67 protein-coding genes and 1 tRNA gene (2 of these 68 running past the window's edge) are annotated in these 51,578 nt (G+C 68.0%); 30 read left to right on the forward strand and 38 right to left on the reverse strand.

Going from position 1 to position 51,578, the window contains the following annotated elements; genetic code table 11:
• The 4 genes in view from BM070_RS11655 to BM070_RS11670 are tightly spaced (at most 23 nt apart) and all read left to right on the forward strand, a layout consistent with a single transcriptional unit that may run on beyond the window.
• Positions 1-950, forward strand: partial view of a PRTRC system protein D gene (locus tag BM070_RS11655; protein WP_059400433.1) — the 3' portion only. The gene continues 70 nt to the left of window position 1, outside the view; only the last 950 of its 1,020 coding nucleotides appear in the window; its start codon lies off the left edge, out of view; it ends in the stop codon at positions 948-950.
• Complete coding sequence (locus tag BM070_RS11660) at positions 947-1,243, forward strand: hypothetical protein (protein WP_059400434.1); 297 nt, start codon at positions 947-949, stop codon at positions 1,241-1,243. Before BM070_RS11655 ends, BM070_RS11660 begins: the two co-directional genes overlap by 4 nt.
• Positions 1,244-1,266: 23 nt before the next feature.
• Positions 1,267-1,719, forward strand: a complete 453-nt coding sequence (locus BM070_RS11665) for a CFI-box-CTERM domain-containing protein (RefSeq protein WP_059400435.1) — start codon at positions 1,267-1,269, stop codon at positions 1,717-1,719.
• Positions 1,709-2,236: a PD-(D/E)XK nuclease family protein gene (locus BM070_RS11670; RefSeq protein WP_059400436.1), complete on the forward strand. Its 528-nt coding sequence runs from the start codon at positions 1,709-1,711 to the stop codon at positions 2,234-2,236. Before BM070_RS11665 ends, BM070_RS11670 begins: the two co-directional genes overlap by 11 nt.
• Before the next feature lie 137 nt (positions 2,237-2,373).
• Here BM070_RS11670 and BM070_RS11675 read toward each other — a convergent pair whose 3' ends face one another.
• The 4 genes from BM070_RS11675 to BM070_RS11690 form a co-directional block, all read right to left on the reverse strand.
• The gene (locus BM070_RS11675; RefSeq protein WP_059400437.1) at positions 2,374-3,630 is read right to left on the reverse strand and encodes a tyrosine-type recombinase/integrase; all 1,257 of its coding nucleotides are present in this window, start codon (positions 3,628-3,630) and stop codon (positions 2,374-2,376) included.
• Positions 3,631-3,929: 299 nt separating this feature from the next.
• Entirely contained in the window at positions 3,930-4,424 is a 495-nt protein-coding gene (locus BM070_RS11680) for a dihydrofolate reductase (RefSeq protein WP_092939586.1), read from the reverse strand.
• A 34-nt stretch (positions 4,425-4,458) separates the two neighbouring features.
• Positions 4,459-5,052: a DUF4337 domain-containing protein gene (locus BM070_RS11685; RefSeq protein WP_092939587.1), complete on the reverse strand. Its 594-nt coding sequence runs from the start codon at positions 5,050-5,052 to the stop codon at positions 4,459-4,461.
• Positions 5,053-5,111: 59 nt separating this feature from the next.
• The gene (locus BM070_RS11690; protein WP_092939588.1) at positions 5,112-5,951 is read right to left on the reverse strand and encodes a thymidylate synthase; all 840 of its coding nucleotides are present in this window, start codon (positions 5,949-5,951) and stop codon (positions 5,112-5,114) included.
• Positions 5,952-6,074: 123 nt separating this feature from the next.
• Here BM070_RS11690 and BM070_RS11695 point away from each other — a divergent pair, with 123 nt between their 5' ends.
• Positions 6,075-6,632: an Ivy family c-type lysozyme inhibitor gene (locus BM070_RS11695; RefSeq protein WP_245785188.1), complete on the forward strand. Its 558-nt coding sequence runs from the start codon at positions 6,075-6,077 to the stop codon at positions 6,630-6,632.
• 21 nt (positions 6,633-6,653) lie between these two features.
• Here BM070_RS11695 and BM070_RS11700 read toward each other — a convergent pair whose 3' ends face one another.
• Together BM070_RS11700 and BM070_RS11705 are read right to left on the reverse strand one after the other, a co-directional pair.
• On the reverse strand, positions 6,654-8,108 hold the full coding sequence (locus tag BM070_RS11700; protein ID WP_092939589.1) for an FAD-binding oxidoreductase: 1,455 nt from the start codon (positions 8,106-8,108) through the stop codon (positions 6,654-6,656).
• A gap of 108 nt (positions 8,109-8,216) precedes the next feature.
• Positions 8,217-8,624: a DUF2069 domain-containing protein gene (locus tag BM070_RS11705; RefSeq protein WP_092939590.1), complete on the reverse strand. Its 408-nt coding sequence runs from the start codon at positions 8,622-8,624 to the stop codon at positions 8,217-8,219.
• Between the two features lie 131 nt (positions 8,625-8,755).
• Between BM070_RS11705 and BM070_RS11710 the strand changes: the two genes are divergently transcribed.
• Positions 8,756-10,036 carry a YihY family inner membrane protein gene (locus BM070_RS11710; protein ID WP_092939591.1) on the forward strand — a complete coding sequence of 427 codons (1,281 nt, stop codon included), beginning with the start codon at positions 8,756-8,758 and terminating at the stop codon, positions 10,034-10,036.
• A gap of 42 nt (positions 10,037-10,078) precedes the next feature.
• Here BM070_RS11710 and hpnE read toward each other — a convergent pair whose 3' ends face one another.
• Positions 10,079-11,404 (reverse strand): hydroxysqualene dehydroxylase HpnE, encoded by a 1,326-nt coding sequence (gene hpnE / locus BM070_RS11715; protein WP_092939592.1) that lies wholly within the window; start codon positions 11,402-11,404, stop codon positions 10,079-10,081.
• A gap of 2 nt (positions 11,405-11,406) precedes the next feature.
• On the reverse strand, positions 11,407-12,246 hold the full coding sequence (gene hpnD / locus BM070_RS11720) for a presqualene diphosphate synthase HpnD (protein WP_092939593.1): 840 nt from the start codon (positions 12,244-12,246) through the stop codon (positions 11,407-11,409).
• A 117-nt stretch (positions 12,247-12,363) separates the two neighbouring features.
• On the opposite strand from hpnD, the gene BM070_RS11725 reads away from it, so the two are divergent.
• Both BM070_RS11725 and BM070_RS11730 read left to right on the forward strand, forming a co-directional pair.
• The gene (locus BM070_RS11725; protein WP_092939594.1) at positions 12,364-13,257 is read left to right on the forward strand and encodes a UDP-2,3-diacylglucosamine diphosphatase; all 894 of its coding nucleotides are present in this window, start codon (positions 12,364-12,366) and stop codon (positions 13,255-13,257) included.
• Positions 13,250-14,452, forward strand: a complete 1,203-nt coding sequence (locus tag BM070_RS11730) for a glycosyltransferase family protein (RefSeq protein WP_092939595.1) — start codon at positions 13,250-13,252, stop codon at positions 14,450-14,452. The genes BM070_RS11725 and BM070_RS11730 overlap by 8 nt, the downstream gene beginning before the upstream one ends.
• A gap of 22 nt (positions 14,453-14,474) precedes the next feature.
• Here the strand turns inward: BM070_RS11730 and hpnC are convergent, their stop codons facing one another.
• Positions 14,475-15,359, reverse strand: coding sequence for a squalene synthase HpnC (hpnC, locus tag BM070_RS11735; protein WP_092939596.1), 885 nt, complete (start codon positions 15,357-15,359; stop codon positions 14,475-14,477).
• Positions 15,360-15,447: 88 nt separating this feature from the next.
• Between hpnC and BM070_RS11740 the strand changes: the two genes are divergently transcribed.
• The 4 genes from BM070_RS11740 (at position 15,448) to BM070_RS11755 (ending at position 21,332) form a co-directional block, all read left to right on the forward strand.
• Positions 15,448-16,677, forward strand: coding sequence for an efflux RND transporter periplasmic adaptor subunit (locus BM070_RS11740; RefSeq protein ID WP_245785189.1), 1,230 nt, complete (start codon positions 15,448-15,450; stop codon positions 16,675-16,677).
• Between the two features lie 60 nt (positions 16,678-16,737).
• Positions 16,738-19,944 carry an efflux RND transporter permease subunit gene (locus BM070_RS11745; protein WP_092939647.1) on the forward strand — a complete coding sequence of 1,069 codons (3,207 nt, stop codon included), beginning with the start codon at positions 16,738-16,740 and terminating at the stop codon, positions 19,942-19,944.
• 91 nt (positions 19,945-20,035) lie between these two features.
• A tRNA-Leu gene (locus BM070_RS11750) sits at positions 20,036-20,122 on the forward strand.
• Positions 20,123-20,306: 184 nt separating this feature from the next.
• Positions 20,307-21,332: a tyrosine-type recombinase/integrase gene (locus tag BM070_RS11755; protein ID WP_092939648.1), complete on the forward strand. Its 1,026-nt coding sequence runs from the start codon at positions 20,307-20,309 to the stop codon at positions 21,330-21,332.
• A gap of 12 nt (positions 21,333-21,344) precedes the next feature.
• On the opposite strand, the gene BM070_RS11760 is transcribed toward BM070_RS11755, so the two are convergent.
• The 27 genes from BM070_RS11760 to BM070_RS11885 form a co-directional block, all read right to left on the reverse strand.
• The gene (locus BM070_RS11760) at positions 21,345-21,845 is read right to left on the reverse strand and encodes a YfbU family protein (protein WP_092939597.1); all 501 of its coding nucleotides are present in this window, start codon (positions 21,843-21,845) and stop codon (positions 21,345-21,347) included.
• A 65-nt stretch (positions 21,846-21,910) separates the two neighbouring features.
• Positions 21,911-22,114 (reverse strand): helix-turn-helix transcriptional regulator, encoded by a 204-nt coding sequence (locus BM070_RS11765; RefSeq protein ID WP_092939598.1) that lies wholly within the window; start codon positions 22,112-22,114, stop codon positions 21,911-21,913.
• Complete coding sequence (locus tag BM070_RS11770; protein ID WP_092939599.1) at positions 22,098-22,457, reverse strand: DUF4031 domain-containing protein; 360 nt, start codon at positions 22,455-22,457, stop codon at positions 22,098-22,100. Before BM070_RS11770 ends, BM070_RS11765 begins: the two co-directional genes overlap by 17 nt.
• Complete coding sequence (locus tag BM070_RS11775) at positions 22,457-22,861, reverse strand: hypothetical protein (RefSeq protein ID WP_092939600.1); 405 nt, start codon at positions 22,859-22,861, stop codon at positions 22,457-22,459. Before BM070_RS11775 ends, BM070_RS11770 begins: the two co-directional genes overlap by 1 nt.
• Entirely contained in the window at positions 22,861-23,853 is a 993-nt protein-coding gene (locus tag BM070_RS11780) for a hypothetical protein (RefSeq protein ID WP_139222814.1), read from the reverse strand. Before BM070_RS11780 ends, BM070_RS11775 begins: the two co-directional genes overlap by 1 nt.
• 38 nt (positions 23,854-23,891) lie before the next feature.
• Positions 23,892-26,375: a DNA cytosine methyltransferase gene (locus BM070_RS11785; RefSeq protein ID WP_092939649.1), complete on the reverse strand. Its 2,484-nt coding sequence runs from the start codon at positions 26,373-26,375 to the stop codon at positions 23,892-23,894.
• A 690-nt stretch (positions 26,376-27,065) separates the two neighbouring features.
• Positions 27,066-27,926 (reverse strand): DNA adenine methylase, encoded by an 861-nt coding sequence (locus BM070_RS11790; protein ID WP_092939602.1) that lies wholly within the window; start codon positions 27,924-27,926, stop codon positions 27,066-27,068.
• Positions 27,923-28,396: a hypothetical protein gene (locus BM070_RS11795; RefSeq protein WP_092939603.1), complete on the reverse strand. Its 474-nt coding sequence runs from the start codon at positions 28,394-28,396 to the stop codon at positions 27,923-27,925. Before BM070_RS11795 ends, BM070_RS11790 begins: the two co-directional genes overlap by 4 nt.
• A complete protein-coding gene (locus tag BM070_RS11800; protein ID WP_092939604.1) occupies positions 28,393-29,013 on the reverse strand; it encodes an HD domain-containing protein in 621 nt (206 codons plus the stop codon). The genes BM070_RS11795 and BM070_RS11800 overlap by 4 nt, the downstream gene beginning before the upstream one ends.
• 8 nt (positions 29,014-29,021) lie before the next feature.
• Positions 29,022-29,555: a hypothetical protein gene (locus tag BM070_RS11805; RefSeq protein WP_092939605.1), complete on the reverse strand. Its 534-nt coding sequence runs from the start codon at positions 29,553-29,555 to the stop codon at positions 29,022-29,024.
• Complete coding sequence (locus BM070_RS11810; protein WP_092939606.1) at positions 29,552-29,923, reverse strand: hypothetical protein; 372 nt, start codon at positions 29,921-29,923, stop codon at positions 29,552-29,554. Before BM070_RS11810 ends, BM070_RS11805 begins: the two co-directional genes overlap by 4 nt.
• Positions 29,920-30,786, reverse strand: coding sequence for a hypothetical protein (locus BM070_RS11815; protein WP_092939607.1), 867 nt, complete (start codon positions 30,784-30,786; stop codon positions 29,920-29,922). The genes BM070_RS11810 and BM070_RS11815 overlap by 4 nt, the downstream gene beginning before the upstream one ends.
• The gene (locus BM070_RS11820; protein ID WP_245785191.1) at positions 30,783-31,223 is read right to left on the reverse strand and encodes a DUF6378 domain-containing protein; all 441 of its coding nucleotides are present in this window, start codon (positions 31,221-31,223) and stop codon (positions 30,783-30,785) included. The genes BM070_RS11815 and BM070_RS11820 overlap by 4 nt, the downstream gene beginning before the upstream one ends.
• A 26-nt stretch (positions 31,224-31,249) precedes the next feature.
• Positions 31,250-31,468, reverse strand: a complete 219-nt coding sequence (locus tag BM070_RS11825) for a hypothetical protein (protein ID WP_092939608.1) — start codon at positions 31,466-31,468, stop codon at positions 31,250-31,252.
• A 10-nt stretch (positions 31,469-31,478) separates the two neighbouring features.
• Positions 31,479-31,820: a hypothetical protein gene (locus BM070_RS11830; RefSeq protein WP_092939609.1), complete on the reverse strand. Its 342-nt coding sequence runs from the start codon at positions 31,818-31,820 to the stop codon at positions 31,479-31,481.
• Between the two features lie 41 nt (positions 31,821-31,861).
• Positions 31,862-32,731 (reverse strand): DUF2303 family protein, encoded by an 870-nt coding sequence (locus BM070_RS11835; protein ID WP_092939610.1) that lies wholly within the window; start codon positions 32,729-32,731, stop codon positions 31,862-31,864.
• 5 nt (positions 32,732-32,736) lie between these two features.
• Complete coding sequence (locus tag BM070_RS11840; protein ID WP_139222815.1) at positions 32,737-33,087, reverse strand: YfdP family phage-associated protein; 351 nt, start codon at positions 33,085-33,087, stop codon at positions 32,737-32,739.
• Positions 33,088-33,192: 105 nt separating this feature from the next.
• Complete coding sequence (locus BM070_RS11845) at positions 33,193-33,387, reverse strand: hypothetical protein (RefSeq protein WP_092939612.1); 195 nt, start codon at positions 33,385-33,387, stop codon at positions 33,193-33,195.
• Positions 33,387-33,521, reverse strand: coding sequence for a hypothetical protein (locus tag BM070_RS25265; RefSeq protein WP_281245411.1), 135 nt, complete (start codon positions 33,519-33,521; stop codon positions 33,387-33,389). Before BM070_RS25265 ends, BM070_RS11845 begins: the two co-directional genes overlap by 1 nt.
• Positions 33,522-33,523: 2 nt before the next feature.
• Positions 33,524-33,922: a hypothetical protein gene (locus BM070_RS11850; protein ID WP_092939613.1), complete on the reverse strand. Its 399-nt coding sequence runs from the start codon at positions 33,920-33,922 to the stop codon at positions 33,524-33,526.
• The gene (locus BM070_RS11855; RefSeq protein ID WP_092939614.1) at positions 33,919-34,203 is read right to left on the reverse strand and encodes a hypothetical protein; all 285 of its coding nucleotides are present in this window, start codon (positions 34,201-34,203) and stop codon (positions 33,919-33,921) included. Before BM070_RS11855 ends, BM070_RS11850 begins: the two co-directional genes overlap by 4 nt.
• A complete protein-coding gene (locus BM070_RS11860) occupies positions 34,200-34,700 on the reverse strand; it encodes a hypothetical protein (RefSeq protein ID WP_092939615.1) in 501 nt (166 codons plus the stop codon). Before BM070_RS11860 ends, BM070_RS11855 begins: the two co-directional genes overlap by 4 nt.
• Positions 34,697-35,128, reverse strand: a complete 432-nt coding sequence (locus BM070_RS11865) for a hypothetical protein (protein WP_092939616.1) — start codon at positions 35,126-35,128, stop codon at positions 34,697-34,699. The genes BM070_RS11860 and BM070_RS11865 overlap by 4 nt, the downstream gene beginning before the upstream one ends.
• Positions 35,125-35,580, reverse strand: coding sequence for a hypothetical protein (locus tag BM070_RS11870; protein WP_092939617.1), 456 nt, complete (start codon positions 35,578-35,580; stop codon positions 35,125-35,127). Before BM070_RS11870 ends, BM070_RS11865 begins: the two co-directional genes overlap by 4 nt.
• A complete protein-coding gene (locus BM070_RS11875) occupies positions 35,577-35,777 on the reverse strand; it encodes a hypothetical protein (RefSeq protein WP_092939618.1) in 201 nt (66 codons plus the stop codon). Before BM070_RS11875 ends, BM070_RS11870 begins: the two co-directional genes overlap by 4 nt.
• Positions 35,778-35,875: 98 nt before the next feature.
• Complete coding sequence (locus tag BM070_RS24215; RefSeq protein WP_139222816.1) at positions 35,876-36,346, reverse strand: hypothetical protein; 471 nt, start codon at positions 36,344-36,346, stop codon at positions 35,876-35,878.
• A gap of 41 nt (positions 36,347-36,387) precedes the next feature.
• The gene (locus BM070_RS11885) at positions 36,388-37,077 is read right to left on the reverse strand and encodes a LexA family transcriptional regulator (protein WP_175518478.1); all 690 of its coding nucleotides are present in this window, start codon (positions 37,075-37,077) and stop codon (positions 36,388-36,390) included.
• A gap of 83 nt (positions 37,078-37,160) precedes the next feature.
• On the opposite strand from BM070_RS11885, the gene BM070_RS11890 reads away from it, so the two are divergent.
• The gene (locus tag BM070_RS11890; protein WP_092939621.1) at positions 37,161-37,430 is read left to right on the forward strand and encodes a transcriptional regulator; all 270 of its coding nucleotides are present in this window, start codon (positions 37,161-37,163) and stop codon (positions 37,428-37,430) included.
• 269 nt (positions 37,431-37,699) lie between these two features.
• On the opposite strand, the gene BM070_RS11895 is transcribed toward BM070_RS11890, so the two are convergent.
• Together BM070_RS11895 and BM070_RS24220 are read right to left on the reverse strand one after the other, a co-directional pair.
• Positions 37,700-37,978: a hypothetical protein gene (locus tag BM070_RS11895; protein WP_092939622.1), complete on the reverse strand. Its 279-nt coding sequence runs from the start codon at positions 37,976-37,978 to the stop codon at positions 37,700-37,702.
• Between the two features lie 102 nt (positions 37,979-38,080).
• Positions 38,081-38,338 (reverse strand): hypothetical protein, encoded by a 258-nt coding sequence (locus BM070_RS24220; protein WP_139222817.1) that lies wholly within the window; start codon positions 38,336-38,338, stop codon positions 38,081-38,083.
• On the opposite strand from BM070_RS24220, the gene BM070_RS11900 reads away from it, so the two are divergent.
• From BM070_RS11900 to BM070_RS25270, 17 genes are all read left to right on the forward strand, one after another.
• A complete protein-coding gene (locus BM070_RS11900) occupies positions 38,337-38,870 on the forward strand; it encodes a phage regulatory CII family protein (protein ID WP_139222818.1) in 534 nt (177 codons plus the stop codon). The genes BM070_RS24220 and BM070_RS11900 overlap by 2 nt on opposite strands.
• Entirely contained in the window at positions 38,867-39,697 is an 831-nt protein-coding gene (locus BM070_RS11905; RefSeq protein ID WP_092939624.1) for a hypothetical protein, read from the forward strand. The genes BM070_RS11900 and BM070_RS11905 overlap by 4 nt, the downstream gene beginning before the upstream one ends.
• A 24-nt stretch (positions 39,698-39,721) precedes the next feature.
• Positions 39,722-40,738: a YdaU family protein gene (locus BM070_RS11910; protein ID WP_245785192.1), complete on the forward strand. Its 1,017-nt coding sequence runs from the start codon at positions 39,722-39,724 to the stop codon at positions 40,736-40,738.
• 237 nt (positions 40,739-40,975) lie between these two features.
• Complete coding sequence (locus BM070_RS11915) at positions 40,976-41,560, forward strand: hypothetical protein (protein WP_092939626.1); 585 nt, start codon at positions 40,976-40,978, stop codon at positions 41,558-41,560.
• A complete protein-coding gene (locus BM070_RS11920; RefSeq protein ID WP_092939627.1) occupies positions 41,557-43,635 on the forward strand; it encodes a phage terminase large subunit family protein in 2,079 nt (692 codons plus the stop codon). The genes BM070_RS11915 and BM070_RS11920 overlap by 4 nt, the downstream gene beginning before the upstream one ends.
• Positions 43,636-43,656: 21 nt before the next feature.
• Positions 43,657-43,977, forward strand: coding sequence for a Mor transcription activator family protein (locus BM070_RS11925; protein WP_092939628.1), 321 nt, complete (start codon positions 43,657-43,659; stop codon positions 43,975-43,977).
• A gap of 126 nt (positions 43,978-44,103) precedes the next feature.
• Positions 44,104-44,334, forward strand: coding sequence for a hypothetical protein (locus BM070_RS11930; RefSeq protein ID WP_092939629.1), 231 nt, complete (start codon positions 44,104-44,106; stop codon positions 44,332-44,334).
• 7 nt (positions 44,335-44,341) lie between these two features.
• Positions 44,342-45,955: a phage portal protein gene (locus tag BM070_RS11935; RefSeq protein WP_092939630.1), complete on the forward strand. Its 1,614-nt coding sequence runs from the start codon at positions 44,342-44,344 to the stop codon at positions 45,953-45,955.
• Complete coding sequence (locus BM070_RS11940) at positions 45,952-47,316, forward strand: S49 family peptidase (protein ID WP_092939631.1); 1,365 nt, start codon at positions 45,952-45,954, stop codon at positions 47,314-47,316. The genes BM070_RS11935 and BM070_RS11940 overlap by 4 nt, the downstream gene beginning before the upstream one ends.
• Before the next feature lie 39 nt (positions 47,317-47,355).
• Positions 47,356-47,742, forward strand: coding sequence for a head decoration protein (locus tag BM070_RS11945; RefSeq protein ID WP_092939632.1), 387 nt, complete (start codon positions 47,356-47,358; stop codon positions 47,740-47,742).
• A 35-nt stretch (positions 47,743-47,777) separates the two neighbouring features.
• Positions 47,778-48,791, forward strand: a complete 1,014-nt coding sequence (locus BM070_RS11950) for a major capsid protein (protein WP_092939633.1) — start codon at positions 47,778-47,780, stop codon at positions 48,789-48,791.
• An 11-nt stretch (positions 48,792-48,802) separates the two neighbouring features.
• Entirely contained in the window at positions 48,803-49,129 is a 327-nt protein-coding gene (locus BM070_RS11955; protein WP_092939634.1) for a head-tail joining protein, read from the forward strand.
• Positions 49,126-49,566, forward strand: coding sequence for a hypothetical protein (locus tag BM070_RS11960; protein ID WP_092939635.1), 441 nt, complete (start codon positions 49,126-49,128; stop codon positions 49,564-49,566). The genes BM070_RS11955 and BM070_RS11960 overlap by 4 nt, the downstream gene beginning before the upstream one ends.
• Positions 49,567-49,580: 14 nt before the next feature.
• Positions 49,581-50,234, forward strand: a complete 654-nt coding sequence (locus BM070_RS11965) for a phage tail tube protein (RefSeq protein ID WP_092939636.1) — start codon at positions 49,581-49,583, stop codon at positions 50,232-50,234.
• A gap of 121 nt (positions 50,235-50,355) precedes the next feature.
• Positions 50,356-50,748 (forward strand): hypothetical protein, encoded by a 393-nt coding sequence (locus tag BM070_RS24780; protein ID WP_175518479.1) that lies wholly within the window; start codon positions 50,356-50,358, stop codon positions 50,746-50,748.
• Positions 50,724-51,140, forward strand: coding sequence for a DUF1799 domain-containing protein (locus BM070_RS24785; RefSeq protein ID WP_175518480.1), 417 nt, complete (start codon positions 50,724-50,726; stop codon positions 51,138-51,140). The genes BM070_RS24780 and BM070_RS24785 overlap by 25 nt, the downstream gene beginning before the upstream one ends.
• A gap of 3 nt (positions 51,141-51,143) precedes the next feature.
• Positions 51,144-51,578, forward strand: the 5' portion of a protein-coding gene (locus BM070_RS25270) for a phage tail tape measure protein (RefSeq protein WP_092939638.1). Its footprint extends 2,481 nt past the window's final position; only the first 435 of its 2,916 coding nucleotides appear in the window; its start codon is at positions 51,144-51,146; its stop codon lies beyond the right edge, outside the window.

The following is a 51,578-nucleotide window of genomic DNA, read 5'->3' on the forward strand; positions in this document are numbered from 1 at the left end:
CCGAGATCCGGTGCACGAGCTTTCCTTCGCTGTGCTATCCGGCGGCGAGGGATTCCTCCAAGGCCGCCGCGATCGAGAGCCGCGCGACGATGTGCATCCCCATTGGCGGCCTGTTCTACGAGGTGGGGCCGGATGTCGTGCTCGCCGGCGATGCCTTCCGGCCTTCCCAGATGCACGACCGCTACACGGAGACGCCGGAGTACCTGGCGCTGCTCAGGGGTGCCCTTCGCATGATGAAGGTGTCGGAGATACACCTGCTCGTCGTCGGTCTGCCCGTGGCACTGCTGGCGGCGCGCAAGGCAAAGCTCGAGCGGGCCATGACGGGGACGCACGATGTCGGCGGAGGCCGTCGGGTGGTCGTGCACAAGACCATGGCGGTCGCGCAGCCGCAGGGTGCCCTGGTCTACTTCGCGTCCGTCGCCGGCAAGATGGACCGGATCGCGGGGGAGAACAGTCTCGTGCTCGACCCCGGATACCGGACCTTCGATTGGGTGGTCGCGCGGGGCGTGCGCTTCGTGCAGAAGCGCAGCCATTCCGTGCCCCGAGGCGTTGCGGACGTGCTTCAGGCACTGGCCTCGGAGATCACCTTGGACATCGGCGTTCAGTACAGAGACCTCGATGCGGTCGATGCGGCGCTGCGAGCGGGCAGGGCGCCCACGATCTACCAGCGGCCGTACGACCTGCAACGGATGCGGCCGATGGTCGAGAAGATCACCGGCCAGGCGATCTCGTCGATGCTGCACTGGATCGGAGATGCGACGGGCTTCCACAACATCGTGATGGCCGGTGGCGGCGTCCATCTGTTCAAGGGCGCCGTCCGGGCGGCGTTTCCGCGCCAGCGGGTGCTGGTGCTCCGGGACGGCATGTTCGCCAACGTGCGCGGGTTTCAGATCGCGGGGATGAACTACCTTGCCGGCCGCAGCGGCGCCGATGCCGGAGGTGTGCGATGAGCGAGGAAAGCCGCAACGATGGCACGATCCGGCTCCTGTTCGAGATGTCGCGGGACGACAACCCGCCGCTCTACGACGACCTGATCCGGTTCGGCAAGGGCGTGAAGCGGGTGAACCGGCTGCGTCTGCTGGCACATGAGGGCTTGCGCGCCGTCACCTTGCCGGCGCCGGCGCCCGCAGGGGAGGCGATCGCGGGCCGTCCCGCCACAGAGGCGCCGCAAGCAGTTGCCCCCGCGGGCTTCGGGTCCGGTGCCGTGACCGACCTGGTGTTCGCCGAGCCGCTGGGCGAATAGGGGGCGGTATGGGACATGGAACGATGGATCGCGGCGAGAGCAGCGGTGTCAGTGCATCCGAGTTGGCCGCCATGGGCATGTGCGAGCGCAGGGTGGCTCTGGATCACCGCCACGGACGGAAGGTCTCCGCCGCGCAGCACGAAGCGCTCCAGCGGGGCCTGCGCCTGCACGCCGCATTCGACGCGCAGGCCGCGGCGGAGCGGCCCGGCCGGCGGGGCCGGTGCTTCATCGCGACCCACATCTTCGGAAGTGCCGCCCCGCAAACCGAGGTCCTGCGACGCTATCGGGACGGCGTGCTGCGCACCAGCGGCCCGGGATGCCGCCTGATCGTGTGGTACTACCGCGCAGCGCCGCTCGTCTGTGCCTGGCTTTGCCGCCATCCGTGGGCCTGCATCCCGCTTCGCCACGCCCTGTCGCTGATGGTCTGGTACGCAGGGTGGCGCTGCCGGCGCATGGAGGTGCATCATGTCCGCTGAAGTGGTCGTCGCATGCGGGCTTGCTGTCGGCCTGCTGCTGTGGAGCGCACGGCGTTGGCTCATGGGCCGCCCCAACGGCTGGGCCCGCCTTCCCGGAGAGCTGCGGCGCGCCGAGCTCATCTACAGCGAGCGGCCTTTCCGCGTCGGGGAGCCAGAGGCGATTTCAGCGAAGGTCGACCGTGCGTACCGGCGCCGGGATGGGGTGTTCGTGCTGCTGGAGCTCAAGACGCGCGCGCATGCGCGGGCCTATCCCTCGGACGTGATCGAGCTGTCTGCGCAGCGGATGGCGCTGGGCAGCGAGTCGGGGCAACCCGTCGCGTCGCATGCGTACGTGCTCATTCAGGCCCCGGACGGGCGGTTTCTAGGCTGCCGACGCGTGCGCCTCTTGCCCGCGCGAGAGGTGGTGGCGCTGGCCAGGCGTCGCAGGCAACTGCTGAGGGGAGCCCTTCAGCCACGTGCGAACGGGGCTCCGCATCTGTGCGGGGACTGCGCTCACAGCCAGCGCTGTGGCCGATAGCCGGGCCATCGAACGCAGCGCTTGCCGCTCCGAGGTATCTGCGAGGACGTCGACGGTTGGGCCAGGGCCGGACGGACCGCATGGCTCTACGCCATTGAGGAATCGGCGAGCGCTTTGCGGTCTCCTTTGGGCGGCCGTCAAGCGGCCAGCACGCATTGGGGACGGTTCGCAGCAGCTTCGCATCTGGCGATGAACTCGGCCCAGCGTTCGAGCGCCACGCGGCGTTCGGGTATTTCCTCGCGAACGTCGTAGATGCCTTCCACACCCTTGAGCACGTGGTTGAGCGCGATCTCTGAGATCTCCCGGCTGATGCCCATGTTGCGCATGTGGCCCTTGGCCGTGCTGCGCGTGTCGTGCGGCGTGAAGCGCCGGATCTCGATGTCGCCCCGCTCGAAAGCGCGCGTGATGGCGGCCCACAAGGTCGTGCCGCCCACATGGATGTCGCCGCCGAAGCGCCGCCTGCGGCGCTCCACGCGGCAGGGCAGCACCCAATCGGAGTCGCCCGCCAGTTCCTTGAGCTCCTTGAACCAACCGACCACCGTGGGCGTGAGGGGCACGAGAAAGCCTGCCCGTGTCTTGACCACGGTATCCGGCACCCACCAGTCTCCCTTGTCGAGATCCACGTGCTCCCAGCGGGCCTTCGACAGTTCGACGGAGCGGACGCAGGTCGCCAGCAAGATCCGGAAGGCCAGGGCGTTCTCGAAGCCGATGTCCTCGATGTCCTTCAGCAGGATGCAGAGTTCGTCTTCCGAGAGCATGACCCGCTTGCGCACGGGTGGACGCGGTCCCATCAAGGAGGTGATGTCGATCCCCAGGGCCGGATTCGAATAGATCAGCTTCTTGCCACAAGCGTGTGCGAACAACTGCTTGCAGGAGGTCAGGATCCGCTTCGATACGGTCCAACTGCGTTCCGCGGATTCGATGACATGCACGACGTGGGCTGGCGAAACCTTGTCCACGCGCATCGAGCCGAGCTTGGGTAGGATCACGTTTTCCAGATCCCACTTGCGGTAGTAGATGGTGCCCACGGCGAGATCGTCCGGACCGAGCTTCTTCTCCTTGAAGTCTGCAATCAGCGCGCGGACCGTCCAAGACATCTTGGACTCCATCTTCACGACCTTCTTACGGTTCGCGGGGTCTTCGCCTCGGTCGATGGCTGCGCGTTCCTCGCGCGCTATCTGCCTGGCCTTAGCAAGGGAAACGTCCGGGTAGTTGCCTATCGTCAGCTCTCGCCGACGACTACCTGGCAGGCTGTACCGGAGCACCCAGGCCGCGGTTCCCGAGGCGGACAGCGTGAACGTCAGTCCGTCGCCATCGGACTTGGCGACCGGCGCTCCCTGCTTCATCCAGTGCTTGATCTGGATGTCGTCGAGTAAATGAACTTGCTTGCCCATGTTTGCGTCTCCCACCCCAGGCAAGGCCTCACCTGCGGCTATATTGGAGACACTCTACGCCGTTCCAGGACTGGTAGCTAGACCTAGAGAATCCGCCTAGCTACCAGCGTAGCTACCGGCAGATCACGCGCTTGGATGCGCTCTCGTGAGACGCTATGATCCAATAACTCATTGTCAGCAAAGGAGATTTAATACTTTGCTGACACGTCGTTGGAGGATGTGGGGCCACTGTTGATATTCCAGGTGGCGAGCTTCATGGCGGGGCTATCAAGGTAAGAGACGAGGGCGCGGCGGTGCGGTCAGCCGCGCCGGTAGCTGACGAAGGAGAACGGCAGGCCACCGGGGGTGGACTGCTGCACGGGCGAGCGGGCGGTTTCCCGCCATTCGGGGCCGAGCACGGGGGCGAAGGCGTCGGCGACGAAGTCCTGGTGGATCTCGGTCACCTCCACGCCGTCGGCGAGCGGCAGGGCCTGGGCATAGATCTGCGCGCCGCCCATGGCCCAGACGGCTTCGCCGTGCGGCCGGGCCAGTTCCAGCGCGTGTTCCAGGCTGCAGGCGCGCAGCGCGCCCTCGGCCTGCCAGGCGTCCTGGCGCGTGACCACGATGTTGGTGCGGCCGGGCAGCGGGCGAAAGCGTGCGGGCAGCGAATCCCAGGTCCTGCGCCCCATGATCACCGTGCCGCCCATGGTGAGCTGCTTGAAATGCGCCAGGTCTTCCGGCAGGTGCCAGGGCATGGCGTTGTTCAGGCCGATGCCGCCGTTGGCGGCGCGTGCGTAGATGAGTCGCAAGGTCATGATGCTGCGTGGTGCCGGCTTCGTGGGAACGGCATCACAGGTGCATGGCCGCGACCACGCCCAGGGCCATGCCCAGGCCCGCGACGCCGTACATGCCCCACTGCAGCCACTTGCGGCGCGTGAGCAGCGCGATGGCCGCCAGCGCGATGGCGACCTGCAGCACCGTGGTGGCCTGCGCCCAGCGGTGGTGCTGGTGCATCTGCGCTTCGCTCTGTTCGTCCAGCCCTTGCGACTGGGCTTCCAGCGCCTCGGCCTTCTTCTTGATGTCGTTCTTTTCCAGCTCGTAGCGGTCCAGCTTGGCCTGCAGCTCGGGCTTGCGGTTGTCCGCGGCCAGATCGCGTGCCAGCTCGGTCACGGACTGCTTGGTGCTCTTGGACTGGTAGTAGGCCCACTGGTTGGCCGCCTCGGTCTTCTTGATGGCGGCGTCGTTCTTGATGAGGCCGGCATTGGCCTGCGTGGCGCCGCCCATGTAGGAAAAGATGGCGCCCACCGTGGCGATGATGGCCGTCGCCATGGCGATGCGGTTGGTCATCGAGCCGTGGTCGGCATCGGTGGGATGGGCGTGCTGGGCGGCATGCTCGACCGCGTGGTCGTGCGGCCCATGGACGTGGAAGCCGTGGGAGGACATGGGGTGGGATCGCTGGAAAGTAGAGGAAGAGGAAAAGGCCCGGGCACCGCCCGGGCGCTTCAGACCGCGACCGGCGCCTTGATGGCCGGATGGTGCTCGTAGCCGCGCACCTCGAAGTCTTCGAACTGGTAGTCGAACAGGCTCTCGGGCCGGCGCAGGATGTGCAGCGTGGGGTAGGGGTGCGGCGCGCGCGACAGCTGCAGTTCCACCTGCTCGAAGTGGTTGCTGTAGATGTGGCAGTCGCCGCCCGTCCAGATGAAGTCGCCCACGTCCAGGTTGCATTGCTGCGCCACCATGTGCGTCAGCAGCGCGTAGCTGGCGATGTTGAAGGGCACGCCCAGGAAGATGTCCGCGCTGCGCTGGTAGAGCTGGCAACTCAAGCGGCCTCGCTCGCCCGCAGCCTGCGGCGGCGCCACGTAGAACTGGAAGAAGGCGTGGCAGGGCATGAGCGCCATCTTGTCCAGATCGGCCACGTTCCAGGCGCTCACGATGATGCGGCGCGAGTCGGGGTTGGTCTTGAGCGTCTGCACCACCTGGCTGATCTGGTCGATGTGGCCGCCGTCCGGCGTGGGCCAGCTGCGCCACTGCACGCCATAGACGGGGCCCAGGTCGCCGTCCTCGCGCGCCCATTCGTCCCAGATGGTGACGCCGCGTTCCTTGAGCCACAGGTTGCTGCTGGAGCCTGTGAGGAACCACAGCAGCTCGGTGATGATGGACCGGAGGTGGACCTTCTTGGTCGTGACCAGCGGAAAGCCCTCGTTCAGGTCGAAGCGCATCTGGTAGCCGAACACGCTGCGGGTGCCGGTGCCGGTGCGGTCGCCCTTGGACACGCCATGGGTATAGACGTGGCGCATGAAATCTTCGTACTGGGAGCGCACGGGGCGGGAGGTGTCGGTCATGGGCGGAGGGCGCTCGGGCAGCGCGTTCGCAACGTTGGAAAGGCCGCGATTTTAGGCTGCGAGCCTGAAGCCCTGCCGGTGGCGCTGCAAGGGCCTTGAGGGCGAAGGCGCTAAGCTTGGGCGATGACCCATTCCACGGCCCGCCGGGCCGGCCTTGCCACCATGTCTTTCGCCAAGTCGTCCCTTGCTTTCGTCTCTCTCGCCGCCGTGCTGGCGGGCTGCGCCAGCAACGTTCCTCTCACGCCTGCAGCGCCCCCCGCGCCTGCGGCACAGGCTGCGCAGGCGCCCCGGGCCGCAGCCGCACCGGCAGCAGCCGACCCGTGGGCGGGCGTGCCGGCGCTGGTGGGCACCTATCCGTCTGACGGCGTGGACTTCCTGCGCACCGGCCCCATCGCCGAGCGGCTCCAGGGGCTGCTCGGGCCCGTCAACTACCCGGTGTTCGTGAAGAACATGGGCACCAGCGGCCCGCTGCGCAAAGAGGGCTCGCTCTTCTACATCATGGGCAACCGCCCGCACCAGGGCGGCGAGGAATCGGCCGCCATGGTGCTGGACCCCAAGCGCGATGCCATGCGCGCCTGGCTGCAGACGGGCGACGAGGAATGGGACGTGCAGGACGCCGGCCCGGCCGTGCCGCTGCCGGCCGAGGTGCGGCAGTTCATGCAGAACGCCCGCGGGGGCTGAGCGCCCGCCCGGGGCGGCTCCTCAGCCCTGCGGCTGCGGCTGAAGCTGCGGGGCCGCCACCGGCAGCAGGCACTGCGGGTTCATGAGTCCCTGCGGATCGAGCGCTCCCTTGATGGCGCGCATCATCATGAGCGCCACGGGCGACTGGTACTGCTGCAGCTTGTCCACCTTGAGCGCGCCCACGCCGTGCTCGGCCGAGAACGAACCGCCGAACTTCGCCACCGCCTCATAGACCAGATCGTTCACGCGGGCTTCCTCGTCGCGCAGGAAGGCCTTGGGGTCGCCCTCGGCCGGGGCCTGCACGTTGTAGTGCAGGTTGCCGTCGCCCAGGTGGCCGAAGTTCACCAGCCGCACGCCCGCGATCTCGCGCTGCAGCAGCGCGTCGGCATAGTCCACGAAGGCCGGGATGCGCGAGATGGGCACGGAAATATCGTGCTTGATGTTCAGCCCTTCCTCGGCCTGGGCCAGCGGAATGCTCTCGCGGATGTGCCAGAGCTGGTGCGCCTGCGCCAGGTTCTCGGCCACCACGGCGTCGCTCACGCAGCCGGCGTCGAAGGCGGTTTCCAAGAGTGCTTCGAAGCGCGCGCGGGCGTGGTCCTCGGATTCGCTGTCGCTGTTTTCCAGCAGCACGGCGTAGGGCACGTCGGCCTGGTCGATGAAGGGCACGCGCAGCTGCGGCATGTGGCGTGCGACCAGGCTCAGGGCGAAGCGGCCCATCACCTCGAAGCCGGTCAGGCCCGCGCCCAGGTGCTTGTGCGCCAGCGCCAGCAGCTGCACGGCGTGCTCCATCGACGGCACGGCGGCCCAGGCGGTGAGGCTGGCGGCGGGCTGGGGAAAGAGCTTCATCGTCGCCGCGGTGATGATGCCCAGCGTGCCTTCGCTGCCGATGAAGAGGTCGCGCAGGTCGTAGCCGGTGTTGTCCTTGCGCAGGCCCTTGAGGCCGTCCCAGATTTCGCCCTGGGGCGTGACCACTTCCAGCCCCAGGCAGAGTTCGCGCGCATTGCCGTAGCGCAGCACCTGCGTGCCGCCGGCATTGGTGGCCAGGTTGCCGCCGATGGTGCAGCTGCCTTCGGCCGCCAGGCTCAGGGGAAAGAGCAGGCCGGCCTTTTCCGCCGTGTCCTGCACGTTCTGCAGGATGGCGCCGGCCTCCACGGTCAGCGTGAGGTTGTCGGCATCCACGGCGCGCACGGCGTTCATGCGCGCGAGGCTCAGCAGCACCTGGGTGCCGGAGGCATCGGGGATGGAGCCCACCGACAGGCCCGTGTTGCCGCCCTGCGGCACGATGGCCGCGCCCGCTGCGGCGCAGGCGCGCACCACGGCGGCCACTTCCTGCGTGCTGGCCGGGCGCACCACGGCCAGCGCCTTGCCGCGCGCACGGCGGCGCCAGTCCTGCTCCCAGGCGGTGAGGTCGCCTTCGGTCAGCACATGGGCGGCGCCGACGGTCTGGCGCAGGGTGTCGATCAGCGGATGGGACATGGCGTTCTCGGTCTCTCGCGAAAAAACGGTAGGTGGATGCGTTGAGGGGCGGGCGTGGGGCCGGGCCGTTCGTCGTCGTCGTTATTTTTTGTTTTGCGGATTCGGAAATCAGGGCGCGGTGGCCGCAGCCGCCGTGCCGGCCGCCCGGGCATGGCGCTGGCGCAGCCGCACGTGCAGCGCGCAGGCGGTGAAGAGCAGCAGGCACAGCGCCACCTCGGCCAGCGCCAGCCAGCGGCCCGTGCCGATGTCGCTCCACGCGCGCACCACGCCTTCGGTGAAATAGAGCCACACCACCAGGCTGACCCAGCGGTAGGTGTACATGCGCCGCTTGAGCAGCCCCGCCAGCGGAAAGGCCAGCGGCAGCGCCTTGAGCGCCAGCCACGAGCCGCCCGGGCGCAGGGGCGCGAGCCACAGCTCCCAGGCCAGGCTGAGCACGATGAGGCCCAGCAGGCTGCCCACCGCCAGCCAGCGGGTGGCGGCGACGTCCTGGGCGGGGAGAGGCGGGGAAGAGGGCATGCGCGTGTGCGGTGGATGGTGGTGGACGGCGGGCGAGAGGCCTTGCTGTGCGAGGCGATGCGCCGGCCGGTGCCGCGGCGGATGGCCGGGGGCCGGCGGCGCCGCGGATGGAATCGGGGATCATATCGGCCATGAGCATTTCCCTGCAGGCCGCCGTGCTGCGCTTCGAGGCGTGGCTGGCGCAGCTTTCCCACTTTCCGTGGCGCACCACGGCGCACACGCTGCGCGAGCGTTTCCGCGAAGACCGGCTGGGCCTCACGGCCAGCAGCCTCACCTTCACCACGCTGCTGGCGCTGGTGCCGTTCTTCACCGTGGCGCTGGCGCTGTTCACGGCCTTTCCCATCTTCGGGCAGATGCAGTTCTCGCTGCAGCGCTGGCTGGTCGAAAGCCTGGTGCCCGACAGCATCTCCCGCCCCGTGCTGGGCTACCTCACGCAGTTCGCGGCCAAGGCCAGCGGGCTAGGGGTGGCGGGCTTCTCCATCCTGCTGGTGACGGCGCTGGCGCTCATCCTGACCATCGACCGCACGCTCAACAACATCTGGCGCGTGCCCCGGCTGCGCCCGCTGGGCCAGCGGGTGCTGATCTACTGGGCGGTCATCACGCTGGGGCCGCTGGTGCTGGCCAGCAGCCTGGCGCTGACCACCTCGGTGGCGTCGGCGGCCTCGCGCGGCATCGGCGAGACGCTGCCCGGCGGCGCGCGCTTTCTGTTCGATGCCATCGAATTCTTCGTGCTGGCGGCCGGCACCGCCGCGCTCTACCGCTACGTGCCCAACACCCAGGTGAGCTGGCGGCATGCCTGGGCGGGCGGGGTGTTCGTCTCCATCGGCATCGAGCTGGCCAAGAAGGTGCTGGGCCTGTACATCGCCTCGGTGCCGACCTATTCCGTGCTCTACGGCACCTTCGCCACGCTGCCCATTCTGCTGCTGTGGGTCTATGTGGCCTGGGTCATCGTGCTGCTGGGCGCCGTGGTGGCGGCCTACCTGCCCAGCCTGCTGGCGGGCGTGGCGCGCAGCGCCAGCGGCCAGGGCTGGACCTTCCAGCTGGCGGTGGAGGCGCTGCAGCTGCTGCACGCGGCGCGGGTGACGCCCGAGCGGGGCTGGCCGGCCGCGCGCCTGGCGCAGGCGTTGAGGGTGGACGTGCTGCAGCTCGAACCCGTGCTGCAGGTGCTCACGGCGCTGGACTGGGCCGTGCAGGTGAACGAGGCCGCCGCCGGCGCGCCCGAAAGCGCCGAGCCGCGCTACGTGCTGGTGGCGGACCCGGAAAGCACCCCGCTGGAGCCGCTGGTGCGGCGCCTGCTGATCGAGCGGGCCGAGAGCCTGGAGCGCTTCTGGGGCAATGCGGGGCTGGAGGTCATCAAGCTGGCCGACGTGCTGCCCCGGCCGCCGCGCCTGCCGTATGCCGGTGCGGCATGATTGCTATCTATTTAATAGCTTAATGCCCTTGATTCGCAAGGGCTACGGGGCGATTTGACCTGAATTTTGCAGCTGCCGCGCCGCCGCCGAGCCGCTGAGCACCGCCCCTTCCAGCGTCGCCGGATAAGGCCCTTGCACATAGTCGCCGCAGGCCAGCAGGCGCGGGGCGACGGCCTGCGCGGGGCGCTGCAGGCCGGGTGTGCAGGCGAAGGTGGCGCGCTTTTCCACCACGGTGCGCAGCACGCGCAGGGCCGGCAGGCCGAGTTCTTCGGCCGCCTGCTGCAGCACCTGGCGCTCCAGCGCCTCGCGTTCGCCCTCGAAGGCGCTCACCACGAAGGCCAGCAGCCCGGCCGGCCCACCCAGTCGGGCGCGGTCGAACACGAACTGTGCCGGCCGATCGGCTCTGGCGCGCAGCGCCAGCATGGGCGCGGGCAGCAGCGGGCCCGGGGCCCCGGCCTGCTGCGCATAGACCGTGGCGATGGCCGTGTGGCGCAGCGCGTCGGCACCGTCGGCCCAGGCATGCAGGGCGGTGGCATCGCCGGCGGGGGCTGCGCCGCGCACCAGCCGGGCGGCCTCTGGCGCGGGCGTGGCCAGCAGCACCGCCTCGAAGGCCTCGCGGCCCTGGCGGGTCTCGACCTGCCAGCCGCCGCCTTCGGCCGGATGCAGCGCCGCCACCCGCTCGCCGCTGCGCACCGTGTGGCCGTTTTCGCGCAGCCACTGCGCGGCGGGTTCGGGCAAGAGCGCGCCCAGGTCGGCGCGCGGCAGCAGCAGGTGCGAGCCGCCGCGCCCGCTGAACAGGCTGTCGCGCAGCACGCGCAGAAACACCTGGCCGCTGGATTGGTGGGCCGGCGTGTTCAGCGCCGAAACGCAGAGCGGGTCGATGAATTCTTCCTGCAGCCGCCGCGGCAGATGCGCGCAGAGCTGCGCGACGCTGGCCGAGGGCGCGCAGGCGAAGCCGCCCAGCCGCCAGGCCGCCGCCGTGCGCAGCAGCGCCGCGCGCTCGCGCCAGCCCCAGCCGCGCGCGCGGGCGATGCCCCAGAGCGCATCCCAGGGCGGCGCCCAGTCGGGCAGCTGCAGGCCGGAGCCGTCGGCATAGCGCAGCGCCAGCGGCAGGCGCAGCAGCGCAGGCGATTCGGCCACGCCCACCGAGCGCATCAGCGCCAGGCATTCGGCATACGCGCCGATCAGGATGTGCTGGCCGTTGTCGAGGGTGAGGGGCTGGCCGCCATCGCCTTCGGCCGTCAGGGCGCGGGCCCGGCCGCCCAGGGTGCGTGCGGCCTCGAAGACGGTCACGCCGTGGCCGGCCCGGGCCGCGCCCAGCGCAGCCGCCAGGCCCGCCCAGCCGGCGCCGACGACGGCGACGCGCATGGCTACATGCGCCCCAGCGCCTGCATCTTCCAGGCCAGCCAGAACTTGCGCAGCGGCGTGAGCGCGATGCGCTGGTGCAGCACCTGGAAGTTCTCGGCCTCGATCTCGCGCAGCAGCGTGCGGTAGATGCTGGCCATCATCAGGCCGGGCTTCTGCGCGCGGCGGTCGGCGTCGGGCAGCAGGGCCAGGGCCTCGTCGTAGAGGCGGTGGGCGCGCTCGGCCTGGAAGCGCATCAGCGCGGTGAAGCGGTCCGAATACTGGCGCTTGAGGATCTCGTGCGCCTTCACATCGAACTGCTGCAGCTCCGAGACGGGCAGGTAGATGCGGCCCATCATGGCGTCCTCGCCCACGTCGCGGATGATGTTGGTGAGCTGGAAGGCCAGGCCCAGGCGGTGGGCGTATTCGGTGGTGGCGGCCTCGGCCTGGCCGAAGATGCGCGCGGCCACCTCGCCCACCACGCCGGCCACCAGGTGGCAGTAGCGCGAGAGGCCCGCGAAGTCGAGGTAGCGGGTCTGCTCCAGATCCATCTGGCAGCCTTCGATCACGGCCTGCAGGTGGCGCTCCTCGATGCCGTAGCCGGCGGTGTGCGGCATCAGCGCCTGCATCACCGGGTGCGTGGCCTGGCCCGCAAAGGACTTGGCGACTTCGGCCTGCCACCAGGCGAGCTTGGTGCGGGCCACGCCCGCGTCCGAGACTTCATCGACCACGTCGTCCACCTCGCGGCAGAACGCATAGAAGGCGGTGATGGCGGCGCGGCGCGCGGCGGGCAGGAACAGGAAGGCGTAATAGAAGCTGCTGCCGGAGCCGGCGGCTTTTTGCTGGACGTACTGTTCCGGTGTCATAGGAGCCGGATTGTCCCATGGGGCCGGGGCCTGCCGGCCGTGGCGCGGCCGCGTCGTCACGCGCCCGACATGCGCCTGTCACGCCGCTGCCATGGCGCAGGCAGAGCATCCCGGTTCATGCAACGCGACGACGCTTTCCTGAACGCCTGGCGCACCGCCGGCACTCCTGTGGACGACGAAACGGCCGCAGGGCCGGCGCCCGGGAGGCCGGTGCAGCGCTACCGCACGCTCTGGATCTCCGACCTGCACCTGGGCACGCCCGGCTGCCAGGCCGAGGCCTTGCTGGACTTCCTGCGCCACACCGAATGCGAGACGCTCTATCTGGTGGGCGACATCGTCGATGGCTGGCAGCTGCGCCGCAACTGGTACTGGCCGCAGGCCCACAACGACGTGGTGCAGAAGCTGCTGCGCAAGGCGCGCAAGGGCACGCGGGTGATCTTCATCCCCGGCAACCACGACGAATTCGCGCGGCGCTACCTGCACCTCAACTTCGGCGGCGTCACCGTGGCCGAGGACTGGGTGCATGAAACGGCCGACGGCCGCAAGCTCTGGGTGATCCACGGCGACCTGTTCGACGGCGTGATCCAGTGCGCCAAGTGGCTGGCCCACGTGGGCGATTCGCTCTACGAGTTCACGCTGCGGCTCAACCGCCACCTCAACACGCTGCGCGCCCGCATGGGGCTGCCGTACTGGTCGCTCTCGCAATACCTCAAGCGCCGCGTCAAGCGCGCGGTGAGCTATGTGGACGACTTCGAGAACGCCGTGGCCCGCGAGGCCAAGAAGCGCGGCCTGCAGGGCGTGGTCTGCGGCCACATCCACCATGCGGAGCTGCGCGACATCGGCGGCACGCTCTACGCCAACGACGGCGACTGGGTGGAGAGCCTCACGGCCCTGGCCGAGCAGGCCGACGGCACGCTGCAGATCCTGCAGTGGAGCGAATTCCTGCCGGCGGCGCGCCACAAGGCCGCCCGCAAGGCAGCCGCCGCGGCCAAGACCGCACAGCATGTTTGAGCGGGCCGCCGCCGCGGCGCTGCCCGCCACCCGCCGGCCGGTGGTGGAGCTGATCTATTTCAACGCCGGCAGCGGCCACCGGGCCTCCGCCCTGGCGCTGGAGGCGGCCATCGCCCGCGCCGGCCTGCCGTGGACGGTGCGCCTGACCCATCTCTTCGAGGTGCTGGACCCCACGGCGCGCTTTCGCCAGTGGACGGGCATGGAGCCCGAAGACATCTACAACCGCCGCCTGGCGCGGGGCTGGACGCTGGGCCTGGGCCAGGAGCTGCGCCTGCTGCAGGGCATGATCCGCTGGAGCCGCAAGGCGCTGGTGCGGCGGCTGGCGGCGCACTGGCACGCCACGGCGCCCGACATGGTCGTCTCGCTGGTGCCCAACTTCAATCGCTCGCTGGGCGATTCGGTGGCGGCTGCGCTGCCGGGCGTGCCCTTCGTCACCGTGCTGACCGACCTGGCCGACTGCCCGCCGCACTTCTGGATCGAACCCGAGGTGGCGGGCCAGCACCTGGTCTGCGGCTCGCCCCGCGCCGTGGAGCAGGCCCGCGCCCTGGGTTGCGACGAGGCGCGCATCCACGCCACCTCCGGCATGGTGCTGAGCCCGGCCTTCCACGACCTGCCCGCGCTGGACCGGGCCGCCGGGCGCGCCCAGCTGGGCTTCGGCGCGCAGCGGCCCGTGGGCCTGGTGCTGTTCGGCGGCGAGGGTTCCCGGGCCATGCTGCCCATCGCCCGGCAATTGCCCGACACGCCCCTCATCCTGGCCTGCGGCCGCAACGCCGCGCTGGCCCGCGCACTGCGTGCGCTGCCGGCCCGAGCGCCCCGGCTGGTGCTGGACTTCACCCGCGACATGCCGCACTACATGCGGCTGGCCGATTTCTTCATCGGCAAGCCCGGCAGCGGCAGCCTGAGCGAAGCCGTGCAGATGGGCCTGCCGCCCATCGTCACCCGCAACAGCTGGACCATGCCGCAGGAACGCTACGTGACCGACTGGGTGCGGGACAACGGCCTGGGCCTGGTGCTGCCCAGCTTCGCCCGGGTGGCGGAAGCCGTGCAGGCGCTGCAGGCCGAGCTGCCGCGCTTTCAGGCCGCGGTGGCGCGGCAGCGCAACCAGGCGGCGTTCGAGGTGCCGGCCGTGCTGGCGCGCATCCTGGCGCAGGCCCAGCAGCGCCCCCAGCCCGAGCCCTGGCGGCAGGCGGCCTGAGCGCCGGCTTCCCGGCCCGGCTTCACATCCTGAAGGCGCGCCAGAGCAGGCGCGGGCCGTCGGCGGCGCGCAGCACGGGGCGCGTGAGCAGGCTGCCGCCGTCCAGGGCCTGCACCTTGTCCAGGATGCGCAGGCCGCCCTGCACGACCAGGCGCAGCTCCCAGCCGATGCGCCCCGGCAGGCGATGCACCAGGGGCTCGCCCGCGAGCATGGTGGCGCGGGCCCAGGCGGCGCAGTCCATCACCAGCGCGTCGGTGGCCGGGCTGCGGCGGCCGGCGGCCAGCTGCGCCCGGTCCACGCCGTGGGCGGCGCAGTCGGCATCGGTCAGATAGTGGCGGCCCCGCGGCAGGTCCACGCTCAGGTCCTGCCAGAAGTTGATGAGCTGCAGCGCGCTGCAGATGGCATCGCTTTCGGCCAGGGCGGCCGGGCGCGCCTCGCCGTAGAGGTGCAGCAGCAGCCGGCCCACGGGGTTGGCCGAGCGGCGGCAGTAATCCAGCAGTTCGGCGCGGTCGGCGTAGGTGCCGCCGTCGCGGGTCTTGGCGATGTCCTGAAGGAAGGCGTCGAGCAGGTCGTCCAGCAGCGGCACGGGCAGGGCGTGGCTTTGCAGCACGGCCTGCAGGGGCGCGAAGATGGCGGCCCAGCGCGGGCCCGGGGGCGATCCGGCGGCCACGGCGTGCAGTTCGGCCCGGTAGGCCTGCAGGTCGGCCAGGCGCTCGCCCGGGCTGGCGTCGCCCTCGTCGGCCAGGTCGTCCGCGGCGCGGGCGAAGGCGTAGATGGCGGCGATGGGCGGGCGCAGCCGGGGTGGGCAGAGCAGCGAGGCCACCGGAAAGTTCTCGTAATGGGTGACCGGCGGTGCCAGCGGGGCCGCCTGGGCGGCTGCGGCAGGGGAGGGGGCGGAGGGTTTCACGCCCGTGATTCTCACCTTGACAACGGCAGGAGGGCTCGCCTAGATTACTAACCAGTCAGTCAGTAATTGCATTCGCGAAAGCCTTCCCATGACTTCACTTCTTGCGCGGCAGCCTGCCCGGCGGGCCGCTCGATCCGCCGGTGCGCGTTCCATCCCCCTGGCCGTGGCCTTGTCGCTGGCGTTGCTGGCGGGGTGTTCGCCCAAGGAGCCCGCGCCCGAGCCGATGCGTTCGGTCAAGCTCATCACCGTGGGCGCCGCGCCGCTGCATGCGCAGCTGGAATACGCGGGCGAGGTGCGTGCCCGCATCGAGTCGCGCCTGGGCTTTCGCGTGGCCGGCAAGATCGCCGAGCGGCAGGCGCAACTGGGCCAGCGGGTGGCGGCCGGCCAGGTGCTGGCGCAACTGGACCCGCGCGACTACCAGCTGGCGGCCGATGCCTCCCGCGCCCAGGTGACGTCCGCGCGCACCCAGCGCGACCTGGCGGCGGCGGACCTGCAGCGCTACGCCGCGCTGAAGGCGCAGAACTTCATCAGCGGCGCGGAGCTGGAGCGCCGCGAGGCCACGCTCAAATCCGCCCAGGCCACGCTGGACCAGGCCCAGGCGCAGCTCGCCTCGCAGGGCAACCAGGCCGGCTACACGCGGCTGGTGGCCGATGCGGCCGGCGTAGTCACTTCGGTGGACGCCGAGCCCGGCCAGGTGGTGGCCGCCGGCACGCCCGTGGTGCGTGTGGCGCAGGACGGGCCGCGCGACGTGGTGTTCTCGGTGCCCGAGGACCGGTTCGCCGCGCTGAAGCCGGGCCAGCCGGTGGGCGTGCGCATCTGGAGCGATGCCGAATCCTTCACCGGCCGGGTGCGCGAGGTGGCGGCCAGTGCCGACCCGGTGACGCGCACCTTCCTGGTCAAGGTGGCCATCGACGGCCCGGAGATGCCGCCCCTGGGCGCCACGGCCTATGTCCGCCCCAAGGCGCTGGGCCGCGAGGGCGTCCAGGCCCTGAAGCTGCCCACCTCGGCGCTGCGCCAGGAAGGCGGCCAGACGGCGGTGTGGGTGTTCGACCCCGCCACCAGCACCGTGCGCTCGCAGCCCGTGCAGATCGCCACGGCCGACGGCAACGACGTGGTGATCGCCGCGGGCCTCGCGCCCGGCCAGCAGGTAGTGGCCACGGGCGTGCATGTGCTGGCGCCGGGGCAGAAGGTGTCGGTCTATGAGTCGAAACAGGATCGAGCCCAGGCAGGGCAAGCGCAACCTGCTATGAAAAACGCAGCAGCCTCCGATGCCGCTGCATCCGCAGCTGCCGCCGCCGCACCGGCGGCCAGCCGATAGGAGCGCCGCATGACGCAGCTGCCCGATCCGGCGCACGGCGCCGACGCCCATTCGCCTTCCATGCCCCCTCCCGAGCGCAAGCGCTTCAACCTCTCGCGCTGGGCGCTGGAGCATGTGGCGCTCACGCGCTACCTCATGGTCGCCCTGCTGCTGCTGGGCGTGGGGGCCTATTTCCAGCTGGGCCAGGACGAGGACCCGCCCTTCACCTTCCGCGCGATGGTGGTGCGCACCAACTGGCCCGGCGCCACGGCCCAGCAGGTGGCCGAGCAGGTCACCGACAAGCTCGAGCGCACGCTGCAGGAGGTGCCCTACGCCGACAAGATCCGCAGCTATTCCAAGCCGGGCGAGTCGATGATCATCCTGAACCTGAAGGACTCGTCCCCGCCCGCCGAGGTCGCGGGCGTCTGGTACACGGTGCGCAAGAAGATCGGCGACATGCGCTACACGCTGCCGCAGGGCGTGCAGGGGCCGTTCTTCAACGACGACTTCGGCGACGTCTATGGCGTGATCTACGCGCTGGAGGCCGACGGCTTCAGCTATGCCGAGCAGAAGACCTTCGCCGACGAGGTGCGCCAGCAGCTGCTGCGCGTGCGCGACGTGGCCAAGGTCGAGCAGTTCGGCGTGCAGGACGAGAAGCTCTACATCGAGATCTCGCAGAGCCGCCTCTCGCAGCTGGGGCTGGACATGAACCAGGTGCTGGCGCAGCTGGGCCAGCAGAACGCGGTGGAGAGCGCGGGCGCCATCCAGACGCCGCTCGACCAGGTGCAGCTGCGCGTGGGCGGGCAGTTCAACTCGGTCGAGCAGTTGCGCGCCATGCCGATCCGGGGCGCCTCGGGCGCGCAGCTGCGGCTGGGCGACATCGCCGAAGTCCGGCGCGGCTATGTGGACCCGGTCACGCAGAAGGTGCACCACCAGGGGCGCGAGGTGATCGCGCTGGGCGTTTCCATGGCCAAGGGCGGCGACATCGTGCGCCTGGGCAAGGCGCTGCACGAAGCCACGGCGCGCATCGAGAAGACCCTGCCGGCCGGCGTGAAGCTGGTGAACGTGCAGGACCAGCCCCGCGCCGTGTCCGATTCGGTGGGCGAATTCGTCAAGGTGCTGATCGAGGCCGTGGTCATCGTGCTGGCCGTGAGCTTCCTTAGCCTGGGGCTGCACAAGCGCCCCGGCCCGCAGCCGGTCTGGCGCCGCTACACGCTCGACGTGCGCCCGGGCCTGGTGGTGGGCATCACCATCCCGCTGGTGCTGGCCGTCACCTTCCTGGCCATGTGGTACTGGAACATCGGGCTGCACAAGATCTCGCTGGGCTCGCTCATCATCGCCCTGGGCCTGCTGGTGGACGACGCCATCATCGCCGTGGAGATGATGGTGCTGAAGATGGAGGAGGGCTACGACAAGCTGCGCGCGGCCACCTTCGCCTACGAGATCACCGCTATGCCCATGCTGACGGGCACGCTCATCACGGCCGCGGGCTTCCTGCCCATCGGCATCGCCAAGTCGATCACGGGCGAATACACCTTCGCCATCTTCGCGGTCACCGTGATCGCGCTGGTGATCTCGTGGTTCGCCTCGGTCTATTTCGTGCCCTACCTGGGCATGCTGCTGCTGCGCCGCCCGGCGCATCACGCGCCGGCCGCAGGCGCCGCCGGAGCCGGGGAGGGCGCGGGGGCCCATGAGGACGGGCACGTCCACCACGACGTGTTCGACAGCCCCTTCTACAACCGCTTCCGCCGCATGGTGAACTGGTGCGTGCAGCACCGCTGGATCACCATCGGCGCCACGCTGCTGACCTTCGCGCTGGGCATCGTCGGCATGGGGCGCGTTCAGCAGCAGTTCTTCCCGGATTCGAGCCGGCCCGAGATCCTGGTGGACCTGTGGTTTCCCGAAGGCACCTCGTTCCAGGCCAACGAAGAGGTCACGCGGCGCGTGGAGCGCCGCGTGCTCCAGGAGCCCGGCGTGACCACGGTCAGCACCTGGCTGGGCTCGGGCGTGCCGCGCTTTTACCTGCCGCTGGACCAGATCTTTCCGCAGTCCAACGTCTCGCAGCTCATCGTGGTGCCGCGCGACCTGGCCACGCGCGAGGCCCTGCGCCATTCGCTGCCGCAGCTGCTGGCGCGGGAATTCCCCGAAGCGCGCGCCCGCACCAAGCTGCTGCCCAACGGCCCGCCCGTGCCGTACCCGGTGCAGTTCCGCGTGATCGGGCCCGACCCTGCCGTGCTGCGCCAGCACGCCGACGAGGTGCGCAAGCTGATGCGCGAGCACCCGCAGATGCGCGGCGTGAACGACAACTGGAACGAGTCCATCAAGGTCATGCGCCTGGAGGTGGACCAGGACAAGGCGCGCGCCCTGGGCGTGACCAGCCAGTCCATCGCCCAGGCCGCGCGCGTGGCCTTCGCCGGCAGCACCGTGGGCCAGTACCGCGAGGGCGACCGGCTGATCGACATCGTGCTGCGCCAGCCCCTGGACGAGCGCCGCGCCATCACCGACGTGGCCAATGCCTACCTGCCCACCGCCTCGGGCCGCTCTGTGCCGCTCACCCAGGTGGCCAAGCCGGTCTTCACCTGGGAGCCGGGCGTGATGTGGCGCGAGAACCGCGACTACGCCATCACCGTGCAGGGCGACGTCATCGAGGGACTGCAGGGCGCCACGGTCACCAATGCCCTGCTGCCGTCGCTGCGCCAGCTCGAAGCCGGCTGGCACGCCGCCGGCCAGGGCGGCTACCGCATCGAGGTGGCGGGTGCCGTGGAGGAAAGCTCCAAGGGCTCGGCCTCCATCGTGGCCGGGCTGCCGGCCATGCTGTTCATCGTGTTCACGCTGCTCATGCTGCAGCTGCAGAGCTTCAGCCGCGCGCTGCTGGTCTTCCTGACGGGGCCGCTGGGCATCGCCGGCGTGGCCGGCGCCCTGCTGGTGCTGGGCCGGCCCTTCGGCTTCGTGGCGCTGCTGGGCGTGATCGCGCTCATGGGCATGATCCAGCGCAACTCGGTGATCCTGATCGACCAGATCGAGAGCGACCGCGCGCGCGGCGTGCCCGCGTGGGATGCCATCGTCGAATCCGCCGTGCGCCGGCTGCGTCCCATCGTCCTCACCGCGGCGGCGGCCGTGCTGGCGATGATCCCGCTCTCGCGCAGCGTGTTCTGGGGGCCGATGGCCGTGGCCATCATGGGCGGGCTGATCGTGGCGACCGTGCTCACGCTGCTCGCGCTGCCCGCGATGTATGCCGCCTGGTTCCGTGTCCGGAGGCCTGAAGACGAGGCCGCGCGGCCCGTTTGAGCCGGCCTCGCGCCGACAAGGCTAAAATCGTGGGCTAACCAATTTCACACAGATGGCTGGCACTGCCTGCCGCCTGTTTGTCTGAAGAAATGCGCGGGTGGCGAAATTGGTAGACGCACCAGGTTTAGGTCCTGACGCCAGCAATGGTGTGGGGGTTCGAGTCCCCCCCCGCGCACCACGATAGAAAACGGCCGGTTCCGGCTGTTTCCTGCATAAGGCCCGTTTCTCCTATGAGGACGGGCCTTTTTTGCTTGTTTTTTCAGCAGGCTATTGCCGCCCATTTCCGGCCTCATCCGGCCCAAACCTACAATGCCATCCCGCGCGGTTCCCGCGCGCAATCCCGCGCGGTGGAGGGCGCAGGCATGGCATATCTACGCAAGGTCAAAAACGGGTGGCGGGCAGAGGTCGAGCGCGCTGGCCAGCGTGTGTCGGCCACGCGGGCGACGAAGGCCGAGGCGCAGGCCTGGGCGCTGGCCGAAGAGGCTGCAATTCTGGCCGGCTCGCGTGGCGAATACCCGCGCAAGACGCTGGCCGATGCGGTGGAGCGGTATCGCCGCGAAGTGACGGATCTCAAGGCCAAGCGCTCGCCGGCGGTCGCAAAGGCCGACAACCTGCGGTTTGATGCCTGGCTGCGGAACTTCCCCGACCTGGCGGCCAAGGTGTTTCACGAGATCACCACGGATGACCTGGCCAGGTGGCGCGACAAGCGCCTGCAGGTGGTGTCGGAGTCGAGCGTGCTGCGCGAGGCGCAGCAGTTTCGGCCCATCTGGGGCTTGGCCATTGACGAATGGGGGTGGGCTGGTAAAAGCCCGTGGACCAAGCTGCGAAAGCCCCGCAAGGGGCACGCACGCCGCCGCTCAACGATGTGGCAGGAGGTGCGGCGTCTGCTGCGCTCGGGTGGCTACACCACGCTCTTGCCGCCGCAGACCCCGCAGCAGGAGGCTGTTTGGGCGTACCTCGTTGCCTTGCATACGTCGCTGCGCAGTGGTGAACTCCTGCGCATGTCTCGCTCCACGGTGGATCTGCGTACGCGGGTGTACCACCTGCCACGACACAAGACGGATCGCACCGCCGGCGAGCGCAATGTGCCGTTCACGCCGCGCGCTGCGCGTCTGTTGCGGCGGCTCGATGCCGCGGCCGAGGCGGCCGGGCGAGACGCGTATTTCACGATCTCCGATCAAAGCCGCGACGTGCTCTGGCGCAAGGTGCGCGACCGCGTGATGATTGCCGGCCTGCATTTCCACGACAGCCGGGCGGCGGCGCTGACGTGGCTGAGCAAGCGCTATGACGTGATGACGTTGGCGAAGATCAGCGGCCACGTGGATATTAATGAGCTATTCAATACCTATTACCGAGAATCGGAGCGCGACATTGCCGCGCGGCTTTGACTCTGTCGCTCCCTACCGTCGGGCGTCTAGAATGGATTTGATCTCGCTGGCTGTCAGCGACTCGGAGGGCTCTCCAATGCGACGCCATTGCCCTATCATTCTGCTGTAATTGTCGCGCGTTGGCGCGTGCGAATTTTTTGCAGGCCTGCCGATAAGTTCCTCGTAACGCGCTTTACGGCAGAGGGCAGTGCAAAAATATAGCAGCTCGGACTCATTGTTTCCATCGAAGCCCGGAAACTGCACTTGATCTTTCTCAACCTCTGACTTGTCTTCAAGCTCTTCATAGCTCGACTGCAAAAGTCTGTAAAGAGCCAGGGTGTCTAAAACAAGGTTGGTATCGTCTTCGCTCAGGTTGGGCGAGATTCGCAGCCTGCTTTGATAGAGCCATTTGTGGCCGCTTTCTAGGTCATCGGCAAGTTCGGCGTAACTATCATCGTGCTCAAGAATGCCCCGAATGCGGTATTGATTCGCGAGAATCAGCCGTTCGGCATCCGTCAATTCAATCTGTGGCATGGTAATCCTCCGTTGAAAGAGGCTGCATTCTCGCTCATTAATCCGCTATTGATGAGTCAGGCGCTTTATCTGGTGCCGCGCTTCCCTTGCAAAAAGGCCTGAACGTCGCCCAGCCGCCAGTAACGCATCTTCTGCGAAACGTTGATGAAGGGCTTTGGAAAGTCTGGCCGTTTCGTGAGTCGGTCGGTGACGTGAGCGCGCGTGCAGCCCAGCATGGCCGCAATGCCGGCCGTATCGACGCGCGCGGCGGTATCAGTGTGGGTTGCCATGCGCTTGTTCCTCCTTTTGTGGTGCGCGCTTGTCTGCCATACGCTGCAGCAGCCAGGCCTCGGCCGTGGCCGGGTCTCCCAGCTGGCCGGTGACGCGGCGGCGCATGTTCATGGCGCCGGCCTGGCGCCAGGTGATTTCGACGGCGCCGGCGGCTACGGCCAAGGCGCGCTTGCTCAAAGCGATGTCGTAGTGACTATCGTGGCGGGGCGGGGCCTGCCACCAGCGGCGCGCCACGCCGATCCGGTCGGCCATGGCGTGCAGCTCTTCGTCGGTGTCGGCCAGCATGTGGCACATCACCATGCGGCCGTACGGCGCGCGCATGTCGTCAACGTAAACGGCCATCAGCTGCTCCCGTTTTGGCTTGCTGCGGCGGCGCCTGCTCGAAACCATTTCCAGTCCCTGGCCACGGCCGGGTTGCGATATGTCCCGCGCGGCGAGCGTTGGAACTTGTGGCTCGGGTCGCTGGCCAGCTTCTCGAATCGGGCGCGCAAGGCGGTTTCGTCGAGGATGGGCTTGCCCTGCAATGCGGCCACGATCAGGCTGGTGTCGAGCTTGCGCATGGCCTGGGCTACGTGCTTTTGCAACTCGGGGTCGTTCACGCCCTCGATGAATGCGCCCGGGTCGAGCTCGTGCCCGATGTGGATCGCAATGGCTTCGCCTGCGATGTTGAGGCGGTTGCGGGCTTGCAGCCACCATTTGGCCGCCACCTTGGCGGCGTGCTCGTTGGGGTGGGTGGTGGTCGGCATCAGTTGCCTCCTTCGTGGGGTGTGGCCTGCGCTGGGTGTTCGGCGGCGAGCCTCGCGCGGTGCTCTTCGCCGAGGCGCGCGTTGCACTCGTCGGCGGTTTCCAGCGGCTTGCGCAGCACCCGACTGCCCAGCACCCAGCGGCCGAAGGATGTGATGCTGTAGCGGCCGGCACTGTGGTGGCGGACCACGCCTAGGTCGGCTAGCCGCACCATCTGGGACTTGGGCAAGTCATAGCCCTCGCCGTCCGAAAATGTTTCGTCCAGACGCTCCAGCGCGGCCATGTCTTCAGGGCTTAGCCACTGGCTGCGGTTTTCCGTATCGCTCGGCGTGATCGCCTCAGCGGCATCGTGCGGCTTCGATGGGCGGGTGGCTGATGCCTCTGTGTAGAGGGGCTGTGTGAACTTGCCGATCGGGGTGCGACGCGCAGGCAGGTAACTCCCGCTCGTGTCATCTGGGTCCGCGTGGTTTGCGAGCTGCCCAGGGCTCACCCAGATCGCGGGCGCTGCATGGGCGCCGGTACGGGCGGCGCGGAGCACGTCCAGCAGCGGCCGATCTGCATCGTTGGCCTCGCGTTCGATCTGGGAAACAACATCGCACAAGCGCGCTTGCAGTGCGGCACCTGCCTCGCCGTTGAACGCCACATCCAGCGCGCGCGCCAGGCGGTCAACGTCATCTGCGTTGATCCAGCGGCCGAATGCAGGAGCCGCGCCGGGCTGCTGGGCCTGGGGTGCTGAAAGTGCCGCGACAGCGAAACGCACCGCTGCCTGCTCGTTCGGCCCAAGTAGCTTCTCCTCCCGCAGGAAACGCTCAAGGAAGAAGGTCGCGCGGTGCGCTGTCATTCGTTGCAACTCGGGCGATGGATCTGCCGCCACGGCTGGAGCCGCTGCGCCGGGCTGTTCTGCTGCGCCTGTGCTCGATGTGATGGGGATGCAGCCGTGCCTGCTGCAGTGGGCAACGGTTTCGCAGGTGTTGCAGATCTTGGGGGTTTGCATGCTGGGTCTCCTGTCGGTTCGATTCGTGGCCGGGCGTGTCATGCGGCCTGCATCCATGCGGCTTCGTGGGCGAAATTGGCGCGCACCAGGGCCTCGGCCACTGGTGGGCAAACGCTGTTGCCGCACATGCGGACCTGGGCGGTCGTGCTGAGGGGAATGCGGGGCAGCTTCAGCGGGTCGGCCGCTTGCTTGCCGTCTTGGAACAGCAGGGCCGGGTCCGGGATCTCGTGGATCACGTAGTCCGCCGGGAAGCCCTGGGCGTTGAACAGCTCGCGCGGCTTGAGCATGCGCAGCGTGATGTCCACCAGTACCCACCAGTGGCCGGCGTGCTGCATCAGCACCATGTCGGCAGGCTCGGTGAACTGCTCGGGCAGGTGCTGGTGCAGCAGATCGGCGCACTGGCGGGCGCGCTCGCGGTGCTCTTCGGCCAGGCTCGCCGCCGGCACCTGGGCCACCTCCACCAGGCCCATGCGGCCCTTGGTGGGCAGGGTGTGCATCGGGCCGTTCGCCGGGGCGTCTTGCCCGCCGCTGCTGTAGTACTTCACCAGATAGGCCATCACCAGGCGCTGCTGCGCGCCGCTCGACGTGATGGTGCTGGTGGGGGCATCTGCGGGGCGCCCGTCGCCGTCGTAGAAACCGCCGTTGGCTTGCTCCAGGCAGGCCGCCACGATGGCCTGTTCGCCGCGGTGCGCGCCCGTCACGGTGGGCAGCGGGCTGGCTGGCGTGCTGCCCGCGCGCTCGCCGTGGTGCGTGAGGTGCATCAGGTGTGCGGCCGACAGCGCGCTGGTGCCGCCGCTCGCGGTGATGGTGTTGAGCGGCATTTCCAGCGAGCGGATGCCATGGCTGAATCGCTTCGTTCCGTCCTTGCCCTCGCCGTGCCCCATGTCCACCAGATGCGCGGCCACCATGCCCATCTGGATGCCGGTGCTGGGCCGCTTGGGCGTGCCGCCGGCGGTCACGGTGCGCAGCGGCTCGTCCATGCCTGAGCCCACGGAGCCCGTGTTGAACTTGGTGATGTGCATCGCCGCGACGGCTTGCTGGCTGCCGGTGGTGACGGTGGACAGCGGGGCATCTGCTGGCGCGCCGGGGTGCCCGGTGGTGTTGGTCATCACCATGGGCGCCAGCGTGGCGCCTGCCAGGACGTGGTGCGTGCCGCCGGCTGAAATGGTGGACAGCGGATCGCGCGCGTCGTCGCCCTGCAGGTGGGTGTCGCTGGTGCCGCGCAGCGGCGCGATCACGGGAGCGACGACGGAGAAATGGCCGCCCTTCACCTGGGCGCAGATGGTGCGCAGCGGCTCGTCGGCGGCCATGGTCCGCTGGGTGCTCGCGTTGGCGTGTTCGGTCACGAAAGGGGCGAGTACCGGCGCGGCCACGGCGCCCTGCGATCCCTGGCTGGTCACCGTCCAATACGGTTCCTCGGCGCTGCGCACGCGCGGCTGCTGGCCGGCGCGTTCGCCGTTGCGGGTGTTGACCATGTACGGGGTCAGCACGGGCTGCGCCACGCAGCTGTCGGCCTTGCTGGTGATGGTCTGCACGGGCTGATGCACGCTGCGCTCGGGGCTCTGGCCCATGCGCCCGCCCACGCCGACGATGAACGGGCTGGCGCTGGCCAGCACGTGGCGGAACAGGCCCTTTGCCACACGGCGCTGCGTGTTGGTGGCCAGTGGCTTCTTGCGGCCGAAGATGCTGGCGGCGGGCTGGCCGAAGTCGATGCATTCGGCCGCGGTGAGGTAGGGCGCGAGCTTGCCGGCCAGCACGCGGCGGTCGCCGGGCTCGGCGTGGGTGGCGGTAGGCCACACGATGGGCAGGCCGTCGCGCCGGCCCACGAAGAAAAGGCGCTTGCGGATCGTCGGCGTGTTGTGGTCCCGGGCGCGCAGTTCGCGGTGGTCGATGTCGTAGCCCAGGCCCTGCACCAGCTGCGCGGCCAGGGGGCCGTGCCGGTCGATGCCCAGGAACTCGCAGGCTTCGTCCAGTGCCGGATGGTCGGGGCGCACGCCCTTGGAAAGCATGCCGCAGAAGGCCTTGAAGGTTTGCCCGGCGCGGGTCTTGTCCGGGTACAGCTTGCCATCCGTTTCGATGAGCGGGCCCCAGGTCTGGAACTCCTCCACGTTCTCGAGCATGAAGCTGCGCGGCTTGGTCAGCAGCGTCCAGCGCACGGCCACCCAGGCCAGGCCGCGAATGTCTTTGCTGACCGGCGTGCCGCCCTTGGCCTTGCTGAAGTGCTTGCAGTCCGGGGACAGCCAGACCAGGCCCACGGGCTGGTTGCGGGTGACGGCGATAGGGTCCACGTCCCACACGCTCTCGCACAAATGCAGGGTGTGCGGGTGGTTGATGGCGTGCATGGCCAGGGCCTCGGGATCGTGGTTGATCGCGATGTCCACGGGGCGGCCAAAGGCCTTTTCCAGGCCTGTGCTGGTGCCGCCGCCGCCGGCGAAGTTGTCGATGATGAGCTCGCCGGGGAAGTCCAGAGGTTTGGACTGGTCGCCGTTGGGCCTGTGCACATGGCGCGCCCTGCGCGCCATGTGCTGGGGGCGTGCCGGCCTGGCATGCTTGCGCAGCGCTGTGGCGATCTGCTCGGCGGTGACCTTCACCTCGAAGCCGGCGAATTCCCCCTTGCGAGGCAGTTCGTCGTCCTCTGCGCGCACGGGGTTGTGCATCGTGAAAGCCAGGCGGTATGTGCGCAGCGGGGCGGGTAGCGCGGGCAGCAGGTGCTGCTCGATCAGGTCCGCCAGCACGGTGCGTGCGTCGGCCTCGGCTTGGCTGGCCGACAGGGCTTGCAGGAAGGCGGGGTGTTCAGCGAGCAGCTCGCCATCCGCGAAGCCCCAATTCGCGAACAGCTCATCTGCGGATAGGCGGACCGGCTCAATGGGGGCGAGTCCGAGGGGGATCGTGAAGTCGTCGCGTTTCATGGCTGTGCAAGTTGGCTGACTCGCCGTGCTCTGGCGTTGTGGTTTTTCTGATCGAGTCCCCGCGAATCCATTAGCTGGCTTCGTTCGTTGCTATGAAATTGGATATTCAGGGGAGTCGCCGAAGAGGTGCCGCGTTCGCTTTCTGGAGTCGTGACGGCAGACTGAGGGCCTTGTTTCAAACACCCGATGTGGTGAGAAAGGGCCTTCATGATTTCTTTGTCTTTCGCGCTGCCGGCATCTGAGTTGCTGGGCGTTCTGATGGCGATAGCGTGGTTTGTTGACTGGTGGCGTCGGTTGAAGTAGTCACGCTGCGGCCTCCGCGAAGAGGCCATCTGCAGCGTGTGTCAATGCGGCTGCGCAGGCGGGGTTCAGCCATGCCGATTCCGTTCTGACGACCGTGCCGCGGCCGGCTGAGATCCGGCTCTTGGTGGTGTGCTGCGTCCAGCCGGCGAGGTGGTGCTGGTAGAGGTCGCTGGGGTAGCCGGACAGCACTACCATGCCCTGCAGGTCGCATAGCTGCTCCAGCAGCTCGGCGTGTTCGGTGGCTGTCAGCTCGTGGCGATAGCAGCTGGAAGCGCCGCGCATTACGCGGGTTTCGTGCAGATACGGCGGGTCCACGAAATGCAGGGTGGTCGGCGCGTCGTGCTGGCGCATCACGTCGATGGCCGGACGGTTTTCGATCAGCACGCCGGTCATGCGCTCGCCGATTGCGGCCAGGTTGGGGGGGTAGCCCGTCCAGTCGTGCATCGCGGTGCTCCAGGCGCGCGCGGTGTCGATGCGAAACCCTGTCTTGCCCTTCGTGGCGCCGGCCGAGCCGAAACCCATCGCTGCGCGCACGGCTGTGCGGCGGGCCCGCTCAATGGGCTCGTCGCAGTGTTCGTAGGCCAGCTCCCATTCCTCGCGGCCGTAGGGCGTCAGCTGGCACGCTTCGATGAGCTGGGCGCGCTGTGCTGGGTTGCGCACCACGCGGAAGAAGTTGGTGATGTCGCTGTCGAGGTCGTTGTAGATCTCGGCGTGACAGCGCGGCTTGCGCAGCAGCACGCCTGCAGCGCCGCCAAAGGGCTCCACGTAGCGGTGATGCGTCGGGAAAAACTGCATGATCCACGGCGCCAAGCGGAACTTGCCCCCGTGGTAGCGCAGGGCGGGGCGGGTGATGGTGTTCACGCTGCGGCCTCCGCCTCGTGCATCAGGGCATCCACCGCGGCGAGCGACTCGTTGAGCTGGTGCACGCTGACGTTGCGCAGCATCTCGTCGTAGAGGTCCAGGGCCAGCGGCACGTGAGCCAGCGCGTTGGCGTCAGGGCCGATGCGGCCGAGGCGTTCGTAGCGTTGCTGCATTGCCAGGATGGCGGCCTGGGCGCGCTCGGCGACTTCGGCGGCGTCGGGGCCGATTCGCTCGGCGCGGTGCGCGCAGATGTTCATGGCCAGCGCCAGCCGGTTGAGGTGTGGCACGGTGCCGCCGCCATCGCAGATGTGATGCCAGGCCGTGCGGACTTCGACGCTGGCGGCGGCGGCGTCGTGTGCGGCCATGGGCTGGCGTTGGGCGATGAGGGCCAGGGGGGCGAGCGCATCCCAGCGCCCCGGGTTGCGCATGGAGGCCTTGGCGCGGGCCGCGCGGCGTTGAGCGGTTTTCATGGGCGCGCCTCTGCGGTCATGAGTACCGCCTCGCTCAGGCTTTCGTAGCGGGCGATGAACAGGTCGCGCCACTCCTTCCAGCTGGTCTGTTCGCGCTTCGTCGTGTTCAGGCTGGTGCCGTGGTGCGGCACCTCTTGCCCGGGCGTGTCGAGGATCGGCCAGGGGCGATGCGCGGCGGGGTCGAAGGCCAGCAGGTCGCGGCGCTCGGTGGCCAGGGCCACCAGGTCGATGCGCTTGATCTGCTGGCGGTAGCCGGCGAATGCCGTCTGCAGGCCGAAGTGCCGGCGCAGCGCCCGTGCCTGTGGTTGCTCGAAGTTTTCCCACGCTTGTGCAAGGGCCCACTTGACCTGGCTGCTGGTATCGCCGGTGATGGCTTCGTGGGCGTCATGCATCAGGCAGGCCAGCTGCGCCGGAAGCGGTGCGTTGTAGGCCTCTGCGATGTCGGCACAGAGCAGGCTGTGCTCGGCCACGCTGTACGGTCGGCAGGTCGCTCCGGTGAAGCGGTTGATGATGGCCAGGTGGTGCGCCAGCGTTTCGAGGCGGTACGTGTTCTGCGCGGTGTCGGGCTGGGTGAGGTAGTGCTCGGTGCCGTCGGCGAGGTGAATCCAAAGGGACATGTGGGGCCTCAATGGGTGGTTTGCGGTGCATCGAGGTCGATGTGGCTGAACGTTTCGACGTTCATCTGGGCCACCTCGATGGCCCTTTTGTGGCCGATGTCAGCGGCCAATGCGCCGAGGCAAGAGCAGATGAATCCGCTGTACAGCTGCAGCAGCTGGGCCGGCTTGGCCGCTGGCTGGCGGGACGCTGCGGCGATGACGGGCAGGCACAGCTCGCGAAACACCGCGTCGCCGATTTCGACAGGAGAGCCGATGAATTGGTGGCGGATCGCTGTGGGGCGCGCCACGGCAGGAGGTGCGGTGCCGAGCGCTTCTTGCGCCTGGGCGATGGGGTGATCGCCGGAAAAGTGGATGCCGCCCGCTTGGGTTTGCGCCCACGCGGTCAGCCGCTCCAGTGCAGCGTGCAGGCTGCGCACTTCGGCGGCCGACGTGCGCGCCAGTGCGTCGATGCTGACGACCTCGCCTCCGTTGGCGATGTGCTCCAGCCATTGGGCGCAGCGCAGGGCCTCCGGCAGGTCGCCGGGTGCGGTGGTGGTGTTCATGCTGGTTCTCCGGTGGTGGTCTCTTGGTTGTGCTGGCGGCGCTTGACGGCCACATCGATGGGCGGCAGTTCCACGGCGGGCATGCGTTCCGCGTACTGCACGTACAGGCCGGCCAGCTTCAGCAGTGGCACCACGGCCTTACCGGCTTCGGTCAGGCGGACGGTCTTGCCCCATCGGTCGTGGTTGGGGTTGTCGCTGGGCGGCGTGGCGACGCGTTCGGCCAGGCCTTTGTTCTCCAGCGCGCGGAACGTGGTCAGCAACATGTAGCTGTCGCCGTACTGGTCGAGCTGGCATAGGCACTCGATCTGGCGATGAGAGATCGTCAGCGCGAAGGCTGTGCTGGTGACGTATTCGCGGAAGGCGGTCATGCGGCACTGCCTTCCTGCGCTTTGGCCGCCGGGAGTTGGGCCGTGCGCGCCTGAATCTCCGCGGGCAGGGGCCAGAGATCGGTCGGCGCCACGGCTGGGGACGCCGCGCTGAGTGCTTGGCACACGGGGCAGTCTGGATCGCGCGTCTCAGCGCCCTCGATGGAGTCCGGGCAAAGGCCTCGCAAGCGGTGCCGGATGCGTCCCTCGGCGTGTGCAATCAGCACCTCGCATGCCGCTGCGGCCGAGGGCTTCATCGACGGAGCTGCGCGCTTCGGAAATGCGGCGTTGTGGTCTTTGCGGCCGAAGAGCGCGTGAGGGCCGTCCTCGGTGTCGTAGAGGGCGAGCAGCTTCCAGCCGTCGCCCGCTGGAGGTGTGGGGGTCCAGGCGCTGAAGTCCGGGTCGCCGGCTTCCAGCAGGGTTTCGTGCAGGATCGGGGAGTCGGACTCCATCGAGACAAGCTTGCAGGCAACGCCGAAGGCGGCCAGCAGCATCACGATGTTGACGTCTTCGTCGGTGTCGGGAAGGGCTGGGTGGTAGCAGTGGCCATCGCTGTGGCGGGCCGGCAGCGGTTCATCAAAGAGCCGATCGCGCAGGCCTTCCAGGTTCGGGGTGGGGGTGTGCTGCACGCTGTGCATGGCGGCCATGCAGTCGCTGTAGCAGTGGGGAGGCTGATGGGACTCATTGCGCTCCAGGTGTTCGACGAGCGCCCGCGCGCTGAGGTAAAGCGCATTGCCTTCGGCGACGAGCGTCTGCACGGTGTCCGTCGCCGGATCCGCGTTGTTCCACTCGCGGCAGGCGGTGCGGAATGCCTCGACCAGCTGCACCTTTTCGGCGTGTGCCGCTTGGTTGGCTGCGGTGGTCATGGCTGCACCGTCATGCCCGCCGCAGCGGCTGCAGCCTCGCCGCCCAGGGCCGCGTAGGCGGCGCCGTCCAGTGCGTCGTCGGGATTGAAATTGCCGTTGCGGTCGCAGGCGGCGGCGCGCACCAGCTTGAGCGTCTGCATGAAGGCCCAGCCCTGGCGCTCGGTCAACGTGGTGCCCTCGATGGCGTTGAAGGCGGCCACGGTGGCGGCCATGCTGCGCTCCTGCTGCGCGCCTTGGGTGCTGTCGCGCTGCGCGCCGCGCTGGTTGATGGTCGCGCTGGCGGCGGTGAGCACGTCGTGGGCAGTGACCGGGCGGCCGGCTTCTGTGCTGGTCGCGGCGGAGATGACGGGCGTGCCGAGTTGCGCGGCGCGTTGGTTGAGTTGGTTGAGTTGGGTGGCAATGCGGGCTTGGCGCTTGCTGGGGACTGCTGCGGGCATGAGGGGTGCTCCTGTGGTGGGTTGCTTCAGGCTGGCTGCGCGGTGCGTTGCGCGGCCCGTGCGGCGGCCTGGGCCACGAGATAGACGGCGGCGAAGTGCAGTCCGGCTTCTGTGGTGGGTGGGTAGGGGCATGCGTCGTTGAGCGCTTGCCCTTGCTGCACGGCCCTGCGGGCCTGCTGTTCGATGTGTTGCTTGCTGACGATCACGGCGCTGTGGTCGCTGGAGGTGCGGAGTTGCTGGGCCATGGGTGTTCCCTCAGGTGGTGGCCTGGGTGGGGTGCTGCCGTGCAGCGGTGCTGCGCGGGCGCAGCGTCATGCGCACCACGCGCGCCCGCAGTTCGGGCATGGGTGGGCGCGTGGCGCCGCTGACGGCGCGCACGTTCGAGAGCTCCACATCCAGCGGGGCGCCGGGTTGGAGGTCGGCGTGGTGCGCGTTCCAGAAGGCTTCTGCCTCGGGCCCCGTCCATCGCACCCGGTAGGGTTCCAGTCCCTGTTTGCCGAGGTTGTCCATGAGCAGCAGCAGCAGGGCGAAATCCCCTTCGTGCGTGGTGACCACGGGTTTCGTCTTGCTCAGGTAGAGGGTGCCGGTGTGTTGCATGGCGGGGCCTCGATTGCTATCGTTCTAGGAGCTAAAAGGGCTTACGGCCGGCCGGTCAGGACCGTGTAGCCGCTCTTTTCGCGCACGGTCTGCACGTAGCCGTTGAAGGCGTCTTCCACGGCACGCTCCGGGCGGTCGAGCTCGTACCAGAACTTCACGCCGCCGCCGGCCAGGCGGTACTTGAGGCGGGCGGTGAGCTTGTAGCCGTCGCCGTTCTTGAAGATGCGCACGCCCAGGGTGAAGGTCTGCGGGATCTTCAGAGCGCCGTCCGAGCCGGCCTTGGCGTCGATCACTTCGTTGTAGGTCAGCTGGGTCTGGCCGTCCTGCAGGCGGCGAGCGCTGCTGAAGTTGATGCCGGTGGTGGCCTGGATGGTGGTGGCCACGTTCAGCAGGGTCTGGCCGTCTTCGCCGTTGAGGTCGGCGTAGTTGTCCTCGATGAACTCGGAAAACTCCTGCTGGCTCATGGGCCTGCCGCTTTGCTCCAGCCACTTCTTGAACTCGGGCGTGAAGGTGGCGGCGAACACGGCGCGGTGGTCGCGCCAGCCGTGGAACAGCGTGCTGCGCTGGTCGTTGAACACCGCGGTGATGGTGCGGCTGTCGGGGTCGGCGTAGATGTAGCCGCGCTCCTGCGCCACTTGGTCGGCGCAATAGGCCAGCAGGCTGGGCACATCGCCCAGGCCGACGATGCCCTGGGGGCGGTTGCGGGCGGGCTGGGTCTTTTCGACCAGCGCGGTGATGTCTTCGACGCGGTAGCCGTCGGGCAGCGTGATGAGGGTGGCCGTGCCTTCGTGGCGGGTTTCCAGCGCGGACGCGACGCTGGCGGCCAACGCTTCGGCGACGCGCAGGGCCGCCGGCTTTTCTTCGGCGTGGCCCGGGGTGGCGAGCACGTTGGTGGTTGCGGATTTGCTCATGGCGATCAGGCCTCCTTGAGTTGAGCGGGCTGGGTGGTGGGTGCAACCTCGCGCAGCTCAAGCGTTTGCTGGCGGGGGTGGTTGCGGGTGGTCTCGCCGTCTTCGGTGAGGTAGAAGAAATCGGTGGGCGTCTCGGGCTTGGGCAGCGCCAGGGTGCGGTCCACGGTGACGTTCACGCGGTCGATGTCGCCGCCATTGGTGTTGCGCACGGCCGGTGCCACCTTGAAGGTGATGGTGAGTTTTCCGGCGCGGCCGGTGACCTGCACGGTGCGGAAGAGCTCGGCCATGTCGGCGCTGAGCGCGGCATGGGTGCTGCCTTCGTTGATCTCGTTGAGCATGTGGCCAAAGGATTTCATGGGTTCCCTCAGTGGTTGAAAATTGATAGCGGGATGCGCTTGTGTGGCAACGGTTTGCGCGCTATATGCCACCCAGGCGAACGGCCGGGGCGGACTCGGGGGTGCTCATCGCAGCCAGCCCAGCAGCACGGCGAGTGCTGCGCCGTTGACCAGGCCGATGGCGATGCCGGCCCACCACCCGCGGGCGAACTCGCGCGAGGGCGTGTCGGTGATCTGGGGCAGGGCGCCGGGTTGGCGCAGGCGCTGGCGGCGCGGGCCGCTGTCCAGCAGCGGCGCGAAGAAGGCGGTGGCGCGGCGCATCAGGTGGCCCTTCGCGCGCTGATGCCGGCTTGGTCGCCGTAGCGGTCCATTGCGTCCAGCACGGCGGCGCCGGTGCTTGCGAAAAGGCCTTCGTATTGCAGGCCTGCGACGGTGACAATGCAGCGGCGGAGCATGTTCAGGTGCCCTTGGTGTGGTGCGCGGCGTGCGTGGTCGTCGCGCGGTGGGTGTGGGTGTGGACGGCGCTGGCGGCGTGCTCTTTCGCTTCGGTCTCCTCGGCCTTGCGGGTGAGTTCCTTGGCGATTGCGCGCAGGGCGTAGTAGCCCTCCCAGAGCGCCACGACGGGCGCGCTCAGGCTGGTCTGCGGGTTGGCGCTGCAGCGCTGCTCGTACTGCCGCAGCAGGTGCTCGGCGCTTGCCTGCTTCTCCTGCGCGAGCTGGCGCAGGTGCGAGGCCCTGAGCGGCATGTAGGTGGATGCGGCTGCGTTGATGGCCTTGGTGGCGGCCTGTAGGCGGATGCTCGCGGCCTCGGCGGCGGGCCGGTCGGTGTCGGTGCGGCTGGTGCTGGTGCTGGTCATGCAGTGCTGCCTTTCAGTGCTGCGGAGCCTTCCCACAACAGCGGCAGGCCGCCGAGATTGGTGACGGTCTGGACGGTTCGTGCCAGTTCCAGAAGGACGGCGAAGTGGCCGGCAAAGAGCGCCTCTTTGTCCGGGCCGTTCTTGCGTTTGAGCGCGAGTTGCAGCAACCGATCTGCGTTAGCGCATTCCTGGCGAAAAGCGGGCAGCCAGGTTTCCGCCAGGGAGTGGCGGTAGGTGGCATAGGTGGGGCCTGCGTACAGGGTGGCGGTGGTCGAGGTCATGCTTGCCCGCCCTCCGCGTGTGCTGTGGCCTGCAGCCGCTTGATCTGCGCCGTGGCCATCAGGCGCATGGCCTCGGCGACCTCCAGGGCCTGGGCGGCCTGCAGCGCGCGGCCTTCCAGGTCCAGTGCGAGCCAGATCACGTCGCGGCGCGGCAGGCCGGCGGCGTCCCAGCCGGGCGGGGTGACGGTGTGGTCCAGCAGCGTGACGCCGTGCAGCTGGATGTGCTGGTACGTGCGCGGTGCGTGGAAGCGCGGCACAGCGTGCGGGCGCAGGGCTTCGGGCAGGTGGGTGTTGCCCGTGGTGGTGGCCTCGGTTCGTGCGCAGGCGACGGCGCGATCCAGTTCGCTGGATGGCAGGTCGTCGTACTCATGGGCTGCGCGCTGGGCCAGGGCCTGGAGTTCGGCCAGCCGACCGGGGCCGATGGTGGTGGCGGTGTTGTTGAGGCTGCGGATGAGGCGCAGCAGCTGGTGCTGCGCGGTGGTGGGCGCGGCGTTCATGTGGCACTGCCTTGGCGCGGGAGCGTTGCCACCGTGTCCATGAGCCGGCGCTTGAGTTCCGGCGCGGCGAAGATGTCGATGCGGTCCGCCTGGGCGTAGCCGATGCTTTTGAGGCCGCCCCAGCTCGTTTCAAACAGCCGCTGGGCGTGGTCTTCGCTCTGGCCTCCTTCGATCAGTTCGACGGCCGGCGTGACGTTGTAGATGTGGCCGTTTGCTGCCCAGTCGAATGTGGTGATGTTCCATGCGACACAGAGCAGTTTTTCCAGATGCGCGTCCGGGTTCAAGCGCCGCGGGCCGTCGAAGAACACGACGCGTTCGTGCAGCGGCTCATCGGCGGGGCACAGCTCTCGCGGCAGGCTGACGATCGCGCGGTAAAGGCGGCCATGGGCCAGCAGGTAGGCGGGTGTGTTGCGCTGCTGGGCGGTCATGCGGCGCTGCCTTCCTCGATGCCCTCCAGGCCCTGCTCGCTGACGTATTCCGTCGCGGCGTCGAGCATGCGGGTGATGGGTGTGCTGCCGTCTTCCTGCTCGCAGTTCAGGGCTTCAACCACCGATTTCGCGAATGCGGCTTCGTCCGTGATCTGCAGCGGGCAGCCGTCTTCCTGGCAGCGGAAAAAGTAGTCGCTGTGCCGTGCGGCGTGGGCGAGCGTGCTGATCGACACCGAGATCAGCAGCCGGCCATCGATCAGTCGCGGGGCGGCCTCGAAGCGGGCGCAGCCCGGTGCTTCGGTGGTTTCTGGCGTGGCCGATGCGGCGCGGGCCAGGGCCTGCAGCTCGGTCACCGCCAAACCGAGGGTGGTGCTGTTGGCGTTGAGGCAGGGGATGAGCTGCAGCAGCCGCTGGATGGCTGCTGCAGGTTGCAGGGTGGGCGCGGTGGTCATGCCGCCACCTGCCGATCCACGCGCAGCACGGCCATGCCGGTGGCTTGGTGGGCCAGTTGCTTGGCATGGTCGGCGCTGGTGGCCGTGAGTTCCTTGGTGGGCAGCTGGCCGGCGTCGGCGAGCTCTTCGACCTGATCGGCCGGGGTGTCTTTGGGGACCAGGGTTGCGCGATAGGTGCGCGGGCGCTCGATGTGCATCTTCACTCCATGGCGCCGGGATGGCGCGACGGAGTTAATTTAGCAAATGCGATTAATTGGCGCAATAGCAAGCGCTAAATTGAATCGCAAATCGAGGGCTAGATGAGGGTCTTCCCGTTGATCGTGAGTTGGATGATGCGGCGGTCGCCCGCATTGACGATGCAGGAGGCAGATGCTGGCGCCTCGAGTCCTGCCGCGTTGCGAAGCCGGGCGTAGGTGGTCTGCGCGCCCCAGGCGAAATAGAACTCGCTGCCGGTGCCCATGTTCTCGACGTAGGGCACCACTGCCGCGGATCGGTCAAGGGAAGCGCTCTTGATCTTCTCCTGGCAGAGTGCGAGCGCCTCGTAGTCTTTGAGTGGGCCTGTTTCGCGTGGGCTGCTGTTGCTCAAGCAGCTAAGGAGCAGGCTGCCTACCAGGGCGAAGCTCAAGATCCACGCCCAGGGTGGGGTGTCTTTCGTTCGGGTGTTGGGTGGTTTGTCGCGATGCAGGAAGCTGTGGCTGCAGGAGGGGCACGCCTGCGCGTCTGCGGCAACGGTGGTTTTGCAGGTGGGGCAAACGATGGGCTTCATGGCGGGGCCTTTGCTGCCGGTGTGCAGTCCGGGCCTCGTTTTTATACCCTTTTGCCGTTCCAGACCCAGAGGACGCGCCCCCGGATGCTCACCTCGTGGCCGCTTTCTGGGGAGAGTACGTCCACCGTCTTGTGTGTTGCGTTGTCGCTGCTGATCTCGAACTTGCCATCGAGGCGCATGCGGACGCGTTTGATGAATAGGCGGCCGTGCGCCTCGAGGACGTAGATTCCATCGATGTCGGCGCTGGTAATGCCTGTGTCCACCAGCAGCACGTCCCCGTTGTTGAATGTGGGGTGCATGCTGTCCCCGTAGCCGTGCAGGAAGCGCAGCGCCGTGGGCTTGGTGGGTTTGATGTGCTCGGCCACGAATTGGCTGTTCAGTGTCAGCGACCCTGAGATCGTGTCGTCTATCAGGTCGGTGCCTGGCCCCATGCTCGCGCTGTTGGAAAGCAGTGCAACCTCGATGGCGTGACCATGCTCGGTGGTGTCTTTGCGGCTGACTTGGTAGGAGGGGCGGACTTCTTCCACTGCGTGCCTGTCCATGTTCATTTCGTCCAAGTACCCATGGTGCAGGCCTAGCTTGTCCTCGATGTTCCGAGCCGCTTTTTCTCCCATGTTGCGATACCCAGTTCGCCATTGGGTGATCTGGCTCGGGCTGATGCCGGCGGCGTCGGCGAGATGTTTGTCTCGCCCGTCGTACCGGGTGTCGATCACGTGCTGGAGGTTCTGCATGCGGATTAGCATCTGCGAACCTTACTCACCGCTATTTCGCGGGCGCTATTGTTCGCGGGTTGCGCATTTGCTAAAGTTCGCTGATGAACCTCGGCGAATACTTTCGGCTCGGTGGGCGCTCTCGTGCAGATCTTGCTGCGTGTGTGGGCGTCTCGCCGTCGTACTTGTACCAGATGGAGAAGGGCATGCGGCCTGTTTCTCCTGCGCGGGCGTTGGCTATCGAGCGCGCCACTGAGGGCGCTGTCGGCCGGCCGGACCTCCGCCCGAAGGATTGGCGCGACATCTGGCCGGAGCTTGCTGAGCAGGGGGCCGTTGCCGGCGTCTCTAACGCGCTGGAGGTGGCCCATGGCTGAGCGCGAGGCGCCGGGCGTTGCGGCGCGCAGGCGGTCCGCTCTCAGGTCCAAGCCACTTCCGGCGGCGGTGTACCGCATCCGGGCTCGCCGGCTGCGGCGCACATCGACCGCATCGGCTTTCATGGTTCGCACGGTTCTGGATGGCTTGGGTTTTGCCGGTGCATTGGTTGCCTCTGCTGCGGGAAGGGCGACTGCGTCGGTCGAGCGTGAAAGGGCTCGGGCCTGGATTGACTTCGCGACTGGCAGGCGCGCCGGGATGGATGCTGCGCTCAGCCGTGCGGATCTCGCAGCTGGTCCCGGAGGGCCGCCGGAATCAGCTCCATGACGGCGTTCTTGTATTCGGCTATCTGGCTGTCTCTGACTGGAGAAGCTGTGAGGCTGGCGTCTCGCTGGCGGAATTGCTTTTCGAGCATTGCAGCGAAGACCTTGTTGTCTGCGTTTGCCTCCGCAAGTGCCCGAACGATGGTGTTCACTGCCGATGTGTTGGCTGCGAGCCACGCGATGTGGCGGTGCAACTCGTTCAGCTCTTCTCGTAGTTCTTCGTTCATGCCTGCCCCCTTTGGTGATTGCGATGGTGGTGTGAGAGCTCCCATCGTAGGCCGGAGCGGGGCGGGTATCCGGTCCCTGCGCTGGTCTAGACGTGTGCCCGCTCATGCCTGAACCAGTGCCTGCAGGCGGGCCAGCGCCGCCACCACGGATTGCGGAGCGCTGCCGGTCGCCAGCATGCGGTCGCGCGCGATGGTTAGCCAACGGTCGAAGGCTTCGATGTCGAGGCTGCTGCTCGCTTCCAAAACAAAGACTAGGTGCTGTAGGAGCAGCTCGCACGCGGCCACGCGGTCGTGTAGCGAGGCCTGCGGCTTTTTCGTTTCTGCCGCCTGCGGGCGGTGCGTTGAGGGGTGATGCGTCATGAATGTGACTGTCGGTGATCCGATGGAGTTGGGCCATGTCTTGGCGCTGCATGAGGTGGACACACCGGGCGGCGCCGATCTGCTGGAGGCGATCTACCAGACGGTGCACACGTTTCTGCCGGGCACGAAGGTGCTGGCGGATGCGCTGGGCATGTCGGTGGATGTGCTGCGCCAGAAGGCGAACCGGAATAACGGGCAGCACGTGTTCCACCCGCAGCAGCTGGTGGCGCTGCAGCGTGCGGCGGGCAATGCCGCGATCCTGCATTCGATGGCGCGGGCCCTGGGCTACACGGTGACGCGGGGCGCGCCGGATCAGTCGGGTGGTGACCCGGTGGAGGCGTTCATGCGCTTTCAGTTGGCGGTGTCCGAGGTGGTGCGCGCCGCGGCCGATGCGATGCTGGAGCCCGGGCACGTCACCACGAATCAGGTGCGCCGGGTGGACTATCAGGTGCAGGACCTGCATGCGAGCGGCGATGCGCTGCTGGCGGCAGTGCGGGGCCGGCTGCGGCCGGTGCCTGGGGGTGGGCAATGAAGCTGGGGGGCAATATCAAGGGCCTGGAGAAGGTGCAGAAGCAACTGGCCACGCTCACCGGCCAGCAGGCGCGGGAGGTGTATGCGAAGGCGCTGAATGACACGGCTTTCCAGCACGTTCGGCCCGCCATGCAGCAGGAGATGCGGACGGCCTTCGACCGGCCGACGCCGTTCATCCTGCGTTCTCCGCGGGTGTTTCCTGCAACGCCGGACAAGCTCGAGGCGAGCATTGCGCCAACCTACTGGAGTCAGCTGGGCACGAAGGGCGGAAAGCAGGGGGTGGACCCGCAGCAGGTGCTGCAGGCGCAGGAGGCCGGCGGCCGGCGGGCTGATAAGCGCAGTGAGTCTGCGTTGCGCCGCGCCGGTTATCTGCTGCCTGGCTTTCAGTCCTCGATTCCGGCGAACCCGTACCCAGGCAGCACGGATGCCTACGGCAATCTGCGCGGCGCGTTCCTGCAGCAGCTGCTCAGCTATCTGCAGGCGTTCACCGAGGGGCAGGGTTACAAGGCCAACATGAAGGCGGGCAGGCGGGCCAAGCTGGAGGATCGCACGACGTTTAGCCAGCTCTCCAACCGCCGCCAGGTCAAGGCGATTCGGGGGCGTGCTTACTTCGTGAGCCATGGGCGCTTGCGGGGGCAGCATCTGCCCGCGGGGGTGTGGGCGAAGTCTGGCGTTCATGGCGTGGACGTGCGCCCGGTGCTGCTGTTCGTGCGCACGCCGATGTATCAGCCGCGCCTGTCGATGCGCCGGGTGAGCACGTCTTCCGATGCGTCGGCCTACCTGTCGCGCCGGCTTCGCTTCCGCATTCGCCAGGCGGCGGGGGTGTAGTCGATGCACAGCTATATGCACCACATGGGCGACTTCAACACGGAGACGCTGCACCTGTCACGGCTGGAGCGTGACATCTACCGTGACATGCGTGACATGTATTACGCCAACGAGTGCGCGCTCGATGGTTCCGACATGGGCAAGCTGGCAAAGCGCCTGCGCTGCCGCACCGACGAAGAGGTGGCGGCCATGCAGTTCGTGCTCGAAGAGTTCTTCGAGCAGCAGGATGCCGGGCAGTTCTTCCATTACAAGATCGAAGCCGACTTGGCGGCGATGAAGGCGCTGCAGGTGGATCGGGGCACGGTGAAGAAGAACGAGAACGAGCGGCAAAGGCGCAGCAGGACTAGGCGGTCTGCTATGTTTTCTGCACTGAGTGCCAAGGGGGTGTTCATGGAAGGGCTGACCACGATGGCGGCTCTGTACCAGGCCTGCCGGGACCACGGCATCCCGATTCCTTCGGGCGATCCTGTCACGCGTGACAGCGTGACAGGTCACGGCGATGGCACGGGTAACCAAACCCATAACCCAATACCAATAAATCCCCCCAACCCCCCATCCGGGGGGGCGAGTGCAGGGTGTGACACGTCACGGCAGAAGGCAGAGGGGGCGGCAGTCCAGTCCGGCAAGGGAACGGACCCGATGGCGGTGGCCACGGCGCTGTGTGCCTACTTCCCGCCGCATCGGCGGACCCGGCTGGCCCACGTCGCCGGCAAGGTGGGGGAGTTGATGGCGGCGGGGTCCGTCACCAGCGCTGAGCTGCTGGCTGCGGCGTCGAGCCAGGCCGATCGGCTCGGGCTGGAGGGCGGGCGGTCCTGCCCGTCGGTGATCCGGTGGCTGCGGGATTCCCGTTGGCTGGACACGGTGGCAACCGCGGCCGATGGCGACACGGTGCCGGCGAACTGGCGGGCCACGCGCTCCGGCGTCGAGGCGATGGGCAAGCGGGTGGGTCTGCCGCCGTACGACGACAGCGGCTTCAGGCTGTTCGCCGACTACGAGGCCGAGGTCGAGCGCCGCCTGGCCGCCCAGGGAGTGCCGGCATGAGGGGCGTGTCGATGGTGGGGCCGGGGTGCCTCGATGTTGCGGAAAAACGACGAATTTCGGCCGTTTTTTGGTCTGTTGCGCAAAAGCAACGCCCGAACGGGTCCCTCCTGGCTCTTTCCGGCAAGGGTAATTCGAGCCCCGTTGCCGCGCTAGGTGCTGGATTTTTCAAACGGTTGACGGGGGTGGTTGACGGGGTGGCCGAGCGCTTTTGCCTGTCCGAAACGGAGGGCCGCGCGTATGTCTGAGCGCCTGACTCAAGCCGAACTTGGGCGCCAGCTGGGCGTTACGCGCCAAGCCATCCACAAGCTGCTCGAGGCCGGAAAGATCACGGCCGATGGGGATGGGCTTATCGACCTCGAGGCCGCCCGCGTTGCCATTGCGAACAACGTGCACCCCGGCAGCAAGACTGCCCAGGCCGTGACGGCTGGCAGCGCTGACGACGATCTGCCCGTGACGATTCCCGAGGCGGCCGAGCAGTTCGCCGGCGGCGGAAAGGGCCGAGGGAAGGGCGAGGGTATGCCGGCGAACTTTCTGATTGCCCGAACGATGCGCGAGATGGAAGAGGCGCGCATCGCTCGCCTCAAGCGCGAGGAAATGGAGGGGCTACTCATCCGCGTGACGGCCGTGGAGGCGGTGTGGGCGGCTTCTCTCGCCCAGGCGCGAGAGAAGCTGCTGCAGATCGCCGCGCGGCTTTCGCCCATGCTGGCGGCGGAAACCGACCCCCTGAAGGTGGACAACATGCTGCAGGACGAACTCAACCAGGCCCTGCAACTGCTGGCAGGGTGCGACGTGAAGCCCAAGCCTGCCGAGGGTTCGGTATGAGCGGCACGCATTTCAGCGCAGACGAGATGGACGACGTCCTGATGTCGCCGGATGAGCTGGCCCGCGCAGCCGTCCTGCTGGCGCGCATGAAGTCGCGGTTCTTCGCCCCGCCGCCGCGGGTCAACACGGCCGAATGGGCCGACGAATTCCGGCATGTGGCGAAGGGGCCCGAGCGCGGCCGGTGGCGCAACAGCCGCACGCCGTACCTGATCGAGCCGATGGTGTGTGCCTCGGCGCACAGCGCCTATGAGCGCGTCGCGCTGATGTTCGCCACCCAGCTCGGTAAGTCGGAGGTGCTCTACAACGCGCTCCTGCAGCGAATCCATACCGACCCGCAGGACATGATGATGGTCCAGCCCACCCTGCAGGACGGCCAGGACCATAGCTCGAAGCGCTTCTTGCCGACTGTGCTCCAGACGCCCATCCTCGACGGCCTGGTCACCACCCGCAAGTCGCGCGACGAGTCCAGCAGCTGGCGCTCGCGCAACATTCAAGGCGGGTTCTCCGTGTTCTTCGCCGGGGCCAACAGCGCAAGCTCTCTCGCCTCCAAGCCGCTCGGCTTCGCCGTGGCCGATGAAGTTGATCTGTGGCCTGTCGATGTGGACAACCAGGGCCCGCCGCTGGGCCTGCTCGAAGAGCGGATGAGCAACTTCTCGCGCCGCAAGCTGCTGATCGCCAGCACCCCTGGCATCAAGGGCCAGAGCGTTATCGAAGCCGAGTTCATGGCCAGCGATCGGCGGCGCTACTTCGTCCCGTGCCCGCACTGCGGCCACATGCAGCTGCTGCTGTGGGGCGAGGAGCACGATTGGGGCATCAAGTGCCTCAAGACGCTCACGGGCGAGCCGCGACCAGAAACGGCCGTGTACATCTGCTGCAACCCTGAATGCGGCGGCGCCATCGAAGAGCACAGCAAGACGGGGATGCTCGCAGACGGGCTCTGGCGTGCCGAGGTGCCAGGCGCCGGGCGTGGCAAGCGCGCAGGCTTCACGCTGAACAAGCTGTATTCGCCGCTGGGGTGGAAGTCCTGGGCCGCGCTGGTGGAAGAGCGCGAGAACGCCCTCGCAAAGCAGCGCCTGGGCGAAACCGGCCCTATCCGCAAGTTCACCAACGCCAGCATGGCGCAAACCTTCAAGATCGAAGGCGTGGGCACCAGCGCCGAGGCCTTGAGCAAGCGCGCCGAGGACTACCCGCTCGGCATCGTCCCGCGGGGCGGCCTCATGCTCACCATGGGCGTGGACACGCAGCCCGACCGCCTGGAGGCCCGCATCTGGGCCTTCGGCCGCGGAGAAGAAAGCTGGCTCATCCAGCGGCACATCATCTACGGCGACCCCAATCTGGACGAGAACACGCCCGGCTCGCCGTGGACCAAACTCACCGAGATCCGCCGCACCTTCGTACCCTTGCAGGGCGGCGGGCAAATGCAGATCGAAGCGACCGGCATCGACACCGGCGGGCACAACACCCACGCGGTTTACAACTACTGCCGCGAGCACGACCGCGAGGAAGTGCTGGCCATCAAGGGCTCCAGCGAGCACGGCCAGCCCGTGCTCGGCAAGCCCAAGGCGATGGATGTGAACTGGCGGGGCCGTGCGCTCTCCCACGGCGTGAAGCTGTGGTTCATCGGCACCGACACCGCCAAGGATCTGCTGTTCGGCCGCATGAAGAACCAGAAGGCCGGGCCCGGCTACATCCACGTGCCGAAGGCGCTGGTGGAAACCGACGAATTCGAGCAGATGACGAACCCGCGGCTCATGCCGAAGGGCCGCAACGGCAAGACCGTCATGGTCTGGGACTGCCCTGCTGGCAAGCGCGAAGAGGCCAGCGACTGCTACGTGTACGCCTACGCCATGGCCTGTTACCTGGGCGTCGAAACCTTCCGCGAGCCAAGCTGGAAAAAGCGCGAGGAACGCTACTGGCCGCGCACCCTGGACATGTTCAGCCAGCCTGACGCGCCGCAGCCAGCAGAAGGCGCCGCGCAAGAGGACGAGGTGCCGGCAGAAGTGCCTCTCATCGCTCAGCCAGTGCCCGCTGCGCCGAAGTCGAACGCCTCCCTTTTCAGTCCCATTTCATTCTAAAAAAATAGCGTGCCATCGATCATGCAACCTATTGAACCTGACCGTATCGACCCCATCGCCATCCTTCGCGAGGAGCTGATCGCCGCCGGAATAGCACATGGTGCTGATCGTTGCGAGGAGCTGGCCGAGAACGTGGTGCAGCGGTACGTGCGGCGCCTCGGCGGCATGCCCGTGTACGTGCGCAGCCAGCGTGCCAGGGACTCGGCCAAGGTGGCCGATGAGATCTACCAGAAGTTCAACGGAGTGAACACGAAAGCGCTCGCGAGGGAGTACGGAAAATCTGCGCGCACGGTGCAACGCATCATCCTTGCCCGGCGTGCTGCGGCCAATTCGCAGCGGTGAATGACGCGGTTTTGCACTCATTTTTATAGCGCTATATCCATGATTCATGCGGTTTTTGGGGGTGCGACATAATTTAGCGACACGTGTCGCATGGAAATGTCGCAGCTGTCCTGAGAACCTCAGGGAATGGGCACATACAGCCACCTCACCGACGACGAACTCACCGCGCTGCGCGCCAAACTGGTCGCATCGCTGACCGACCGCCTCACGGCGCCCACGGCGGCCTCCAGTTCGGGCCGCTCGGTCCAGTACCAGCAGCGCACCCAGGATCTCCGCGACGAGATCGCGGCGGTAAACGCTGAAATTGACGCCCGCTCCGGCCATTCGGCGGGCGGCCCCATCTATCTGGTGGGCTGATACGGGCATGGCACGTCCCAAACGTCATCGTCGCGGCGCGCTGGCCGCTGCTGAGGCCTCCGCAGCCAGCGGCGCCAGCATGTCGGCCTACCGAGGCGCGGCCAGTGGCCGCGATGACGTGTCCGTGATGACCTGGAACACGGGCAACGGCAGCGCAGATGCCGACCTGCTGCCCGATCTGGACGTTCTCACCTCTCGATCGCGCGACCTGGGCCGCAACAACGGCCTCATGGCCGGCGCGATGCAGACCAAGCGCGACAACATCGTCGGCGCGGTGCTGCGGCTCTCGGCCAAGCCCGAATACAAGCTGCTGGGCTGGACGCTCCAGCAGGCCCGCGAGTGGGGCAACATCACCGAAGCCAAGTTCCGCAGCTGGGCGGACACCACCGAGTGCGACGCAGGCCGCACCAGCACGCTCCTGTCCCTTACCCAGCAGGCACTCACCGGCGCCATGCTCAACGGCGATGCGCTCGCGCTGCCCTTGTGGCTGCCTCGCAAGGGCTCGCGCTGGGGCACTCGCATCCTCACGGTCGAATCTGACCGGCTCAGCACGCCGCCCTGGCTGGCCTCCAATCCGATGGTGCGCGCCGGTATCGAATTCGATGAATTCGGCGCGCCCGTTGCGTACCACGTGCAAAAGCACCACCCCGGCGACCTGAGCGGGAACTTTGCCGTGCATACCGGGGGCTTTCAGCAGTGGGATCGCATCCCGGCGTTCACTGCCTGGGGGCGGCGCCGGGTCATCCATCTGCATGACAAGGACCGAACCGGCCAATCGCGTGGAAGGCCGCTGGTGTCGGCCGTCATGCGCGATTTCAAGATGGCCGGCGACTACGCCAGCAACGAACTGCAGTCCAGCGTAGCCAATTCGCTGGTGGCCGCCTTCATCGAGTCGAACCTCAGCAACGACGCATCGGCCGCGCTCTTCGGCAAAGAGCCGCGCGAGGCCTGGAACACCTCGCTCGGCGAAATGCGCGGCAGCGTGCGGCAGCTCAAGGGCTCGGCCATGATTCCGCTGCCCGTGGGTGCCAAGGTCAGCGGCTTCACGCCAGGCCGGCCGAATCCCGCGTTCGAGGCCTTCATGCTGGCCGTCCTGCGGCACATCGCCGCGGGCATGAACATGTCCTATGAGCTGCTGCTCAAGGACTTCTCCAAGACCAACTACAGCAGCGCGCGGGCCACCCTGCTCGAGGTGTGGCGCTACTTCAACGGCCGCCGGCGCTGGCTCACCGATGTGTTCCTGCGCCCGGTGTACGAGCTGTGGCTCGAGGAAGCCGTCAACGCGGGCGAGATCGACGCCCCCGGCTTCTACGACAACCAGTACGCCTATTGCCGCGCGCGCTTCATCTTCGGCGGCCGTGGATGGGTGGACCCCGTGAAAGAGGCGCAGTCCGCCGCTATGCGCATCGCCGCAGGCATCTCCACGCTCGAGATCGAGTGCGCAGAGCAGGGCCTGGACTACGAGGAAGTGCTCGACCAGCTGGCCATCGAGGCCGCCATGCGGCGCGAGCGGGGCCTGGGTCCTGTCAGCGCCGCCCTCCTGACCCCCTCTAAAGACAAGCCTGAGCAGGACGACGGCGAAGCCGCGCCGCAGGGCGAGAAAGAAAGCGCAACCGTATGAGCATGAAGTTCCCCCGCCTCGCCGCGCGCATCTTCAACACGCCGCTGCTGATCCATCCGCAAAAGCTCGATGCGCTCATCGCTGGACTGGGTGGCCGGCTGCTCGGCGCCGAGCCCGCGCAGATCCGCCTGGTGGGCGCCGATCAGGGCACCTTGCTGGCGCCTGAATTGTTCTCGACCCGCCGCGGAGAACGCGCCGAACGTGGCTATCGGGTGGTGGATGGTGTGGCCGTCCTCTCCGTCAGCGGCGCGCTGGTCCACCGCTCGCGCATGGAGGGCGACAGCACCTGGCTCGTTGGCTACAACGACCTGGCCAGCGACCTCGAAGACGCCATGAACAACCCCGAAGTGCACGCGGTCCTGCAGGTGTACGACAGCGAGGGCGGCGAGGCGCAGGGCGCATTCGAGTACGGGCAGCGCGTGTTCGATCTGCGCGGGAAAAAGCCGCTGTGGTCCATTGCGGACGGCATGGCGCTCAGCGCGGGCTATTTGGGCTCCAGCGCTGCGGAGGTGCAGGCCGTCACCGCCACGGGCTATTGCGGCTCGGTCGGCGTCGTGGCGCGGCACGTCGATTTTTCCCGCGCACTCGACAGCGAGGGCATCACCGTCACCCACATCTTCGCTGGCGCGCACAAGGTGGACGGCAACCCCTACGAGCCGCTGCCCGAGGCCGTGCGCAAGGACTGGCAGGCCGACATCGACGGCCTGTACGGCATGTTCGTGGACGCCGTCGCCAAGCACCGCGCCACCACCACCGCCGTGGTCCGCGCCACCCAGGCCGCCACTTATAGCGGCCAGGCCGCCGTGGGCGCGGGCCTGGCCGACCGCGTGGCCACCACCGACCAGCTGATCGCCGAGCTCGCAGCCATGCGGCCTCGCACCCATTCCGTGGGCGCAGCAGCCCACTCAACCGCCGTGAAAGGAGCAAACATGTCCGGCACCAACCCCGGCGGTACGCAAGCCGCCGCCCCTTCTGCGCCTGCCAACCCGCAGCCCGCAGCCCACAACCCCGCAGCGCATTCCGCGGCCGATCTCGACGCCGCGCGCGCCGAGGGCGCCCGCGCCGAGCGCGAGCGCGCCTCTTCCATCCTGGGCCACGAAAGCGCCCGGGGGCGCGAAGCGCTGGCGCAGCAGTGCGTGAGCACCGGCCTGAGCCTGGATCAGTCCATCGCGATCCTGTCCGCCTCGCCCGTGGCCGCTGCGGCATCGGGCGGTGCGAACCCGTTCGCGCAGCACATGGCCGCCCTCGGCAATCCGGCCGTCAACGGCGTGGAAAAGCCCGGGCACGAAGCCAACGACGCCGCGGCCATCGCGTCGTCGTGGGATGCCGCCTTCGGCGTGCCGGCCCCCCGCCGCGCCTGATCGCCGCCCGTTCGCAACCCTTCCGCAAAGGACCATGCAATGACCGTCTTCACCGAAGGCCGCCACGCGGCCGAACACATCGCCAGCGAGGCCAATGGCACCCGTTCGCGCGAAGTCATCACCATCCTCGCCGGGCAAAAGCTCGAGGCCGGCACCGTGCTGGCCCGCATCGGCACGGGCGCCAACGCAGGCAAGTACACGGCCCTCAATCCTGCCTCGGCCGCAGACCCTGCCGACGGCACCAAGGTGGCCGCTGCCGTGCTCTTCGCCCCGGTGGACGCCACCACCGGCGACCGCCCGGGCGTCGTCAATGTGCGCGACACCGAGGTCAAGAAGCGCGCGCTGGGCTGGCCCCAGGGCGCCAATGCCAACCAGAAGGCCGCCGCGCTGGCGGAGCTGGCCGCCCTGGGCATCGTGGCCCGCTGACCCTCCCTCAACACCCGCAACTTCAGGAGCGCTTCATGGCTTCCATGGACATCTTCAACGGCTCGGCCTTCCGTGCCACCACGCTCACCACGGCCATCAACCGCCGTCCCTTCGTGCCCAGCTTCCTGGGCTCGCTGAACATCTTCACCCCCAAGCCGGTGCGCACCGTCACCGTGGCGTTGGAGCAAAAGAACGGCAAGCTCTCCCTCATCCAGACCAGCGAACGCGGTGCGCCGCTGGAGCAGGCTGATTCCGAGAAGCGCGACATTCGCGACTTCCGCACCGTGCGCGTGGCCAAGGGCGACACCCTGCACGCCTACGAGATCGAAAGCATCCGCGACTTCGGCACCGAATCCGAGCTGATGCAGGTGCAAAAGGAAGTCGCCGCCCGCCTGGCCCGCCTGGACGACGACCTGCAGCTGACGCACGAAAACATGATGCTCGGCGCCATCCAGGGCATCGTGCTGGACGCCGATGGCTCCGTCATCCGCAACTGGTACAACGAATTCGGCATCGCCCAGCCCGCAGAGATCGACTTCGAGCTGGACGATGCAGCCACCGACGTGCGCGGCAAGTGCCAGCAGGTCGTGCGCTCCATGCAGCGCGCCGCCAAGGGCTCCTGGCTCCCGGGCACGCAGGCGCAAGCCCTGGCCGGCGATGACTTCTACGACAAGCTGATCTCGCACCCCCATGTGCGCGACACCTACCTCAACCAGCAGGCCGCCGCCGAGCTGCGCGAGGGCCGTGCCTTCGAGTCGTTCCGCTTCGGTGGCATCACGTTCAACAACTACCGCGGCACCGACGACAACACCACCGTCGCCATCGCGCCGGACAAGGCCAAGTTCTACCCCGTGGGCGGGAAGGACGTCTTCGAGGTGGCGCAGAGCCCCGGCGAAACCTTCGACTTCGTCAACACGCCGGGCCAGCGCACCTACGCCATGCTGGTGCCCGACCGCGACCGCAATGCCTGGGTGAAGCCCGAGGTGTACAGCTACCCGCTCTACATCTGCACCACCCCCGGCATGCTGCAGCGCGCCAAGGCGTACTGATCGGCTGCGCGATGACGATCCTCGCCCCCTTCGCCGCCGTCGAAAGCATGGTGCTGCGCGACTCGCTGGCCCTGCTGGCCAATGCCGTGGTCTCCATCGCCGGTGCGCCGGAGGTGGGCGGCGAATTCGATGAGCCCGGCACGGTGGGCAGCGTCGGCGCGCTGGGCATGGCCGCCACCCGCCCCAGCGTGGTGGTCGCGGCCTCGGCCGTGCCTGCCAAGCCGGTGGGTCAGTCGATCCGCGTCAATGGCGTGGCTTACGTGATCGCCGAGGACGAGCCCGTCGGTGGTGGCGCCACCCGGCTGCTGCTGGAACTGGACCTGGGGGGTGCGCGATGACGGTTTCGGCATTCCTGGCCGTCGCGCGTGCCATCCAGGCGCTCATGCAGGAGGGCGCCACGCCCGTCTGCAGCGACACCTTCACCAACCGCGCCCGGGTGATCCCCAAACAGATGGACACGGCCATTGCCGTCATGCCCGATCGCGCAGCGCGCATGGGCGCCGATGGCGAGCCCGTGCCGGGCGTGTGGGACACCACCGTGCGCATGGAGTGCTACGCCCGCGCGGTGCAAGGCGTGGCGGTGGAAGACGCGGTGGACGCGCTGATGAACGCCGCCGTGCAGCGCCTGATGGCCGACCCCACGCTGGACGGCCTGGTGGGTGACTGCCAGGTCATTTCCCTGGCCTGGGACTTCGATGTGGACGGTGAGCAGACCGCATGCGTGACGGTGGCTCTGGGCATCGAGCACGCCACTGATGCCGGTTCCCTCAATTAACTGGAGATTTCAAAATGAGCAAGCCAATTTTCTGGAAGAACGTCAGCGTGCGCGTGCAGACCGCGCTGAGCGCTGCGGTGGCCATCGCATCGGTCACGCATGCAGCTGAAGGTGTGCTGACCTTTGCCGACAACGCCCCTGCCGGCCTGCAGGATGGCAGCTATGTGCTGCTCAACACGGTGGGCATGGACGAACTGAACGACCGTGTGATCCGGGTGAAGGGCCTGGATGCCGCGGCCAAGACCTTTACGCTCGAGCGCGAGAACACCACCGACTACGAGGAGCTGCTTTCCGGCTCCATCCAGGTGGTCACCTTCGGCGCGGCCTTCGCCTCGGTGCAGACCATTGCGGCGTCGGGCGGCGAGGTGGATTGGGGCGATGTCGGCACCATCCACGGCGGCCGCAAGAAGCGCGCGCCCGGCATGATCTCGAGCATGTCGCTGGCCATGACCAATCTCTTCAAGCCCGACGACCCGGGCTTCATCGAGTGCCAGAAGGCCACACGCTCGAGCCAGACCCGGGCGATTTTGCTGGGCTTCGGCAAGCAGGCCAAGATGGCCTTCAACGCCTATCCCGCGGCGCCCGGCATCCCGGGCGGCGACACCGTGGTGCAGACCACCGTCACGCTCGAGGCGCAGAGCGACCCGAGCCTCTACGCCTCGGCCTGACCGGCCGCCACCGTCAGCGCGCGGCACGCGGGGCGTTGGGCTCCGTGGTCCCTGTGGCATGTCCGGCCAGGCATGCCGCGCGCTCTTCCTTTGCCTGCCGGGCAGTTCAAGAGCCTTTTTCATGTCCATCAAATTCGTGATTTCCAAGCTGGTCACCTTCCGCGTGTCGGGCCAGATCAATGACGCCGAAGGCGTGCCCCAGCCCTTCGATTTCGCGCTGACCTGCGAGCGCTTGGCCCAGCCCGAGCTCGATGCGCTGCAAGCCGCGCGCAGCGACATGCCGCTGGCCGACTTCTTCGCGGGTCCGCGCCTCGACGCCCAGGGCCAGCCGGTGCTGGACGGTGTGGGTCAACCCGTGCCCTTCACCCACGGCTGGAAAGACGTGCAGGACGATGCGGGCGAGCCGCTGCCCTTCACGCAGGGCCGGCTGCGCGAGCTGCTCGCCATTCCGGGCATGGCGCTGTGCGCATTCTTTGCCTACCGCAACGAGTGCGGGGCGAAGCAAAAAAACTGAGGCAGGCCGTACGCAAGTTCATTGAGCTCAGCCATGCCGAAGCCCAAACCCAGCCATCGTCTGCCGAGCCCGCGTCGCCGCTTGCAGGCCTGCTCCTGCGCGTGCGCGATCTGTGCGAAGAAGCGGGCCCGGCCGACAGTGAAGTCCACCTCTGGCCAGACAACGTGGACGCGTGGGAGCACTGGCTGCAGGTGCAAACGCAGTGGCGCGTGGGCTTCGATGGGCGCCACGGGCTCGACTACGCCGGCGTGCGCGCCTATCTCGATGAACTGGGCCCGCCTGCAGGCCCTGAGCGTGCGAGCCTGTTCCAGAGCATTCGGGCCTGTGAGTGTGAGGCGCTTGAAGCGTGGGCCTGCATTCGGGACAAAGAACAGCGGCGGTGTGAGGGCTGAGGCATGACCCCTATCGGCATCGTTCTCACCCTCGATGGCGACCGTCAGGTGGAAGCCGGCGTTCGGCGCGTGACGGGCTCCATCGATCTGCTGGGCGGCTCGGTGGGCTCGCTGCGCAGCGCCCTGGGCGGCCTGACCGGGGCCTTCGCGGGCGTGGTCAGCGTCCGCGAGTTCCTCAAGGCAGCCGATGCCGTGACGATGCTGGAGAACCGGCTCAAGCTGGTTTCCGCATCTGTCGGGCAGGCAGCCTTCGCCTATGAAGCGCTCTATCAGATCGCGCAGCGGTCGCGCGTCAGCTTCACCGAGCTGGGTGGCACCTATGCCTCTGTGGCGGCGGCCACCGCCAATCTCGGTATCAGCCAGACCCGGCTGCTGACGGTGACCGAGGCCATTGCCAACGCAGTGACGATCAGCGGGTCTTCGGCGCAGGCGTCTCAG

Origin of the sequence: Paracidovorax wautersii (assembly GCF_900113035.1) — a bacterium.
GTDB classification, from domain to species: Bacteria; Pseudomonadota; Gammaproteobacteria; order Burkholderiales; family Burkholderiaceae_C; genus Paracidovorax; species Paracidovorax wautersii.

Bases quoted from the DNA above. Each gene is read 5' to 3' on its own strand.
- BM070_RS11770 (WP_092939599.1), bottom strand. From the start codon at position 22,457: ATGGCCGTTTACGTTGACGACATGCGCGCGCCGTACGGCCGCATGGTG.
- BM070_RS11940 (WP_092939631.1), top strand. From the start codon at position 45,952: ATGAGCATGAAGTTCCCCCGCCTCGCCGCGCGCATCTTCAACACGCCG.
- BM070_RS11660 (WP_059400434.1), top strand. From the start codon at position 947: ATGAGCGAGGAAAGCCGCAACGATGGCACGATCCGGCTCCTGTTCGAG.
- BM070_RS11895 (WP_092939622.1), bottom strand. From the start codon at position 37,978: ATGAACGAAGAACTACGAGAAGAGCTGAACGAGTTGCACCGCCACATC.
- BM070_RS11910 (WP_245785192.1), top strand. From the start codon at position 39,722: ATGGGCGACTTCAACACGGAGACGCTGCACCTGTCACGGCTGGAGCGT.
- BM070_RS11875 (WP_092939618.1), bottom strand. From the start codon at position 35,777: ATGCACATCGAGCGCCCGCGCACCTATCGCGCAACCCTGGTCCCCAAA.
- BM070_RS11800 (WP_092939604.1), bottom strand. From the start codon at position 29,013: ATGTCCCTTTGGATTCACCTCGCCGACGGCACCGAGCACTACCTCACC.
- BM070_RS11810 (WP_092939606.1), bottom strand. From the start codon at position 29,923: ATGACCGCCTTCCGCGAATACGTCACCAGCACAGCCTTCGCGCTGACG.
- BM070_RS11825 (WP_092939608.1), bottom strand. From the start codon at position 31,468: ATGGCCCAGCAACTCCGCACCTCCAGCGACCACAGCGCCGTGATCGTC.
- BM070_RS11965 (WP_092939636.1), top strand. From the start codon at position 49,581: ATGAGCAAGCCAATTTTCTGGAAGAACGTCAGCGTGCGCGTGCAGACC.
- BM070_RS11850 (WP_092939613.1), bottom strand. From the start codon at position 33,922: ATGACCAGCACCAGCACCAGCCGCACCGACACCGACCGGCCCGCCGCC.
- BM070_RS11855 (WP_092939614.1), bottom strand. From the start codon at position 34,203: ATGACCTCGACCACCGCCACCCTGTACGCAGGCCCCACCTATGCCACC.
- BM070_RS11755 (WP_092939648.1), top strand. From the start codon at position 20,307: ATGGCATATCTACGCAAGGTCAAAAACGGGTGGCGGGCAGAGGTCGAG.
- BM070_RS11765 (WP_092939598.1), bottom strand. From the start codon at position 22,114: ATGGCAACCCACACTGATACCGCCGCGCGCGTCGATACGGCCGGCATT.
- BM070_RS11700 (WP_092939589.1), bottom strand. From the start codon at position 8,108: ATGTCCCATCCGCTGATCGACACCCTGCGCCAGACCGTCGGCGCCGCC.
- BM070_RS11680 (WP_092939586.1), bottom strand. From the start codon at position 4,424: ATGACCTTGCGACTCATCTACGCACGCGCCGCCAACGGCGGCATCGGC.
- BM070_RS11705 (WP_092939590.1), bottom strand. From the start codon at position 8,624: ATGCCCTCTTCCCCGCCTCTCCCCGCCCAGGACGTCGCCGCCACCCGC.
- BM070_RS11795 (WP_092939603.1), bottom strand. From the start codon at position 28,396: ATGAAAACCGCTCAACGCCGCGCGGCCCGCGCCAAGGCCTCCATGCGC.
- BM070_RS11920 (WP_092939627.1), top strand. From the start codon at position 41,557: ATGAGCGGCACGCATTTCAGCGCAGACGAGATGGACGACGTCCTGATG.
- BM070_RS11780 (WP_139222814.1), bottom strand. From the start codon at position 23,853: ATGCAAACCCCCAAGATCTGCAACACCTGCGAAACCGTTGCCCACTGC.
- BM070_RS11760 (WP_092939597.1), bottom strand. From the start codon at position 21,845: ATGCCACAGATTGAATTGACGGATGCCGAACGGCTGATTCTCGCGAAT.
- BM070_RS24780 (WP_175518479.1), top strand. From the start codon at position 50,356: ATGTCCATCAAATTCGTGATTTCCAAGCTGGTCACCTTCCGCGTGTCG.
- BM070_RS11675 (WP_059400437.1), bottom strand. From the start codon at position 3,630: ATGGGCAAGCAAGTTCATTTACTCGACGACATCCAGATCAAGCACTGG.
- BM070_RS11885 (WP_175518478.1), bottom strand. From the start codon at position 37,077: ATGCAGAACCTCCAGCACGTGATCGACACCCGGTACGACGGGCGAGAC.
- BM070_RS11845 (WP_092939612.1), bottom strand. From the start codon at position 33,387: ATGCGCCGCGCCACCGCCTTCTTCGCGCCGCTGCTGGACAGCGGCCCG.
- BM070_RS11860 (WP_092939615.1), bottom strand. From the start codon at position 34,700: ATGAACGCCGCGCCCACCACCGCGCAGCACCAGCTGCTGCGCCTCATC.
- BM070_RS11925 (WP_092939628.1), top strand. From the start codon at position 43,657: ATGCAACCTATTGAACCTGACCGTATCGACCCCATCGCCATCCTTCGC.
- BM070_RS11840 (WP_139222815.1), bottom strand. From the start codon at position 33,087: ATGAAATCCTTTGGCCACATGCTCAACGAGATCAACGAAGGCAGCACC.
- hpnD (WP_092939593.1), bottom strand. From the start codon at position 12,246: ATGACACCGGAACAGTACGTCCAGCAAAAAGCCGCCGGCTCCGGCAGC.
- BM070_RS11870 (WP_092939617.1), bottom strand. From the start codon at position 35,580: ATGACCACCGCGCCCACCCTGCAACCTGCAGCAGCCATCCAGCGGCTG.
- BM070_RS11915 (WP_092939626.1), top strand. From the start codon at position 40,976: ATGTCTGAGCGCCTGACTCAAGCCGAACTTGGGCGCCAGCTGGGCGTT.
- BM070_RS11785 (WP_092939649.1), bottom strand. From the start codon at position 26,375: ATGGCGCGCAGGGCGCGCCATGTGCACAGGCCCAACGGCGACCAGTCC.
- BM070_RS11775 (WP_092939600.1), bottom strand. From the start codon at position 22,861: ATGCCGACCACCACCCACCCCAACGAGCACGCCGCCAAGGTGGCGGCC.
- BM070_RS11685 (WP_092939587.1), bottom strand. From the start codon at position 5,052: ATGTCCTCCCACGGCTTCCACGTCCATGGGCCGCACGACCACGCGGTC.
- BM070_RS11930 (WP_092939629.1), top strand. From the start codon at position 44,104: ATGGGCACATACAGCCACCTCACCGACGACGAACTCACCGCGCTGCGC.
- BM070_RS11865 (WP_092939616.1), bottom strand. From the start codon at position 35,128: ATGACCGCCCAGCAGCGCAACACACCCGCCTACCTGCTGGCCCATGGC.
- BM070_RS11690 (WP_092939588.1), bottom strand. From the start codon at position 5,951: ATGACCGACACCTCCCGCCCCGTGCGCTCCCAGTACGAAGATTTCATG.
- BM070_RS11725 (WP_092939594.1), top strand. From the start codon at position 12,364: ATGCAACGCGACGACGCTTTCCTGAACGCCTGGCGCACCGCCGGCACT.
- BM070_RS11960 (WP_092939635.1), top strand. From the start codon at position 49,126: ATGACGGTTTCGGCATTCCTGGCCGTCGCGCGTGCCATCCAGGCGCTC.
- BM070_RS11935 (WP_092939630.1), top strand. From the start codon at position 44,342: ATGGCACGTCCCAAACGTCATCGTCGCGGCGCGCTGGCCGCTGCTGAG.
- BM070_RS11890 (WP_092939621.1), top strand. From the start codon at position 37,161: ATGAACCTCGGCGAATACTTTCGGCTCGGTGGGCGCTCTCGTGCAGAT.
- BM070_RS11730 (WP_092939595.1), top strand. From the start codon at position 13,250: ATGTTTGAGCGGGCCGCCGCCGCGGCGCTGCCCGCCACCCGCCGGCCG.
- BM070_RS11820 (WP_245785191.1), bottom strand. From the start codon at position 31,223: ATGCCCGCAGCAGTCCCCAGCAAGCGCCAAGCCCGCATTGCCACCCAA.
- hpnE (WP_092939592.1), bottom strand. From the start codon at position 11,404: ATGCGCGTCGCCGTCGTCGGCGCCGGCTGGGCGGGCCTGGCGGCTGCG.
- BM070_RS11835 (WP_092939610.1), bottom strand. From the start codon at position 32,731: ATGAGCAAATCCGCAACCACCAACGTGCTCGCCACCCCGGGCCACGCC.
- BM070_RS11805 (WP_092939605.1), bottom strand. From the start codon at position 29,555: ATGAACACCACCACCGCACCCGGCGACCTGCCGGAGGCCCTGCGCTGC.
- BM070_RS11830 (WP_092939609.1), bottom strand. From the start codon at position 31,820: ATGCAACACACCGGCACCCTCTACCTGAGCAAGACGAAACCCGTGGTC.
- BM070_RS11945 (WP_092939632.1), top strand. From the start codon at position 47,356: ATGACCGTCTTCACCGAAGGCCGCCACGCGGCCGAACACATCGCCAGC.
- BM070_RS24215 (WP_139222816.1), bottom strand. From the start codon at position 36,346: ATGAAGCCCATCGTTTGCCCCACCTGCAAAACCACCGTTGCCGCAGAC.
- BM070_RS11710 (WP_092939591.1), top strand. From the start codon at position 8,756: ATGAGCATTTCCCTGCAGGCCGCCGTGCTGCGCTTCGAGGCGTGGCTG.
- BM070_RS25265 (WP_281245411.1), bottom strand. From the start codon at position 33,521: ATGCTCCGCCGCTGCATTGTCACCGTCGCAGGCCTGCAATACGAAGGC.
- BM070_RS11900 (WP_139222818.1), top strand. From the start codon at position 38,337: ATGAATGTGACTGTCGGTGATCCGATGGAGTTGGGCCATGTCTTGGCG.
- BM070_RS11740 (WP_245785189.1), top strand. From the start codon at position 15,448: ATGACTTCACTTCTTGCGCGGCAGCCTGCCCGGCGGGCCGCTCGATCC.
- BM070_RS11955 (WP_092939634.1), top strand. From the start codon at position 48,803: ATGACGATCCTCGCCCCCTTCGCCGCCGTCGAAAGCATGGTGCTGCGC.
- BM070_RS11695 (WP_245785188.1), top strand. From the start codon at position 6,075: ATGACCCATTCCACGGCCCGCCGGGCCGGCCTTGCCACCATGTCTTTC.
- BM070_RS11665 (WP_059400435.1), top strand. From the start codon at position 1,267: ATGGATCGCGGCGAGAGCAGCGGTGTCAGTGCATCCGAGTTGGCCGCC.
- BM070_RS24220 (WP_139222817.1), bottom strand. From the start codon at position 38,338: ATGACGCATCACCCCTCAACGCACCGCCCGCAGGCGGCAGAAACGAAA.
- BM070_RS11905 (WP_092939624.1), top strand. From the start codon at position 38,867: ATGAAGCTGGGGGGCAATATCAAGGGCCTGGAGAAGGTGCAGAAGCAA.
- BM070_RS11950 (WP_092939633.1), top strand. From the start codon at position 47,778: ATGGCTTCCATGGACATCTTCAACGGCTCGGCCTTCCGTGCCACCACG.
- BM070_RS11745 (WP_092939647.1), top strand. From the start codon at position 16,738: ATGCCCCCTCCCGAGCGCAAGCGCTTCAACCTCTCGCGCTGGGCGCTG.
- BM070_RS11670 (WP_059400436.1), top strand. From the start codon at position 1,709: ATGTCCGCTGAAGTGGTCGTCGCATGCGGGCTTGCTGTCGGCCTGCTG.
- BM070_RS11815 (WP_092939607.1), bottom strand. From the start codon at position 30,786: ATGACCACCGCAGCCAACCAAGCGGCACACGCCGAAAAGGTGCAGCTG.